Here is a 57,671-nt window from a genome sequence, read left to right on the forward strand (position 1 = left end):
TCGCCACTGTAAAGGCGGCATTGCGCATCATCGGAAGGCCGATCGAGAAAAAGGCGCGCACCATCGAGGCACCATCGAGCGTGGCCGCCTCAAACACTTCGCGCGGCACCGCCCGAAAATATGTGGCCATCATAAAGACCGTCAGCGGCAGCCCCGTGGCCGTATAAATAATGATGAGTGGCGCGAGCGAACCCGTCAGCCCGATCTGAAAGAACGCGGTGAACAGCGGCAGAAGAATCATCTGGCCAGGAATCATAATTCCGGCCAGAAAGCCCAGCAGAAGCGCCGCACGCCCCTTAAACACCATGACCTCGAGCACGTATCCCGCAGCCGAGCCAATAAGCACAATCAGAATGAGCGACGGGAAAGTGACCAGCACCGAGTTGGTCATGGTCGTCGCCAGATTTCCCGTCTCCCACGCGAGCGCATAGTTATCCCAGCGCCACACCTCAGGTAGTGCATACGAGGGGTTATTTAAGAAGTCGCTGTTCGATTTCAGCGAGTTCAAGAACATCCACCACAGCGGGTAGGCGGTCACAAGAATGAGCAGCGCAATCACCAGATAGGTGGGCAGCTTGCGAACGTGACGCATAACCGCATTCGCTCTCTCGTGCTCACGCCGCGGCGGCATCGCACGGACAGAAGAGACAGCAACTGTTTCAGACATGGTCATTTCAAGCACCTCACACAGTGTTGTCGCGGCGCGATGATCGGAAGATGAGCAGCGTGACAACCAAACACATAATTGTCAGCAGCAGGGCAACGGCCGAACCATAGCCGTAGTCGGAGTATTGGAACGCGGTGCGGTACATGTATAGCGTCAGCGGCGTTGTTGAACTACCTGGGCCGCCATCGGTCAACGCGAATACTGAGTCGAAAACCTTGATGGTGCCGTTGATACTGAAAATGAACGAGGCAAACAGGATCGGTAGCGACATGGGCACAACAATGTGGCGCAGCAGCGACCAGCGCTGCGCACCATCAATACGAGCCGACTCAATGATTTCGTCGGGGATATCCATCAGGCCCGAAAAAACGAGCACGCCATAGAAACCCACCGAGCGCCACACGTCCATAATGACGATCACAATGAAGGCGGTTGTGCCCGAGCCGAGCCAGTCGACGGAGTCGAGACCCACGTTGATGAGTAGTTCGTTGACCAGACCGTCTCCGGGCGCCGACTGAAACAGCTTCTGGTACAGCAGCGACACAGCCACGGTGGGCAGCACGACCGGAAAGAACACCAGCGTGCGCACAATCACCGAACTCTTGCGCAAAATAAAGTGGTACAGCAGCGCCAGGCCATAACCCAGCAACACCTGAAAGACCGTAACGACGAGGGCATAGCGCACGGTAAACCAGAACGACTCGTGCACATATTTGTCGCCGAGCAGGCGCGTAAAGTTTTCGAACCCCACAAAGCTAAAGCCCTGCAGCGCGTTGCCGCTGAAGAACGTTAAACCAAACGACCAGATCACCGGCACGACGATGATGAGGGTATACACCAGCAGCGCGGGCGTAAGTAGCAGGACGATGGTCTTGCGATCCGCGAGCACAGACTTCATGGGCGGCCTTTCAAGCAACTGTGGGGCGCAGCCTGTGCCACGCCCCACAGTGTGGTGTGTTAGTTGTCGAGTGCGTCTTGCACGAGGGTCATGAACTCTTCAGCAGAGATCTGGCCCGTAACAAGCAGTGCTGCGTTGTTCGACGAAACCTGGCTGGCCTTGGCGTTAAACAGCGCCTCAAACCACAGCACGCTGTCGGTGCTGGCGGCAACTTCGTCGGCAACAACCTGCGTGATCTCCGGCAGGTCGACCTCGGCATCGGTAACAAAGCCGGTGATCTGGCCCTGCTCGAGTGCCTCGTTACCGTAGTTGTCGGCGATGCAGCCGAGCCAGTCAGCAACCTCGTCAGAGTAAGTCTTCGAACCGAAGGTCGAAGGAACACCCACGTTGGCCGGGTAGGCGTCGATCGAACCCGCGCCGCCTTCAACGGCGGGCAGCTTCATGAGCCCTACGTTGTCGGCACCGATCTGGTTAGCTTCGGGGTTGTTGATGTTCCCCAGAATCCAGCTACCCATGTAGATCATGGCGGCCTTGCCGGTAAAGAACTCGTTGTAGGAGCTGTCCATGTCGAGCGAGGTCACGTTGGCACCAAAGTATCCCTTGGCACCAAATTCTGCGATCTTCTCGGCCGCGGCAACATATTCGGGGTCGGTGAGCTTGGCTTCGCCGTCGGCTACCTTCTGCAGGGCGTCGCCACCCAGGTCACGGAACAGGTATCCGCTAACGAGTCGGGTCAGCGGCCATCCCTGCTCACCGGATGCCGAAAATGGCGTGAATCCGGCATCTTTAATGTCGCCCGCAAGAGCGTCAAGCTCATCCCAGGTTTCGGGGATCTCCCATCCGTTCTCGGCAAACATCGATTTGTTGTACCAAATACCTTCGATGTTGTACTGGAAGGGCAGGAAGTTGAAAGCACCACCGTAGAGCTTTTCGATGGTCGAGACTGCACCCTCGGCGACGGAGTCACGCTTACCCAGGTCGGTGAGCGCTTCGTCGAGGTCGAGAATAACTCCGGCCTCCCACAGCTTCTTGCCCTCGGCGGGGTTGTCGCCGGCGGCAAACATGGGCGGTAGGCCACCCTGGCTGGCCATGAGCTGCATCTGTGAGTCAATATCGGCCTGCGGAATCGAGCTGACCTCGAGTGGCAGTGCGTCGTTTTCGGCGCTGCACGAGCCGGATGCCAGTGCCTTCAGCACGGGCTCGGTGGTGGTGTTTTCTGCGTTCTTGACATATTCGAGCGTGTCGGGTGACGAGGTAGCACCACCACCACCGCCCGAGCAGCCGGTCAGCACGAGGGCGCCAGAAGCAATAAGTGTGAAGGCGGCGAGGGCGGGCTTAGCCAGTCGCCGTGGTGTGAGCGAGGACACATTCCTCCTTGAAGAGTGATCCAAATTGAGACGTTTCAACCTGCATACTATGTTTCGCAAATCGAACATGTCAAAAACACCGCTCAAACTGTTATAAACGCGCACCTCAGTGTTATCTACGCGCGCGCTTCAGCGTTACGGCGTCGCCGAGTACTCGCTGCGCCACAGATGACGCGGCTCAAAGCCCAGCATCCGGCGTGCCTTATCAATCGACATGAGCGTTTCCCACTCCCCCAGATCGGCACGCACAGCAGCGCCCGGGTAACTGTGTTCGGCCAGCTTCCGGCTCGGAATACTCGACCCCACGTCGGAGGCCGCAATGTTGTACACCTCGTACCCCGGAATGCGTGCGGCAAGCGCCAGCGACACCGCATGGGCCGCGTCACGCACATCAACATAGGAGTGCAGCAGATCACGGCGATACTCGGGGTCATCGGCGCGGACAAAAGAGCCATATTCGCCCGGCGCAACAATGTTCGTCAGGCGCAGGGCGGCAATGCTGGCGTCGGGAATCCACCGCACCAGCTGCGCCGTGATTGCCTCTTCTGCTACCTTGCCAAGCGCATACGTGTTGTTGGCCTGCGTATAGTTTTCATCCACCGGCAGCGCTGGAATATCGGCAAAGTGAGGAAAGCCCATGAGGGTAATACTCGACGCCATCACAATCTGCGAAATACCCGCGCGGTAGGCGGCGTGCAAGACGTGAAACGTTGAAGACACATTGGCGGTAAACGTCGCGGCATCCGGGACCAAACCATTCACCGGCAAAGCAGCCAGGTGCACCAGTGCATCAAGGCCATCGTGGCGAGCAGTAACCCCGAGTATGGCGTCGAGCACCTGCCCATAATCGGCCAGGTCAACCCGCGTGAAGCCGGGGCCCGCGGTTCCGTGCAAGTCAAAACCAATAACCTCGTGACCCTCGTCGCGCAGGTGCTGCACGGTGGCACTGCCGAGTTTTCCGGAGCTACCGGTGACAGCGATTTTCATGGTTCCTCGCTTCTGTTGTGAACTGCCATCCATTTTTCCGCACCGAGTTGAAACGTGTCAATCAATGGTCGATGATGGACACTACCAGCCACCGATGGAGAACAATGAGCACCGTCGCCCCCGTTACCTTTGAGCACAACCCCCGCCCCCTGGGCATCGGCACCCCGCGGCCGCGACTGTCGTGGAAAACCACCGCCGCACCCGCCTGGCAGCAAACAGCCTACGAGGTACGCATCCAGCGCGCAGGAACAGAACGAGTCTTTGGCCCCATCGCCAGCAACGAGTCGGTTCTTGTTGACTGGCCCGACGAACCACTGGCATCGCGCGAACGCGCCGAAGTATCGGTGCGCGTCACCGGCCACGACGGCGCTGTCTCGGGGTGGAGCACACCGGCCGCAGTTGAAGCAGGGCTGCTCGAAGCAGGTGACTGGCATGCCCTCGCAGTCGGCTCGAACGCCAACGCTAACCCGCTCACCGACACGCGTCGGCCCGCCATCGTCCGCCGTGATTTTACTGTGCGGCCCGGGCTCACCCGAGCGCGCCTATACGTTACCGCGCACGGTATTTACGAGGTCGAAATCAACGGTGCCCGCATCGACGACCACGCACTCGCACCCGGCTGGACCACCTACCACGAACGCCTGCGCTACTACACGCACGACATCACCGAAGCGCTGCGCAATGGTGACAACGCCATCGGCGCATGGCTGGGCGACGGCTGGTATCGCGGCCGCCTCGGCTGGCGGGGCGGCCACCGCAACCTGTACGGCACCGACCAGTCGCTGCTGGCACAGCTCGAACTGCACTACGACGACGGCACTGTCGAACGCGTCGTCACCGACACCTCGTGGCGCGCAGCCGACAGCCCCATTATTTCTTCGAGTCTGTACGACGGCGAACACTACGACGCCCGCGTTATGCGCGAACTGCGCGGCTGGTCAGAGCCAGGCTTCGACGACTCACAGTGGTACCGCGTTGTTGCCGCACACCGCGACCCGGCCACACTCGTCGCGCCCGAGGGTCCACCCGTGCGCTGCACACAAGAAGTAGCCCCTGTCGAAGTTATCACCACCCCCAGCGGCGCCCGCGTTCTCGACTTTGGGCAGAACCTTGTGGGCCGCGTGCGCCTGCGCGCCACAGCACCCGAGGGCACAACCGTCGTGTTGCGCACCGCCGAGGTCATGCAAGAGGGCGAGCTGTACCAGCGCCCACTGCGCGACGCGAAATCAACCGACACCTACATTTTTGCTGGCGACGGCGAAGAAGAGTGGGAGCCACGCTTCACCTTCCACGGCTTCCGCTACGTCGAGGTTGACGGCTGGCACGGCGACCTCGACGCCGATGTGGCAGCCGGCGCTCTCGTTGCCCGCGTTTACCACTCCGATATGGAGCGCACCGGCTGGTTTGAATCCTCCGACCCGCTCGTCAACCGTCTGCACGAAAACGTCGTGTGGAGCATGCGCGGCAACTTCGTCGATATTCCCACCGACTGTCCGCAACGTGACGAACGTCTCGGCTGGACCGGTGACATCCAGGTTTTTGCGCCCACCGCCACGTTCTTGTACGACGTGTCAGGGTTCTTGTCGACATGGTTGAAAGACCTCGCCGTTGAACAGCTTCCGGATGGCACGGTGCCCTGGTATGTGCCGGTTATCCCGGCCGACACCATGTGGACGCCCATTCGACCGGGCGCTGCCTGGGGCGACGCCGCAACCCTCACTCCCTGGGCCGTGTACGAGCGCTACGGCGACGAAGGTGTGCTCAACGAGCAGTACGAGAGCGCCAAAAAATGGGTGGATCTTGTGGCCGACATTGCCGGAGACGACCTGCTGTGGAACACCGGCTATCAACTGGGCGACTGGCTTGACCCGGATGCCCCACCGCACGACCCGGCCGATGCCAAGACCGATCGCTACCTGGTGGCATCCGGCTACTTTGCCCGCTCGACGCAGGCACTGGCCGACTTTGCCCGCGTGCTCGGTCGCAGCGGCGACGCCGACAACTACTCAGCTCTTGCCGCCCGCGTGCGTGAGGCGTTTACCCGCGCCTATGTGCACGACGACGGCACCATGACCAGCGATGCCCAGACCGCCTATGCGCTGGCGCTGTCGTTCGACCTTATTCCGCATGAACTGCGTGAGGCCGTGGGTGCACGTCTGGCCGAGCTCGTCGACGCGGCCGACGGCAAAATCTCGACCGGTTTTGTGGGCACTCCCCTGGTCTCTGATGCCCTCACCACCACCGGCCACACCGACGCGGCATACAAACTGCTGCTCAACCGTGAGGCCCCCGGCTGGCTGTATGCCGTGCTCAACGGTGGCACAACCATCTGGGAACGCTGGGACAGCATGCGCCCCGATGGCACCGTCAACCCCGGCGGCATGACCTCGTTCAACCACTACGCGCTGGGTGCTGTTGCCGACTGGCTGCACCGCACCGTTGCCGGCCTTGCTCCGGCAGCACCCGGGTACCGCCGCATCCGGTTTGCACCACAGCCCGGAGGTGGGCTCACCTCAGCATCGGCCGCGCACGAAACCCCCTACGGGCGCGCGGCGATCGAATGGACTATTATCGACGCCACCTTTACCGTGACGGTCGAGGTGCCCACCGGCACTACCGCCGAGCTCGTACTGCCCGACGGGACAGCACACGAGCTGACCAGTGGAGCTCACACCGTCAGCAGCCCCTACAACAGCTAGGCATCCGATGTTTGTGCCGACACCACAGTACGACCGCTCGCAACTCACGATCGGTATCGTTCACTGTGGTGTCGGCAATTTTCATCGCGCGCACCAGGCGTGGTATCTCGACCGGCTCATGAACGCCGGACTCGCCCACGATTGGGCGATCTGTGGCGTTGGCCTTATGCCGACCGATGCGCATATGCGTGATGTGATGACCACGCAAGACGGTTTGTACACGCTCGTGCTCAAGCATCCGGATGGCCGCCTCGAACCGCGAGTACTCGGGTCTATCGTCGACTATCTGTTTGCGCCCGATGATCCGGATGCCGTACTGCAGCGCCTCACTCACCCGCACACCCGTATCGTGTCGCTCACCATCACCGAGGGTGGGTACAACATCGACCACACCACGGGTGAATTTAACCTCGATAATGCGGGCGTGCAGCACGACCTCGCCCACCCGCATTCACCGACCACCGTGTTTGGTTTTGTTACCGAGGCACTCCAGCGGCGGCGAGCGGCAGGTCACGCCCCATTCACGGTAATGTCGTGCGACAACATGCAGGGAAATGGCACCGTGGCACGGCGCAGTTTTCTTGCGTTCGCGGCGGCCCGCGACAGTGAACTGGCATCGTGGATGAGCACGAATGTAGCTTTTCCGAACTCGATGGTCGATCGCATCACCCCCGCCACAACCCAGGCCGACCGCGATCTGGTGCACAACCGCTGGCAGATTCCGGATGCTTGGCCGGTGACCGCCGAACCCTTCGCCCAGTGGGTACTCGAAGACACCTTCCCTGCCGGGCGTCCACCCTATGAAGATGCCGACGTGCAGGTTGTTGCCGACGTTGAACCCTACGAGCTGATGAAGCTGCGTCTACTCAACGCCTCACACCAGGCGATGGCCTATTTTGGCACCCTCATGGGATACGAATATGCGCATGAAGCAGCATCCGACCCTCTTATTCGCTCGCTACTGCAGCGCTACATGCATGATGAAGCAATGCCCACGCTCGAGCCGGTTGCGGGCGTTGATCTCAACGAATACATGGCAACACTGCTGGAGCGCTTCGCGAACCCCGCAGTAGCCGACACCCTCACACGGCTCTGCACAGATGCCTCCGACCGCATACCCACCTTCTTACTCCCCGTTATTCGCGACTGTCTCGATGCCGGGCTGCCCGTCACATTCGCCGCGGCAGTTGTTGCCAGCTGGGCACACTACTGCGAAGGCGTCACCGACATGGGCGAGGCCATCACGATAACCGACTCACGGGCTGCTGATCTGCAAGCTGCCGCGAGCGAATCGCGCAACGACCCACGAGCATTTGTGCGCCAACACGACATCTTTGGCGACCTCGGGGCCCAACCAGATTTTGCCGACACATTCACCGCCGTGCTGCAAACAATTCGTCAAGCAGGAGCACGCGGCGCACTGCAACAGCTCGTGGGAACGTAGTTAATTTCGAGTGCGCCTGCTCGTAACGTGGGATGATTCTGCACCGCCTAACAGTTCGCGGGCGGCACAGCCTGGGCACCAGCATCCGGATGCATGCAGTAGTTATTGACGCCCGATCCTGCCCAGGTGGGTCTCGCTAAAACTTGCCGCTTTCAGGCCATAACCGAGAGCGCGATCAACCGCCACATGAAAGCCCCAACACGCGGCCAACAGCGCTATCCAGCGCACATCTATTCCTGCCGCGAGCGCAATAACGTATGCACCCATGATGGCTGCCGGCGCCGCGTAATTGTGCACAATGTTGTACCAGAACGCGCCCACACGAGCATTGCGCACATAGCCGAGCGCCGACAAATCAAAGAGCAGAAAAGCAGCAAAAAGCACCCACCACGGCAAACCCGCCACAATAACGGCCGCCAAAATGGCTATCGCGATCACACCGTTCTCTATTCGCTGCAGCACAACGGCTGTCGGCTTTCGGTCGTGAACCGGGGGAAGTTCAGTCGTCACGGGGGCAACCTCTCGATCGCTGCGGAACCTCCAGCGTGACACATTCCCCGAATTCGGGGCCGGTGGGGCGACCAGTTCGGTCTTCTGCCAGTGTGGTCTGCCTAGGCCCGTAATTCCGCCCCATTAGTCTGACAGAATCGCGTTTGTCCGACACTTTCGCCCTATTTTGGGGCCTTTTTTGAAATCTGTCAGACAAATGACGGGCTGCGCGAGCAGGTCAGCTAACGCACGCAACACAAAACCCCCGCGTTCCCAGTGTTTGCAAGGGATCGCGGGGGTTTTACTGTGGCGGTGACGGTGGGATTTGAACCCAAATTCTTGCCGCAGGATGATGTGACCTTCACCAATTTCCGCATCACTACGCGGATATCGGATCACTAGGAGCGTGCCAGCGTGGCGCAAATTACGAGAAGTGTTGCCAATATGTTGCCACTCTTCTACGCACGCGACGCATGCCATGCCCTGTCAAGTGCGTCTGCCACGTTGTTGAGGTCATCATCGAACAAGTCACCATAAACATCGAGAGTCATCGCCGCTGAAGCATGGCCCAGCATCCGTTGCACAGCCTTCACATTCGCACCCGAACTAATCGCAAGAGATGCCGCGGTGTGACGTAGATCGTGTGGCGTGACGCGCGGAAAAATATCGCCCTGTTCTTCACCTCGAGCTACAGCTTCAATAGATGCCTGTGTATCTGCTTCCTGCAACCGTCGCACCGCAGCTGCGAACCATCCGTCGCGACTATTGGGTAACCGCATATGGTGCTGACCGTCGCCCCACAGCAGGTCGTTTGCGCGCTTGCCTTTCATTGCCGCCTCGACGGCCGACGCAAGAAACGCTGGGTACGGGACGGATCTCGTTTCATGTGTCTTGGGTGATCCGACCTCGATCACGGTACCCACGAGGACAGCATTCTCTTGAACATTCACTCGCCGTCGTTGCACGTCAACATGCTTCACACGAAGCCCTGTCGCTTCACCCCACCGCAGGCCTGTGTATGCGAGGAATAGGACAAGGTCGCGGTGTCGTGATTCGTCTGCAAGCCGAGAAACCATCTTGTGTGCGAGGTAGACCTTTTCTTTCCCGGACTTACGGGGAAGTATCACGTCACGAGCGACATTACGGGCTACGCGCCGATCTCGCACAGCCACATCGAGGATTGCAGCAAGCACACCGTAAGCACGTAAAACTGTTGTAGCGCTTGCCTTTTCGGCCATGCTGGAAACCCATTCTTGAGCCTCGCTATGCCGGATGCTTCCGACTGTGCGCGCACCCCACTTGGGTTGTACGTGTACGCGCCATGCGGAGTCGATGGACCGGTGACTCGATGGTTTCATGACCGTCTTGCGGCCTTCGAGCCATGTTGTGCCGAGCGATGAGATTGTGGCTTTCGCGTCTGTCGGGTTGACGTAGTCGCCTTTGGCTTTGCGTGTCTCAACGTCTGCGAGGCGTAACTCTGCGTCACGTCGACGGGTAAAGCCTCGTTCTTGAGTCTGTTTGTTGTCGGGGCGTCGGTATATGATCCGGTACCGTTTTTTGCCGGATTTCGTCACGTACGCGTAAACGCTACCCATCAGTGGATTCCCCATAATCCCCAAGAAGTCCCAGGCTTCGGGCTCTGCGAATCCAGAGTGTTGCTGTGGGCGCCGTCAAACCTAGAGCGTTCTGGACCGCCTTGGCCGGGCGTCTCTGAAGTATCTGCGAATACCGATAGATCCGAGCTGTGGCAAGCATGGCCTCATCACTTGAGGGTCCGCCGGCAACGATTGAATCCGCAGCGTCCGACACTGTCTGGGGGTCGAATATTCCGCCAGATTGAAGCTCAACTAGGTAGCCCTCAGCGAGCGCATTACGTGACAACTTGAGCAAGGGAAGTTCTCGCAGTCGGGCGCCCGTGATTTCATCTTTTTCGCTTGCAGCGCGTAGCGATATCTGCCGCACGTAGTATCGACCTTCGCTCTCGCTGAAACGAAGCTCTAGCTGAAACTTGTTCTCACGATCGTCGTAGCCCACGACCAGGAGATGGTCATACACGACGAAATCGGGTGCCGTTTTTACCCGCTCGCCTCTTAATTTGACGCTAAGCCATCGCCAGTCCATGACTCAAGTCTATTACTGTGATCCGTCACAGTTGCATTATGCTGCTGTGACGTGGCACAATTATGGTGTCCTGACGCAAGTGGATAGAAAGGATTGAGATGAAGAGATATCTCACACCCGAACAGGTTTGTGAGCTTGTCCCGGGGATGACAAAAGGGAACCTCGCCCAGCTGCGCTTCAAAGGTGACGGTCCGGTCTTCTTGAAGCCGACCCCGCGCACAGTCATCTATCGCGAGAGCGATGTAATCGCGTGGCTTGAAAGCTCGGAGCGTACAAGCACCGCGGAGGTCGCATAATGAGCACCCGCAGCCAACCAATGGCAACCGCAGGTCACTCGTTCGAGGCCGACACGCTCGCCGACGACGAGACACGATCAAAAGTCGAGGTCGTCATCCTCGACATCTTGAAACGCATCTTCTACGCGACCGACGACACGATCAGCGCGGTCTATTCCGCTCGCGCAGAAAACTATCCAGGCGTACCAAAGGTGACACCGCAACGCATTCGAACGGCACGCGCCAACCTCACAAGACGCGGCATCCTCATCGATTCCGGGCAACCAGGCACATCCGCGCTAGGCAACCCAGCAACCGTCTGGACCCTAAACCCGAACCGAGGCGACCGATGACACCCACTCCCAAAAAAACCTCCGCTGCTGGCGGCAACCAGCGCGGAGGCAAAGATCAAAACACCTACGAAGGAGATCGACCTATGTCCACAATACCCGTAACAGTCCCTCCCGTCCCATCGTGGGCCGTGAAGAGACAGCACAACGAGGAACTGTCGGTCGTAACCGACTGGACCGAACTCACCACTTCTGGCTATTCGATCCAGATCTTCCAGGATCACACGATCTCGACCGATCGCACGGTCCAAACGTCGGATATCACGGCGTTAATCAAATGGGAGCAGCGATACGCGGAAGGGAGCAGCCGGGAAGAGTTTGAGCTTCCGGTTAGCGACATCTCTCACCTCATCCAAGCGCTGTCGCTGACGGTTGCGGAGGTGACGAAATGACCCTGAACCATCTGATCCCACCAGACTCTCAGCTGCAGCTCGCGCTTATCGAGGGCACCGAGGTTGAGGCGCTCTGTGGCCACCGGTTTACACCAACATTGACCGTTGGCTCAAGCGGCCGAGCCGACGTGCCGGGTGCGGCCTGGTGTGACGCCTGTGACCAAACTGCGGAACTGCGTAAGAAGTACGAGCTATTGGCTGAATTGCGCACCAATCTGCGGGAAAACATGAATGCCATCGAGGAACGCATCAGTCTCATCCAGATCGAAAAATCACTCCAAAAGGAAGTAACAGCATGAGCACCACAGAACAGCGAAAGCGTTACGAACCCACGTCGGCCGGCAACAACATGCTCACGCGCCAGGAACTAGACCTAATGAATGCCGAGAACATGATCATGCCGCTCGCGGACGAAGGACAACAGGAAATCATAGTCATCCTCAGTGAGGACGCCTCTGAGGCCGTCCACGTCCTCACCGCACCCCAAGCGATCGCATACGCAGAACGCATCCTCGAGCTCCTGCGGCAGCACTCATACGGCTCGGACGACACGAAACGAGGTGCAGTGTAAATGGCATTCAAAGACACAGCCTGGGCATACGGGCTCAGCAATGATCTGTCTTGGATCGAGAAGGCAGTACTTGTTGCGGTCTGCCACCACACTGACGATGCCACACACGAGGCGGTCGTTAGCGTGCAGACCATCGGGAAATCAACCCGGATGTCACGCCAGCAAGTACTCAACGCGCTAGAGACGCTTGAAAAAGTGGGGGTTATAAGCCGGACTATTCGCCGCAGACCTGACGGCTACCGCGGCCCTGACGTGATCCGCGTGAACGTCGACACATACACGTCGGAGGAGGTCGACGACCAGTAATGGGATTCAAGGACGCCGAGTGGGCATACAACCTCAAACTGCAACAAACACAGAAGGCAGTACTTGTTGCACTCTGCCACAGAGCCGACGACAAGACGCACGAAACGTGGGTTGGCAGGAAGACGCTCGCAAGCATGGTCGGGGTCGATCCGCGATCTATCACGAACGCACTCGGCGCCCTTGAATCGATGGGCGTTATCAAACGCTCAAAACGCCGTCGAAAGAACGGCTACCGTGACACCGATTTGATCACGATCAACACATCTTGGACCGGACCTCAGTGGAACGAGGTTCAGGTGAAAGAAGTTCAGGTGAACCTAGATCAGGTGAACGTCGTTCCATTCTCAGGGGAAACTGATGCACACCTTAGGAGAACCACGTTCCAGGCAACTTCTAAAGAAGTGATCAATCAAGAATCAATAAATGATCACTCACATAGTGCGCACGCGAACAATGATGATGATGATGATGAGCATGCGCAACGAGACAAACAAGACCTCGATGCCGCATTCGAAAGCGCATGGGCAAAATGGCCCAAACGAACAGAAAAGAAACGATCCCGAGAAGCGTTCGCCAAAGCCGTCAAGAAACGCGACATCGATCAGCTTGTCTCAGACATCACCCGTTTCGGGGAAGCCCACTCACTAGCCACCGAAACCCGTTACGTCCCCGCACTCGCTAGCTGGCTAAACGGTGAACGCTGGGATGACGAACTCCCCCAGGCATCCCTATCACCCGCCCAGGGACGGCAAGACCGCATGCTTGCGCTTGTGCAACGCTACAAGGCAGAAGAACGGACCTCAGGTCGCTTGTCTCCCACTGAACGGGCGATGCAGACCATGGCAGCAGGCGCCCGCGTTTCCGCACTGTCACGCACGGAAGAGCGGCCGCAGAACAACCTCATGGCTATTGAGCACATGGCCGAACTCGGCGCAAACAGTCAAGGGGGTTTCCCACCTGGCTACATCCCCACCGATGACGAATGGCACGCGATGATTCAGGCGGTCCCCCACACACCCACGGCGAGGCCGACCACGGCACGCCCCCAGCCACCACCAATCACTGAACTAAACGCAGACCACTGCCCACAACACCCCGGCTACCCAATCACCAACGGCACCTGCGACAAATGCAACCGCACCCCAACCAACCAACCGAAAGCAACACCATGACCACACCCGAAGCGACCGGTCGCACCTCACGCGCGCGAGGCAAAAGCAGCCCCACGGGCCGCAAACGTCGACCAGTCGACCCAGAAACGCGTACGCGGATCGTTGAGCTCGCTGAGCAGGGTATGGCGCGCAATGCCATCGCACGCGAGGTCGGTGTTTCAGCGTCGACTGTGACGAAGTACGCCAAACGTGCCGGCATCGCGTTTGACCGTTCGAAGACGGCCGAGGCGACACGGGCGCGGGAGATTGATAATGCGGCGACACGGGCAGAGATTGCGGCGGGGATGCTTTCGGATTTGCAAGACTCTCGGCGCATCATGCGTGAGTTGCCAGCACCGACCGATTTGCGTGGAGTTGAGCAGCGCACACGGGCGCAGGCTAACCAGGCGCGGCAGTTCGCGGATATTACGCGGGCAGCCCCTGTGAAGGAGCATGACGCGAACGCTGAGGTTGTTGGGGCGCTCAAGGAGTTTGCGATGTCCCTCGGCGATGTCGCGCGTCTAGCCCGCTATGAGGCGTTGTACGGTCCTCTCGGCGAGGGTGACGACGACTATGGCCGAGAAGACCTATAAACTCCCACGAACCACTAAGCCAATATCGGCGATTTGTTCGACGCTATCCGCTTAAAGTCGATACAATTACCGTACAAACAATCGAACATACGTCGAAGCTCCACGGCATGATTCCCCAGGCGGGAACATGCACTGTGATTCCGGTCCTTCCAGGTGACGCGACCGAGCGAGAGATCTAGCCACTTCCGGCTATCCAGATCCTCTGCTCGGCGTGCACGAACAGGAAGGACACGCAGCATGACGAAGCAAGCACAGGTCGGCACTGTCGCCGAAGCCTCTACTGTTTACGGTGTCTCCGAGTCCACAATCAAACTATGGATTCGTGAAGGAAAACTACCCGCCACACGCGTCGGCAAACGCCGTTACGAAGTATCCCTCGACGCTCCAGTCAACGACCCCCACGTCGCCTTCACACGCGCACTACAGTCCATCAGCGACTCCGACGCAGTCACACTACGAGACTTCGCTAAACGCATCGACACTGCCGTCAATGGCTCCGCAATGCTGTTCGGCTACGCATGGTCGGCTCTCGGCGCCCAAGCTCGCCGCACATCCACCCAGGAGTGTGACGCATGAGCTACCTCGGACCGCTTCTAGGGCTCCCTGAGGGGCCGATCACCGAACTCTACGACTCAACAGTCCAAGAACTCGCATACACGCTCTCCGCAATCGCTGTGCAAGACGGACTTCCAACTGCCAGCCGATCGATCGCAACAACATTGAACGTGTTCGGCAACGAGAACGAAGCACGAACACGCGTCCTCGCACTCACCGTCGAACGGCTACTTGGCATGATCCGCACACTCGGACTCCACTCAGAACATCCATTCGCCGAAAACCTCCGCACCCACAGCAATCTCTCCGCCGTGATCGCTGAGCAGAGCGCCGATCAGACAGTGAACGAAATAGTTGCGTGGCTTGACCAACAGGATCGAGGCACAGCATGAGCTTCACTACCGCTGACCTTGTATCAACCATTCGCCTTGGCGGTATCGACACAGCATCCCGTGATTTGGAGGGTTTCAAGCAACGGTTAGAGAACGTTGACACACGTGCCTCAAAGCTGGGGAAGACCGCTGAGTCGACGTTCCGGGCAACAGCAACATCGATCGGTGTCGCGTCTACTGCCGCCGCGGTCTATTTGACGAAGCTGATGGCCACGGGTGTGGAATACAACACTCTGCAGCAGACGTCTCGTGCCGCGTTGAAAACCATCAGGGGTGGTGCCGAGCAGGCGAACGCTCAAATGGACCGGCTGGACGCGTTCGCGAAGAAGAGCCCGTTCAGTAAGTCGGTGTTCATCACTGCACAGCAGCAGTTACTTGGGTTTGGTGTCGAAGCGCGGAAGGTTGTTCCGGCGCTGGACGCTATCCAGAACGCTGTTGCCGCGGTGGGCGGGTCGAATGAGCAGATCTCGCAGATCGCGTACACGCTCGCACAGATGCGGGGTCAGGGGAAACTGACCGGTGACACGCTCACACGGCTCGGGTTGCAGGGTATCGATGCGGCGGAAATTATCGCCGAGAAGATGGGTAAGACCAGCGCCGAGATCCGTGAGATGGCGTCGAAGCCTGGCGGTATCCCTGCTGATGAGGTGTGGGATCCGCTCGTTGATGGTTTGAGTGAGAAGTTCGACGGTGCTGCAGCGAACGTTAAAGAAACGTATGCGGGTACGGTGGACCGGATTCGTGCCGCGTCGCGTGACATTGGTGCGGCGTTGGCTGAACCGTTTGTGTCCAAGGATGGCGGCGGCCTCTATGTGACGTGGGGTAACCAGGTCGCAGATGTGATGCGTGCTGTTGAGGGTCATGTCGCGCCGGTGGTGTCGATTCTTACCGGGCGTGCTGCGCCAGCGTTCGCGAAGCTCACCGAGTTCTTGGATAAGACGACTGTCCGTGTGAAGGCGTGGGACTCGTCGAAGCTCGAAAAGGGCTTGGATGCTGTCGCCGGTCACGGCCCGGGTGTTGCCGCGGCAGCGGGTGCCGTGTTGGCGATGAACGCGCAGCTGTTGAACGGGATCCCTGTGTTGGGACGGTTCATTCCGGCTATCCATCCGCTTGCGGGGGCGATTGCTGCAGCCGCAGTGGCTTCACCTGAGTTGCGTACGGAACTTGCTGGGCTGTTGGCCGAGTTGAAGCCGTTGTTGTCTGTTGCGGGTGAGATCGCGGTCGTATTGTCGGGGGCTTTAGCGTCGGCGTTGCCTGTTGTTGCGACGGGTGTACGTGGAGTGTCGGATGTTGCACGCCCGTTCGTGGACATTCTCGGGAAAATACCGTCCCCGATGTTGGCTGCTGTCGTCGCAGGCCTCGGGTTCAACTCCATGCTTGGTAAGGCCCGACCAGCGTTACAGCGCTTCGCTGAGCAAATGGCCGTGCAGCAGGGCATCGCGAGGGCAACCGGAGGCTCACTCGATGTTGCCGGACGCCAGGTCGGGAATATGGGTGCGGCGTTTGCAGTGGCGCGCACGAAGATTAGTGGCGTCGGTCTCGCGCTTAAGGGAGCATTCCTCAGCAACCCCATCGGGATGACCATTCTCGGTGTGTCGACGGCCGCCGCGATCCTCACGACCGTATTCGCCGCGCAAGCGCAAGTAGCGCAAGAAACTCGTGAGCGGGTTGAAGGCTATCGAACAACGCTGAACGAGACGACAGGGGCGATCACGGACGCTACCCGTGCGCAGATTGACAAGAACATTGCGGACGGGGACACCGCTGACCATCTAAAGCGTCTTGATATCGCTCGAGAAACGTACATCCGGTCGTTGATGGGCGAAGAGGATGCTGTGCGCAGGGTGCAGGAAGCGCTTGAGGCAGCGGACGAAGTGCGTGAGAGTGTTAGTGATCGGCGTGGTTTGGATTACGACAGTCGCAAACTGGTCGAGTCTGCCAGCGCAATTCGTGAAAATTATGAAGCTCAGTCGTCTGCAATTCGTACGGCTGTCGAAGATAAACGGGCAGACGCTCAAGCATCGCGCGAAGCTGCCGAAGCCATGTCTGATGCGGCTCGGTCAAATACACGGTTTAACGAGGCGCTAAAGATCGCTCGCGAAACAGGACGTGACGCTACTGAACGGTTGCGTGCACTGAAACTGGCGCTCGATGAGCTAAACGGCGGGACGCGGACACAGGAACAGCTACAACGCGACCTGGCCGAACATACCCTGAACCTTGCTGATGCTTTTGCAGTCACTGATGAGAGTGGAGAGAAACTCGCCGACTCTCTCGTCAAAGCAAACGGTGAGGTCAACAAGTCCACGCGTGAAGGACTCCAGCTAGAAACTCAGATCGCCCGTCTCAATGATCAGATGCTCGAAGCAATCCGCACAACCATCGATTATGAGAAAGAGAACGACAACCTTGCGGGTGCGTTTGATGCAGGTGTTGCAGCGGGGAAAGAGTATCCAGAGATGCTCCGACAGATTGCTTTGGAAGCAGGACTATCGGAGGAAAAGACCGAGGCTCTGATCGCCATGATGATGGACGTCCCTGAAATCATCGCGTTCATGTACGACGATGGGGGCACGTACGACACCAAGATGCGAGAAGGTCTCGCTCTAGCAGCACAGATCTTGACTACGCCAGACGGTGAGTTCACGGTCTCTTCCGACAGTTTCCCGGGGTTGAAGCGTGCGCTGGAAGCGCTTGGGATCGACATCACTTCACTGCCGACCGGAACGGTCAAGGTGCAGAAAGATGACGGATCTTTCGTCACGGTCGAAGAGTATCTGAGTGGTCTTACCCGTACTCGGTACGTGTCGATTGTTGGGATCGCGGATTCGACTGCGAGTTCGTCTGGGCCGCCTCGGCTTGCTGGTGGTGGCGCGGTTCGTGGTGCCGGTTCGGACATGTCGGATTCGGTGCATGCGTTGTTGTCGAATAACGAGCATGTGTGGACGGCTGCGGAGACTCGTGGTGCGGGTGGGCATGGTGTTGTGGCGCGGATGCGTGCACTCGCGAAGTCTGGGATGTTGCCGACGTTTGCTGCTGGTGGGCCTGTGCTTGGTGTGCAGACGGCTGCGTTGCCTGCCCCTGCCTTGCTACAGGTCGCAAGTCCAACCAGCCGGCGGTCTCACGATGACCAACTCTCGGAGCTGATCGCGGAAGTCAGATCTCTGCGATCCGAGCTCGGTAGACCAAACGTTTCCTTGGTGAACCCTGTTTCACGCGACCCGATGGCAGACGCGTGGGAAGCAGCCCAAATCCTGGGCACACATCCACATTAAGAAAGGGAAAAAATGAGCACGAAACTCAAGAACTGGCACAACAGTCTCATCAAAGTTCTAGACGAACATGAGGCGGCGGCACGCCGGTACCGCAGAGAACTCGATGAAGGTCTCCTCACCGAATCTGGGGTCACGGACGCCCTCGACAAGGCTCGTACGTCCGGTAAGTGGCTCGAACGTGTAGACGAAATCGCTACGAACGTGAATGAGTGGATCGACCTCGCAACGGCCGACGTGCACAAGGCCCGTGCCGCGTTGACGAAACCAGTTGACGGTACAGCTACCGAGCAACTACTCGCCGAAACCCGCGCTGTGCGGGCCTGGAACCGACTCCGCCAACGCATGGAGAACGCCGGCGAGGTTAAAGCCGAGGTGCTCGGATTAGATGCCGTCAAGACAACTGTCGGCGACGAACGACGAATCATCTTGGAAGAACTCGGCGGTTACATCGAGTATCGCGGAGGCGGAAACGACTTTGATGACAGAATCAACAAGGCGCTGGCAGAAAGCGACGAAGATTATAGTCGCGCCCTGAACTATCTGAACACTGCCAAGAAAACCGCATCCTGGCTCGTTACCGCGGCAAACAAAGCCCGCGAACATGTTGCTGGAAGCCGTTTGGCGTCTTCTAACGAGGCCACCCTGGACTTGATGGTGCGCAACATCCCCGCCGAACGGCTTCAAACTGCTGAAGGGGCCGGCAATCTCACAGATGCCGGAAGGCGAGACACTGCTCTCGGAGAGTTCCAGAGATGAACGCCGAATACCTCCCGCCAGAGCTAGATCCGAACCTCGCCACTTCGAGCGAGCGGAGCAGTGATCCGATTACGGAACTGGCCCGCGCCCAAGCCGACTACGACGCGATGCTCGACTGGTGGGAACGCCGCCACCCAGTGAAAGGGCCTAAGAGCCGGTGGAACGCCTCCAACCGCTGGCCGCAGGTGCAAATGCGTCTTGCTGCCGCTAAGCGCGCCGTGAAGCGCACAGCCACGCCAAGGCAGGAATGACCAGGCAGAACCATGCTCGAAGATGCCGAGACCTCCCGCATTTCAAATGCGAGATGGCCGAACGCTTCGTGTCCGGTGTCGCTCATGTTTCGCCCTTTCCGTGATCGACACCACCTGAGCGGGCTCGAAGACCACCAATCTTGCCGGGCCCGCTCATCCTCTTGAAACCGAGAATGCATGTTCGTAGCCTCGCGAACGTGTGTCGTAAGATACCGGTGAAGGCGGCAGGCAGTTCACTAGGACAGCTGAGCCGCCTTCACCGTTTCCGCGAGCGTCTAACCCCATCGACATCGACTCAGGTGACTCGCGATCGAGGGGAAGAATGGCCAACGGTGTACCAGTCCACCTCAAAACGCGCGCAATGTTTCGGTGTGCTCCCGCTCTACTCTTCAACTGTTCGTGAAAAATATGTTGCCAATATGTTGCCACGGCGTCTTTTCCAGTAACACAAAACCCCCGCGTTCCCAGTGTTTGCAAGGGATCGCGGGGGTTTTACAGTGGCGGTGACGGTGGGATTTGAACCCACGGTAGGGGTTGCCTACACAACATTTCGAGTGTTGCACCTTCGGCCGCTCGGACACGTCACCGCGCATAAGTTTACGGCACAGCTTCCGGTCGCGCGAATCGGGTTGTGGCGCATCGGGTATCGGGCGTGTCTGTGGGCGATACAGTCATGCTGTGACGACTCTTTCTGCGAAGCAGCGCCTGGTGGTGGCGATTGCTGTGCTGGCCTCGTTTGTGACGTTTCTTGATGGCACGGTGGTCAATGTGGCGTTGCCTGCTATTAGTCGCGAGCTGGGTGGTGGTATTTCGACGCAGCAGTGGGTGGTTGATGCGTATCTGATCACGTTGAGTGCCCTCATTTTGTTGGCCGGCTCGCTGTCGGATGCGTTTGGGCGCGTGGCGGTGATGCGGGCCGGGTTGATTGCTTTTGGGGTTGCTTCGGTCGCTGTTGCTGCGGCGCCTGATCCACTGGTGTTGATTATTGCGCGGGCCGGTCAGGGTGCTGCGGGGGCGCTGCTCGTGCCCAGTTCTCTTGCCCTCATCACGGCAACAATGCGTGGGCCTTTGCAGGCACGGGCTATTGGTGTGTGGACGGCGTTCACTACTGCAGCACAGTTGGTGGGGCCGCTGCTGGGTGGTCTTTTTGTCGACTTTTTGTCGTGGCGTCTGGTGTTTCTTATCAACGTTTTACCTATTGCCGTCACCCTCTTTTTGTTGTGGCGGTTGCCGGATGCTGCGCATAAACGCACAACCCGAGTGGATTGGACCAGCGGCATACTGTGCGCCGTTGGCCTCGGGGCGGTCGTTTTTGCTCTCATTGAGCAGCCGAATTGGGGCTGGTCGGCACCAGCGATCTGGGTGCCGGGTGTTGGCGGTGCCGTGCTGTTGCTCATTTTTCTGGTGCGACAGCGCACAGCCACACATCCGCTGTTGCCGCTGGGGCTTTTTCAGTTGCGTAACTTTGCGTGGGGCAATGCTGCGACGCTGTTTATTTATGCTGCCCTGTCGCTGAACGGTTTTGTTATTAGTGTGTATCTGCAACAGGGGGCGGGCCTCACCGCTACGGCCGCGGGTCTTGCGAGCCTGCCCATTACCCTCATGATGATTGTGCTCAGTTCGAAGGCTGGCACATGGGCGGCAAAGCACGGCCCGCGCATACTCATGACGATTGGTCCGCTACTGATGGCTATCGGTGCGGCGCTACTCATCACTGTCGACCACGACTTCAACTATTGGTGGCAGGTGTTGCCGTCAATGATCGTGCTCGGCCTTGGTTTAGCACTCACCGTGGCACCGTTGACGGCGGCGGTGCTCGGTGCTGTCGAAGAAGAACATGGCGGCATCGCCTCGGCGATCAACAATGCGATCTCGCGGGTTGCCGGGCTGCTCGTGGTCGCCATGCTTTCGACGATTGTTGGTGGCCGACTCGACCTTGCAGGTTTCCACAGCGCCGCCTGGTTCACGGCCGCACTCATGGCCGCGGGCGGCGTTATCTCGTGGATCGGCATTCGAACACCCCGCACCGAGACTGTGACGCCAACCGAGCCCACTGGCCCAACCACTCCCATCCCGGGGTAGCGTCGAAGTGGCAAGCAAGAACGGCACAGTCAGAAAGGCACACCATGGCACTGAATGGCGAATATTTGCCCAGCACCGCAGACTGGGCGCGCGAGCAGGCAGAAAAGTTTGAAGCATCCGGTGGCACGGAAGCACACGAATTAAAAGGCAGGCCGATCATCGTGCTCACCACGGTGGGCGCAAAGTCCGGCGGTATTCGTAAAACGGCGCTCATGAGGGTAGAGCATGACGGCAACTATGCGGTTGTTGCCTCGCGCGGGGGTGCTCCGCAGCATCCGGCCTGGTATTGGAACATCACCAAGAACCCGCTAGTGGCACTGCAAGACGGCGGCGTGCGCAAACAGTATCGTGCCCGCGAAGTGCACGGCGAAGAACGTGACCTGTGGTGGCAGCGGGCCACCGAAGTGTGGCCGCCCTATGACGACTACGCCACGAAAACGACGCGCGTGATTCCCGTTTTTGTGCTCGAGCCGATCGACTAAGCCCGATCGACTGACCTCGAGGGCTCCACTCGCATTGGGGGCTGCCTACCAGACTGCCGCGACCTCGGCGTGGGTGCGCAAGATTCCCTCGGTGGTGCCTTCGGGCGCGCGACCAATGCCGCACTCTGTCGCAACACCAAACTCAGCGGCGTGCGGTAGTGCAGCGGTAATACGGCGCTGTGCTCCGGCGACTCCGTCTTCGCGGTGGACGAGACCCAGGTACAGTTCTGTGCCGGTCGTGAGCGCGAGGTCGTCGAGCGGTGCGAAGTAGGCGTCGTCGTCGCGATCGATCGGCACGGGCAGGTGTAGCCACGTGAGAGTGTGGCGTGCGTCACGCATGACGGCATTAGCAAAACGCACGAGGTTGCCGGTGTCGCGGGGTTCGATGAAGTGCTTTTCTCCGGCGTCGCCGTAACACAGGTGCACTCCGACTTCGACGTCGTCGGGCACGGCATCGATGAGGTGCACGAGTCGAGCCACGAGTCCGTCGAAGGGGTCGCCGGCCCACCATGCCTGCATGACCGCGCCATAACCCGAGGCGCCTTCGATAATGCCCATCTCGCTGGCGACGTCCCACTGAATGGCGAGGTCGTCGTGCGGAATGTTCTCGACAATCTCTTCGAGCTCCCGCAGTATGGCGTCACGATAAAGGGGTTCGATTGCTTTGCGGTCGTCGCCGGAGAAGAACGATGAGATCACGGCGACGGGCGTGGGCAGTGATACTTGAAACCGCACACCAGGCGCTACTGTGCCCTCGTCGCGCAGGCGTGTGAAGATCGCGTATGACTCGCGCGCTGCCGACGCATAACCTAGGTGCGGCAAAATAATGCTGTTCGGATCAATACCGTCGGCAAGCCGCAGCGGACGAGCATCAATACCCGCCGGAAACGGAATCGGTTCGTCGCCTACCCGCTCAATACCTTCAGCCTGCCCCAGCACATCGGGCTGGAACATAATCCAGTGGAAACGCTTGCCCACCTCGCCATCGGGAATGCGCTTCAGACGGCCGCCGAGTTCTGTGGCGGCCGTGCGCATAGTGGTCTCTGCGTCGTCATAATTGACGCTCCCGACGAGGTGGGCTCCTTGAGGCTGGGTCATGGTTCCAGCCTACTGGGCGGCTCTGACACGGCGTGTAGTCGTCCATTGACAAGCCGCACATGGGCATCGATGGTGTCTTCGGGTGGGTTTGTGTGTGAAATCACAATAACGGTCTGACCGGATGCCGCATCAAGCAGGTCGCGCAGCAGAGCGTCAGACGCCTGCGGATCAACGCCCGCCGTCGGCTCGTCGAGCACGAGCACCGGAAAATCATGAAGTAGCGCACGAGCCAACGCCAGTCGTTGCGCTTGGCCGCCGGAAATCAAGGAACCACGTTCGCCGACGCGCGCATCAAGTCCGCCTCGCTCACGAGCCCACTCGGCAAGGCCTACACGATCAAGAACGGCCATCAGTTCGCCATCGGTGGCGGTGTCACGGGCAAAGAGCAGGTTTTGTCGAATATCAAGGTCAAAAAGATGCGGCTGTTGTTGGCACAGCCCGATGTGTTCACGAAGGTTCGGGCCGCTGAGAGTTGCTGCGTCAACACCGTCGACAATGTATTGACCTTCGGCCCGCAAGAACCCCACAAGCGCGGCAGCGAGGGTTGATTTTCCTGCCCCGCTGGGACCACTGATGAGCACTTTGCTCCCGGCAATAACGTGCAGGTCAATCCCCTGTAACACCGGATGCTGCTGCCCGGGCCAGCGCGCCGAAACGCCGCGCAGATGCACGCCGCCGACCGTGGTCGACGCGCTGGGAGCACCAGCATCCGGGGCATGGGGTGCTTGCACGGGCGAAACCTCACGCGGCTTATCGGTGCGGAGTTCTGCGGGCATCGCGGCGGGCAAGACAGTGGCGATTCGCTGGGCGCTTGCTTGCACCTTGCGCCACGCAGATGCCGCTTGCGGCACAGCACCAAAGATGTCAAAAACCGCAAGTGGCAGCATAACGACAACCGCATACCAGGCGGTAGTTGCTGCTCCCCCTGCAAGGCCGGGCACCGCCCACATCATGATGCCGACAGTGGCAGCACCGGCCACTGCACTCACGACTGCACCGGCTGCCACCTGGGCAAGGGCACTGCGGTTTACTGTGCGGCGCAGTTGCGCATCGGCTGCTCGTACTCTTTCGCGGGCCTGAGTGAGTGCTCCGAACGTGATGAGCACGTCAAGACCTGTGAGGTAGTCGGTCAACGCGCTCGACAGCTCGGCACGATAAAGGCTCACTGAACGTTCGGCTCGTGCTCCCCAGCGCCATCCCACGAGTATCGCCAGCACCGCGGCGATGGCCAAGCAGGCAGCCAGAACCAGGGCAGCCGCGGGTGATACACATGCCACAACAATGACCGACCCGATGGCGATGATTCCGCCGGTAAGTAAGGGTTGTACAACGCGCAGGGGCAGGTCCTGCAGGTTTTCTACGTCGTCAACCATGGCCGAGAGCATGCCGCCAGCGTCGCTTGCACCCAAACCCGCAGGAGCAAAGGGGATCAGTCGTCGCACGGTATCGGCACGTACGTCAGCGATTTGTCGTAGAGCAGCATCGTGGCCCGCCAATCGCTCCAGGTAACGAAAAACCGCACGAGAGACAGCAAAAAATCGGACACCGACAATGGCCAGCGACAGTGGAACAAGTGAATCGACCACCGACGCGTTCACAATAAGCCAACCGCTCACCAGCAATAGCCCTACGGCTGCCGCAGCCGAAAGCACGCCGCTGATTAGACCCGGCACAAACTGGCGAGCAGCAGGCATGGCGGCGCGCATAACCTCGCGGGTGCGTTGCTTCACCACATCGGTGAGTGGTTCATGCGCAGCATCCGGATGCCGCAAATGTACTGCCTCTGTCATCGCCTCACCGGTTCTTCGCTGTCAGCTACGTGCATGGTTATGACCGTGTCGGCAATGCGTCGCGCGCTGGCTCTGTGTGAGATAACCACAACCGTGGTTCCCTCGTCGGCGATGCGGCGCAGGTTGTTCCACAGGTGAGTTTCGGTTGTTTCGTCGAGGGCGCTCGATGGTTCATCCAAAGCAAGCAGGCGTCGGCCGGGTGCGCGCAAACGATAGAGGGCGCGTGCCACGGCAATACGCTGCGCTTGTCCACCCGAGACACCCGCGCCGCGTTCACCAAGTTCTCTGTCGGGGGCCAGTTCACTGGCCCCTGCGTCGTCAAGAGCTCGCCGTACGGCGTGAGTATCTGGTTCGGCGCCGAGGGCGACATTGCTGGCAATGGTTCCACGAAACAGTGCAGGTTGTTGCCCTGCCCACGCCAACCATTCCGCCGGATGCAGGCAGCGAACGTCTATGCCGTTCCATGTGGCGGTGCCCGTGTAATCGACCGCATGGCGTAGTGCTGCAAATACGCTCGATTTTCCGGTACCGCTGGGGCCTTCGATGAGCGTAATCGTTCCCGGTTGCGCCAAAAAAGATACCGACGGCAGAGACCGATCGTCATGCGTTATGCACAAGGCTCGCACGTTGAGCCCGGTTGTCTCCCGATCCGCAGCCGCATTCCCCGGCACATCGGTGGCACGGTCGGGGTGAACTTTTTCGGCATCGGCAATAATGCTCAGCACCTCATCTACGGCAGTCACGCCTTCTTCGGCAGCATGAAACTGCACGCCAACCTGTCGCAGCGGCAAAAAAGCTTCGGGCGCAAGAAGCAATACAAAAAGCCCCGTACCCAGATCAAGGTTCCCGGCCAACAACCGCAATCCCACCGCTACCGCAATAATGGCAACAGCTAGTGACGACAACAGCTCTAACGCAAACCCTGACAAGAACGAATACCGCAACACACGCATGGTCTCTTTGCGATACTCTTCAGCAGTTTCGCGTACACGATGAACAGCTCGGTCTTCGCGGCGAAAAATGCGCAGGGTCGCAAGCCCCTGCAAAGTATCGGCAAATTGGGCGGCAAGTCGCTGTAGAACACCCAGCTGCCGCTTGTGCACGCTGCGCGTAGCAAGACCAATAAGCACAAGAAAGATAGGAATGAGCGGCAGCGTGAGTGCGGCAGCCAGCCCGCTGGGCCAGTCATACCACCACATCACCGCAACAATCACGGGCGTTGCGATAGCCGTGAGTACCAACTGCGGAATATAGCGAGAAAAATATGGGTCGAGTGCGTCAAGACCATGGCCCGCTGTTACCGCTAGCGCCGTTTGATTACGGTGCGCCAACCATCCAGGCCCCCGGCGTTCGATCGCGGCCAGCAGCGTCGCCCGTAGCTGCGATCCGGTGCGAGCCGCCGCGCGCAAACCCCAGGCCTCGCTTACCAGCACCAAGAGCGACCGCGCAAGCACTACGCCCACAAGCACGAGCGCTATTGTGCCCAGGGTCGCAAGGACGCCGGATGCAACACGATCATCGCCACCCGCAGCATCCGGGGTGCCCGCTATCGCCTCCGCAACAAGCGCTATGGCATATGCCACCAGCCCCGCAAACGCGATCGTCACCATGGTCTGGGCCAGAGCGATGAAAGCAGCACCCGCCACAAACTGCCGCGCCGCGGGAGCACGACGCAGCAGTTGCGGATCAATGGGTTTCATGTGTGAACAGGTGCCGCTTCTACCGACGCACGCGTGACGCGTTTGCGGAAAACCCAGTAGGTCCAGCCCTGATATGCCAGTACGAGAGGCAATGCGACCAAGGCTGTCCAACTCATGATCTGCAGCGTGTAAGGGCTCGACGAAGCGTTTTCAATCGTGAGACTAAAGGCCGGGTCGATCGTTGAGGGCAACACGGCAGGAAACAGTGCAAAGAACAGAGTGCCCACCGCCAGCACCACCGTGGCGGAGCCGAAAGCAAAAGCCCAGCCCTCGCGATCACGCACATTGGCCACGATAGAAGCGATCAGCGTGATCGCAGCCAGTACAGCAGCCACCAGCACCGCCGGGGAATAGTGTGCTGCCACGGTCCAGGCGAGGAACGCCGCTGCGGCCACGAGCGTGAAAATTCCCGCCTTTGTTGCCAGTGCCCGCGCCTGCTGATGCAGTGCACCATCGGTCTTTAAGGCGACGAATGTCACCCCGTTAGTAAAGAACAGCAAAAGCGTCACGACACCACCCAACAAGGCATAGGGGTTAAGCAACGTGAACAGCGTTCCGGTAAAAATGTGGTTCTCATCAAGAGGAACACCACGCACAATATTGGCAAATGCCACGCCCCACAGCAGCGCGGGCAGCGACGAACCGATGATGATCATCCAGTCAAACCGCTGCCGCCAACGCACATCGTCTCGCTGGTGCCGATATTCAAAAGACACCCCACGAACAATCAGTGCCAACAAAATAATGAGCAACGGAAGATAAAATCCGCTGAATAGCGAGGCATACCATTCCGGGAACGACGCGAAAAGACAGGCACCAGCAACGATCACCCATGTTTCATTAAGATCCCAAATCGGCCCAATCGTGTTGATGATTTGCCGCCGCGAGACGTCGTCCTTACCCAGAAAGGGCAGCGACATTCCCACACCGAAGTCGAATCCGTCGAGCACAAAGTAGCCCACGAACAAGAAGGCGACGATCCAGAACCAGAGCGTTGCAAGATCCATGATCACTCCTTACCTCAGTACACAACCGAGGGCAGCTGAGCTGCTTCATCGGGTTTTTCCGTTGTGTCAGGGCCCTTCTGCGCTGCCCTAACGATGAGTGCGATTTCTACGACCGCCAGTGCCGCATATACAGCGGTAAAGGCGACGAGAGAAATCAGTACGTGGTAAGCCTCAACCCCCGGCGATACACCGTCTTGTGTGGTCATAAGGCTGAATACAATCCATGGCTGGCGCCCCATCTCGGTGAACACCCAACCAACAATGTTTGCCCCCAAAGCCAGCGGGTACGACCAGATCGCGATCTTCCACATCCACGCTGCAGGCTCGCGGCGGGCACCCCGGCGCGTTACCCACAATCCGACGACTGCAATAAACGCGTGAAGCATTCCCAGACCAATCATCCAGCGGAATGCCCAATAGGTAATCCACAGCACCGGTGCGAAGTTCGTTAGCCCTGTGTCAGCAAACTCCACTGCATACTGCGCGTTCAGATCGTTAATACCGTGCACGCATCCGTCGAGCGAGTGCGTCGATAGCAGCGAGAGCAGGTAGGGCACGCGAATAGAGAACAGTTCACTCGAACCATCGGGAGTGCCGAGCGTAAACAGGCTAAATGATGCGTCTTTGCCGCAAACGGTGTCAAAGGTTGCTTCAGCAGCGGCCATCTTCATCGGTTGCGTAGCGTACATCGCAAGCCCCAGCTGGTCACCCGAGATCACAACGCCTACTGTCGATACGATCATCGACCACAGCCCGAATCGCAACGAGATCCGCATAGTTTCGGTGTGTTGTCCGCGGGCAAGGTGCCAGGCCGAAACTGAAATAATGACCCCGGCAGCAAACATTAATGCGCCGAATATGGTGTGCGGAAATGCTGCGAGCGCGACCGGATTGAGCAACAGTGCGGCGAAATCGACCAGTTCAGCACGATTCGTGACGGGGTTGTATTCGTAGCCGACCGGGTTTTGCATGAACGCGTTGGCGGCGATGATGAAATAGGCCGACAAAATGCTGCCCACGGCGACTCCCCAGATCGAGAGCAAGTGCAGCTTGGGCGGCAGTTTGTCCCAACCAAAAATCCACAGCCCGATAAAGGTAGCTTCTAAAAAGAAGGCGAAGAGCCCTTCGAAGGCGAGCGGTGCTCCAAAAACGTCACCGACAAACCGAGAATAGTCAGACCAGTTCATGCCGAACTGGAACTCTTGCACAATCCCGGTGACCACTCCCATCGCGAAGTTGATGAGAAAAATCTTTCCGAAAAAGCGGGTCAGGTGCAGGTACTCCACGCGTGCCGTACGCACCCACATGGTTTGGAATATCGCCGCGGCCAGAGCCATGCCGATAGTCAACGGCACAAACAGATAGTGGTAGATGGTGGTGAGCCCGAATTGCCATCGGGCCAACACTAGGGGGTCAAGCCAGTCCATCGTTTCTCCTCGTTACGCCGTCGTGACAGCGCGCTGGGCTACGCAGCACCCGGATGCTGCTGCTAACCCGCAGCCCTGTGCCTTGATCGGGTTCTTACAAGGCTGTGCGCTCGAGTTCTACGGTGCATTCCTCCGGAGACGAAGGCGTGCGTACGCAGCGCGCGAACAAAGGACCACGGGCCTGTGCGAGCACCCCCTGCATGAGGCCGAGGTGCACCTGGCAGAGCATGGGTCGATGCTCGGGCAGTGCTGCGGCATGGGGGCAGGGGGTGAGCTCAACGGTGAGCTGCTCTTCGTTGATGACGGGCTCAAAACCCGATTCTTCATAATGTTCGATGAGGGCATCGAGCTGGCGGGACTCTTCGGCGTTGAGACTCCCGGCGGTTTCTGGCAGTGCTCGGCGTAGCATTTCGCCGCGTCGAGCTGCGGCCGCTGCTTTTTCTCGGGCAATGGGGCTCGATGCCTCGGGCTTACCTGTGGCTGCACTGTATAGAATGCGTGGCCTGCCGCGCGTCGTGCGTCGTTCAGTTTCTTGAATGATGTAGCCACCGTCGATAAGGCGCTGCACGTGCTCGCGCACAGTGTTAGCGTGCAGCCCCGTCGCTGCGCACAACTCGGCGATGGTGCGCGGCGATTGCGTTTGCACCAGGTGCAAGATATGCACCCGCGAGTAGCTCGAAATCGGCCCGTAAGTGGGCTTCACGGTGGCCATGTCTCTATTATCCGTGCGCTTTATATGTGCCGCCTGCTGGCGGGCCGTGAATAATCACCGGAAGCTGGCGCTGCGGCAATAATCGAGTGTCAGGGGTGAGCACTACCCTGGCTGTATGGCTTCCAAACGTTCAGCACCGCCCGCTTTTTCGTGCACGGAATGTGGCTGGACGACCGCGAAGTGGGTGGGCCGCTGCGGCGAATGCCAGCAGTGGGGCACGGTGGTTGAGTCGACGGCTCCGCGCGGTATTGTCCGCAAGGTTGAGGCAGTTGCTCCGGATGCTACTCGGGCAGCGCAACCCATTACCGCCATCACGACAACCGAGTCAGCACGGCGGCCCAGCGGTATCGGCGAGTTCGATCGCGTTCTGGGCGGTGGCGTTGTGCCCGGTGCCGCGATCTTGTTGTCGGGTGAACCCGGGGTGGGCAAATCAACACTGTTGCTCGAAGTTGCAGCGCGCAGCGCACGCGAAGGCAAACGGGTGTTGTATGCCAGCGCCGAAGAGTCGATGGCCCAGGTGCGGCTGCGCGCTGAACGCACGGGTGCACTGCACGACGAACTGTATTTGGCGAGCGAGACCGACCTCGCCACAATTCTGGGTCACGTCGATCAGGTGCATCCGGAGTTACTCATTATCGACTCGGTGCAAACCATCACGTCACCCCTGTCAGAGGGTGCGGCCGGCCAGCCGGGGCAGGTTCGTGAAGTAGCCTCGGCGCTCATTCGAGTGGCAAAAGAACGACACTTGCCGGTGATCCTGGTCGGTCACGTTACAAAAGACGGCCAGGTTGCTGGGCCACGCATGCTCGAGCATTTGGTCGACGTCGTGTGTCACTTTGAAGGCGACCGCCAAACATCGTTGCGGTTTGTTCGTGCGCTCAAGAACCGTTTTGGCCCCACCGATGAAGTGGGCTGCTTTGAGATGACGGGGGCCGGAATCGCTGAAGTTCCCGACCCGAGCGCACTGTTCTTGTCGCGCGGCGCCGCAGAACCAGGAACTTGCGTGGCCATCGCGCTCGAAGGTCGGCGGGCGCTACCCGTCGAGGTGCAGGCACTGACCGTTCCATCGACCGGCCCCAACCCACGCCGGGTCGTACACGGGCTCGATTCATCACGCGTCGCGATGGTGCTAGCGATTCTTGATCGTCGTGCCGGCGTGCGCACGCACGATAAAGATGTCTATGTTTCGACCGTTGGGGGCGTGCGATTTACCGAACCCGCCGCCGACCTCGCCATTGCCGTAGCCGTCGCCAGCTCACTGTCAACCACGGCCGTTCCCCGCACACTTGCAGCGGTCGGTGAGCTCAGCCTCGCCGGCGAGATCCGGCCCGTCTCACAAGCCACACAACGGCGCTCTGAAGCACAGCGCTTAGGTTACAGCCACCTCGTCGACGAACGCTCTGCCACCCTGCGGGGCGCACTCAGCGACATCCGCACACGCGCCGCCGACCGCAATTAGAGAGAATCAAGTGACCTCACATCTCCAGCGCCTGCAACAGATCTTCAGGCGCCGCCTGCATCGGATGAGGACCAGCGATGTCGATAAAGACCGTCGTGATCGCCTCGTGATGCTCCCGCAAAAAACCCATGAGCCACGCAGGCGGATACACCCCCACATGCGGCGGCAGATTGGTGGGCTTATTTTTCGCATCGCTAAATAACAGCAGCGCGATCTCACCTGTGTCGGGCGCGCGATACGTCCATACTTCTCCCGCGTCGAGCGGATTATCGCGATCCCCTGCTGCCATAAGTGGCACCACCGTGTTGCCGTGCCGCAACGCCAGCGCTACCGCAGCCATATCTTGCTTCTCCAGCGCCTGCGCGAGGGCTTCTGATCGGAAACCGGATGCCACTTGCCGCTGTTTCTTCTTATTTTTCTTCGCTGCCACTGTTCACCCTGTCACTCCTACGCGCGCCACAACGACTCGCTACTGCAAAATAAACTGCACAGTATCCGACGGCGGAAGGCCACCGATCTCCACCGTCAAATGATACGAAGCACCCCCGGCCGCAGCCCGCGGACGATCATCCGAATCACACGTGTCAACACTCGACCGCGTACGATCCCACACCACCGGTTCAGCACTCGACACGGTCGACCCGGCCTTCACCGTCACGATCATGTCGCTCGGCTCCGTCTGACAATCCGTCGACCGCCACCACACATCAGCACCGCTGGTCACCGTAAAAACCTGCTTCGCCGTACCCACGTTCAGCGTGCAGTCCTGCTGCGTACGGTTCGTGATCGAAATCGAGAGTTGCGGTTTCTGATCACTGGCATACACATCGGCATCCGTCACCGCCACGACATCAACATCAGCGGCAGTGCAGGCCACCAACGGCGGCGGGGTCGTGGCATCCGGGGTCGCCTCATCGGTCACTTCGGACGACGGTGAAACCTCAGGCTCGGCAGTGGTCGGCGACACCGAAGGTTGCGGTGACAACGTCGGCTTGCTCTCGTGCGATGAGCCGGATGCTACAACGGCCCAGATTCCCCACACGACCAGGGCAATAGCCAGCACCAACCCACCAAAAACAACAAGACGCCGTCGGCGATAAACAGCGGGCGATGGTCGGGTCATGATTCCAGCGTAGACGCGTTAAAGGTGCTTAAGCATGCGCGTATTACCCAGCGTGTTGGGTTTCACATGCGCAAGATCCAAAAATTCGGCCACACCCTCGTCACCACTCCGCAAAAGCTGCGCATACACGTCGGGAGCAACCACATGCTCACCAATCGGCTCATACCCGCGGCGCGTGAAAAAAGCGACCTCAAAAGTGAGGCAAAAAAGTCGTGACAGTCCCAGATTGCGAGCATCATGCTCCAGCTTTTCCACCAGCCGACGCCCCACACCGCGCTGCAACCAGTCGGGACGCACCAGCAGCGTACGCACCTCACCAATGTCTTCCCACATCGCGTGCAAAGCACCGCAACCGATCAGCTCATCACCTGCCTCGGCCACCACAAACTCCTGCACCGCACCATAAAGCACTGCGAGGTCTTTCCCGAGCAAGATTCGTCGCTCAACCAGCGGCTCCAGCAGGTGATAAATACCCAGGATGTCTGAAGTCCGTGCCGGACGAACATGAAACTCGCTCACCCCTCCACCCTACGACCCCTCCCTGGACGCCCCCGATGCCCTGGCCTGTTTCCCGCACCTCCCGCGCCCCCATCACACGTCCGCGCCCAGCATCCGGCCCTCGCCACTCCCCCGCGCGCCAGCCGGGTTGCCGAAAACAGGAAAATTGCCGAATGGCGCATGATTTCACGCAAAACGTGCAGCTCTCGGCAATTTTCCTGTTCTGGGTCAACACAAACTGCCGACACAAGCAGCAAACAGCCACCCCAACACTCAGAAACACAAAAAACCGGGTTCCGGATGCTACTTCCAGCATCCGGAACCCGGTTTTTATCGAGCTACTCGCCCAGCTATTCGCCTGACGAAGCTGCGAGGTCGGGGGTAGAGGGGATCACTCCGCCTCCGGTGTTGATTCCGACCGATACTTTTTCGCCGCGCGGCCCGTGTTCGAAGGTGAAGGCTCCGTCGACGACGTCGACCTTCACGTGGTCGCCGGTGTCGAGTTCGCCGTGCAAGATTTTCTCGCTGAGGCGGTCTTCGATTTCGCGCTGCATGGCACGACGGAGGGGTCGTGCTCCGAGCGCGGGGTCGAAGCCGATATCAATGAGTTTGTCTTTCGCGTCGTCGGAGAGCTCGACGGTCATGTCGCGGTCGAGCAGACGGTCGGCCAGTTGTTTGACGAACAGGCCAACGATCTGGCGCAGTTCTACCTTCGACAGCTGCGGGAACACGATGATGTCGTCGACACGGTTGAGGAACTCGGGCTTGAAGTGGCGTTTGAGTTCTTCGTCAACCTTGCCCTTCATGCGCTCGTAGGTAGTTTGCGTGTTGCCTTCTACCTGGAAGCCCACGGGTCCGCCGGCGATCGCCGACGAGCCGAGGTTGGTGGTCATGATGATGACGGTGTTCTTGAAGTCGACGATCCGGCCCTGACCGTCGGTCAGGCGGCCTTCTTCAAGAATCTGCAGCAGCGAGTTGAAGATGTCGGGGTGGGCCTTCTCGATCTCGTCAAACAGCACAACGGAGAATGGCTTGCGGCGCACCTTTTCGGTCAGCTGTCCGCCCTCTTCGAAGCCGACAAAACCGGGAGGGGCACCGAAGAGGCGCGAGACGGTGTGTTTTTCACCGAATTCCGACATGTCGAGCGAGATGAGCGCGGCTTCGTCGTCGAACAGGAACTCGGCCAGTGCTTTGGCGAGCTCTGTTTTTCCGACACCGGTGGGCCCGGCAAAGATGAACGATCCCGAGGGGCGCTTGGGGTCTTTCAGCCCGGCACGCTGACGACGGATCGTGCGCGACAGTGCCGAGATGGCTTCGTCTTGCCCGATAACACGCTGGTGCAGTGCCTTTTCCATGAAGACGAGACGGCTGGTCTCTTCTTCTGTGAGTTTGAAGACCGGGATGCCGGTGGCCTGCGCCAATACTTCGGCGATGAGCCCTTCGTCGACAACGGCCTGGGTGGCGACGTCGCCCGAACGCCACTGTTTTTCTAGTCGTAGGCGTTCACCAAGAAGTTCTTTTTCTTGGTCGCGAAGTGCGGCGGCCTTTTCGAAGTCTTGTGCTTCGGAGGCCTGCTCTTTTTCTTCGCGCACGGCAGCGATTTTTTCGTCGAACTCGCGCAGTTCGGGCGGGCTCGACAGAATCGACAGCCGCAGTCGGGCACCGGCTTCGTCGATCAGGTCGATGGCCTTGTCGGGCAAGAAACGGTCGCTGACGTAGCGGTCGGCGAGGTTTGCTGCGGCAACGATGGCACCGTCGGTGATCTGCACCTTGTGGTGTGCTTCGTAGCGGTCGCGCAGGCCCTTCAGAATGTTGATGGCGTGCGGCAGGCTCGGTTCGTTCACCTGGATGGGCTGGAACCGGCGCTCGAGCGCGGCATCTTTTTCGAAGTGCTTGCGGTATTCGTCGAGGGTGGTGGCACCGATCGTCTGCAGCTCTCCACGGGCGAGCAGCGGCTTCAGAATTGAGGCGGCGTCGATAGCGCCTTCGGCGGCACCGGCACCGACGAGCGTGTGAATCTCGTCGATGAAGACGATGATGTCGCCGCGGGTGCGGATTTCTTTTGTCACCTTTTTGAGGCGCTCTTCGAAGTCACCGCGGTAGCGCGATCCGGCAATGAGTGAGCCGAGGTCGAGCGAGTACAGCTGCTTGTCTTTCAGCGTTTCGGGTACGTCGCCCTTCACGATCGCCTGAGCGAGGCCTTCAACAACGGCTGTTTTGCCGACACCGGGTTCACCGATGAGTACCGGGTTGTTTTTGGACCGGCGAGAGAGGATCTGCATGACGCGTTCGATCTCTTTTTCGCGGCCAATAACCGGGTCGAGTTTGTTGTCGCGGGCTGCCTGGGTCAGGTTGCGGCCGAACTGGTCGAGCACCTGCGAGCCGGCCTGGGTGCCGGCCTGGCTTTCGTGCGCGGCTCCCGATACGGCTGCGGGTTCGCGGCCGGGCGAACCGGAGAGCATCTGGATAACCTGCTGGCGTACCTTGTTGAGGTCGGCGCCCAGTTTGACGAGCACCTGCGCGGCGACGCCTTCGCCTTCACGGATGAGGCCGAGCAGAATGTGCTCGGTGCCGATGTAGTTGTGGCCCAGTTGCAGTGCTTCACGAAGGCTCAGTTCGAGCACTTTTTTGGCGCGCGGTGTGAACGGAATGTGTCCGGTCGGCTGCTGCTGCCCCTGTCCAATAATGTCTTGCACCTGCTCGCGCACGGCGTCGAGCGAGATGCCCAATGATTCGAGCGCTTTGGCCGCGGCACCCTCACCCTCGTGAATGAGGCCAAGCAGAATGTGCTCCGTGCCGATGTAGTTGTGGTTGAGCATTTTCGCCTCTTCTTGGGCGAGCACAACCACCCGACGGGCGCGGTCGGTAAATCTCTCGAACATGCTGTCACTCCTCTTGTTCGCACGTTGTGAATCGTCACGGGCGAAGGCACTTAGAAGTGCCGGTTACATCGAGAGTAACGATTGCGGCCGCCGGGTATGCCCGTGTTCGCCGTCGGCATAGCGCGACCCCGGATGCTGCGCTCAGCCACCGTTGCCGTGACTGTTGGGGGAGCTCTTCGCGCAAAGCCCACGCAAAGAATCGAGTCGTAGCCTAGAGGTGTCCGCATATGTGCGGGCGCACTATGACAGCGTCGAGGTCACGATGACAACAGCTTCCGCACCCGGTTTCCGCCGCGATTCGAGCACGGTGGCGCTGGCCGCTATGGGCGTTGTCGCTGTCATTGCGGGTGGTCTGGTTGCGGCGGTCACGGATCCGCTCGAGGTGTATCGCGGCAGTTGGATGGCCGCCTACCTGGTGCTGGTGGTGGGTGTGGCGCAGGTGTCGATGGCGATTGCGCGCTGGCTGTGGCCGACCGAACGTTCGACGATCACGCTTGGGTGGGCACAGCTTGTGCTGTGGAACAGCGGTAACGCGACGATCATCGCGGGCACGCTGCTCGCGTCTCCCTGTGCAGTTATTGCCGGTTCGGTTCTTTTGGTGGCGGCTGTTGCGATCGCACTGATGGTGACGCGGTGGCGGCGGCAGCGCGGCATCCGGGGTCTGTGGCTTTTTGTTTTTCGGGCTTTTATGGTCGTGCTCGTGGTGAGTATTCCGGTGGGGGTTATTCTTTCGACGCTGCGTCACAGCGCATAACTGCCCGGGGCAGCGGTTGCCGGATGCTGCTCTATGACTCCCGGATGCCGCACTATGACGTTCTGTGTCGTCATGCTTTGTCATATGTGGCGGGAATGAAAGCGCTGCGGTTTAGCGTTGTTTGGCATCGGCGCCGCACGACGCCGCATCGGCTTTCTTTCGGAGCACCATGACTACCACCTCTTCCCCATCTCCCACGCGGCCACGCACGGCAAAGGTCGATACGCGCGGCCCTGTTCGCAAACTGCTCAGCTCTTTTGGTTTTCAAATTCTGCTGGCACTGGTGCTCGGCATTGCGGCGGGCCTGTTGGGCCGCAGTATTGGTTCGAGCACCGAGAACCCCACGGCACTGTCGTCAACGCTCGACACGATCGGTAGTTCTTATGTGACTATTCTTCGCGCCGCTGTCGTACCGCTGATTTTTACGGCGATTGTTGCCAGTATTTCGAATCTGCGTCGCGTACAAAATGCGGCCCGTCTTGCTGGGCAGACGCTGCTGTGGTTTGCGATCACCGCGTTCTTTGCCGTGTCGATCGGTATTGTGCTGGGCCTTGTTATTCAGCCGGGTGCGCGTGCCGGTGAGGGACTCGATGCGAGCGAGCCTTCGCGGATTGGTTCGTGGTGGGACTTCTTGCTCGGTCTTATCCCACAAAACTTTCTCGGCATTACCGTGAGCAGTCGTCTCGATTCCGATACGGGCGCGGTCTCGTCGTCGGTCGGTTTCAACATTTTGCAGGTGATCGTTGTCGCCGCTGTGGTCGGCATTGCGGCGCTGAAGGCGGGCCGTAAGGCCGAGCCTTTCCTGGCGTTTACCGAGTCGTTGCTGAAGGTTATTCAGCGGGTGCTGTGGTGGATCATCCGGCTCGCACCGCTGGGCACTTTTGGTCTTATTGGTTCGGCAGTCATCAAGTATGGCTGGGAGAAACTGGCGGGCCTGGCCTGGTTTGCAGGCGCGATCTATATTGGGCTCGCTCTCGTACTGTTTGTGGTGTATCCGATTCTGGCGAAGGCACACGGCCTTTCGCCCAAACAGTATTTCTCGGGCGTATGGCCTGCCGTGCAGCTGGGTTTTGTGAGCCGCTCGTCGATCGGCACTCTGCCGCTGACGCAGCGTGTTACCGAACGCAACCTCGGTGTGCCCAGCTCGTATGCTTCGTTTGCTGTGCCGTTCGGCTCGACCACCAAAATGGACGGCTGCGCGGCCATCTATCCCGCTATTGCGGCGATCTTTGTGGCGCAGTTCTTTGGTATTGATCTGAGCATTATTCAGTACGCGCTTATCGTGCTGGTGTCGGTGGTAGGGTCTGCCGCAACGGCCGGAACCACCGGCGCCATCGTTATGCTCACGCTCACCCTGTCAACGCTCGGCCTGCCGCTCGAAGGCGTTGGTCTGCTGCTGGCCATCGACCCGATTCTTGACATGGGTCGCACGGCGGTGAACGTGGCCGGTCAGGCGCTCATTCCCACGATCGTCGCCAAACGCGAGGGCATTCTCGACCTCGACCTGTACAACGCGCCGCGCGAGGGTCTACCTTTCGCCGACGAAGACGATGACGCCGCCGAGAACATCGACAGCACCGAGAACGATGCAAGCACCGAGAACGACGCGGAGACTCCGGGTGCTTCTGTAGTACCTGCCCCCTAGCGGGAATGATCCGGGCGGGCGCGGGGTTGTTGCTGACGATGACTGCAACAGCCCCCGCCCTCTCTGTGCTCGACCTCGTTCCGGTGCGCACCGCGCAAAGCAGTGCCGACGCGATTGCTGCTTCGCTCGACCTCGCGCAATGTGCCGATGAGCTCGGCATGCGCCGCTATTGGTTTGCTGAGCACCACAATATGCCGGCTGTTGCCTCAACCTCGCCGCCCGTGTTGATCGCGGCGGCAGCGGCGCGCACGAGCAGCATCCGGATCGGCTCTGGCGGGGTGATGCTGCCCAACCATGCCCCGCTGATTGTTGCGGAACAGTTCGCGGCTCTCGAGGCGCTCGCGCCCGGCCGTATCGACCTGGGTTTGGGTCGGGCTCCGGGCAGTGATCCTGTTATTACGCAGCTGTTGCGCGCAGGCGGGCACGGTGGCGACGTGGAACAGTTTCCGCAGCACGTTGACGACATCGGTCTCATGCTCGACCCCGAGGGCGCAACGATCGAGTTCACCAGCGGCGGGCGGTACAGCGTGCATTCCACACCCGCCGCGCTCACGGCACCACAAATCTGGCTGCTGGGTTCGAGCAACTATTCGGCGCAGCTGGCGGCGTCGCGCGGACTCCCCTACGTTTTTGCCAACCACTTCGCGGGCCTCGGGCTCGAGCGTGCGCTTGACATTTACCGTTCGCAGTTTCAACCCAGCGAACAGTACCGCGAACCGGTGACTTTCCTCACCGCCAATGTGGTGGCGGCTCCCACGCAAGAAGAAGCCGAAGACCGCGCCCTGCCGCAGCTGCGCATGATGGCACGCCTACGGCTGAACCGTCCACTGCGAGCGCTCGACACTATCGAGCAGGCGCACGAGGGACTGGCGCGTGCCGACGATAAAGAGAAGCAGGTTGTTGAGGCCGCGCGGGCCCGTTGGTTTGTGGGTACGGGCCAGGATGTTGCGCAGCAGGTGCGTGATTTCGCGACCGAGCATGGGGTTGACGAAGTGATGGTTTCACCCATTGCCGGGTCGTATGCTGCCGAACCGCAGCGCACTGCGCCCGGGCGCCGGCAGACCCTGCAGTTGCTGGCCGATGAGCTTGGTGCGCGCCAACCGGCTGGCTCATGAACAGCGGTCTGTCTACTACGGTATTTTCGGTTTGGATCTCGTCTTCCATACGTACGCAGTGCATAAAACTCTCATCGTCCGAGCTATGAGATTCTAGCCAAACGTCACCTGATTCTCTTCAGGTCTTAAAAAAACTTAGCGATCAAATTGCCGCATAAAAGTTCTCAACTTCGTCAAGATGAGGTGGGTTTGCACCAGCGCGGGCGACCGTAATCGCAGCGCACTTGACCGCAAAGTTCCCGGCGTCGACGAGCGTGTCACGTGAAAACCAATGATTTACATCATGCATCAAAAGCCAATAAATCAAGCCGGACATGAACGAATCTCCCGCACCGATCGTATCGACGACGTTGGTGCGTGGCGCAAATACCCGTACTACTTCAGAGTCGCTCCCAATCAGAGCACCGTTCTCTCCTTGTGTCAGCGCAACAGTACGCCCTGCTAAGCCCACCATCGATGGCAATGAATGAAGCCGTGCTACAACGCCCTCAGCGCTCAAACCCGGATATAGATAGGCTGCGTCCTCATCACTGAGCTTAACGATAGAGCTCCGTTTCACGATGTTCTCAAACTGCACGCGCGCAGTATGGGGATCCGGCAATGCACTTGGACGAATGTTCGCGTCCACCGACACCGGGATCCCCTCGGAAGCAGCTAGCCGAACCAATTCGGCGACCCGCGAGGCACCGGGTTCGAGGAACATACCCAGTGAACCGACATGGACTAGCGGTCTCCCGCTCAGTATGTCGGCGGAGAATCTAGGCAAAGACCAGTCAATGTCGAACTCATAACTTGCCACACCGGCACTGTCGAGCGTTGCACGTGCCACAGCTGTAGAGCCAACAATTGCGGACTCGGGCGACAGAGTCACCCCGGAATCTTCCACCCATTGCTTGACTATCTCGCCCGATGTGTCCTGCGCGTAAGCTGTGACCAGTTCGGCCGGGAAACCGAGCCGTGCAAGTCCAATCGCAACATTCGCTGGCGAGCCACCCGGGCGAATTGCTGGATCAGCCGCGGATCCGATGGCGTCAACGAGCACCTCGCCAACGACTAAGACCGAACGAGTCACGACGCGAACGGTCCTGGCAACTCGCCTGATCCTCGTTCTATCAGCGAGGTCGGTAGGACATGGTGACTGGCAGTTGATGCGATCGTTCCGTCGAGGCGTCCAGCGAGGGTTTCTGCTGCAAGTTCGCCTATGCGAAACGGATCCTGTGCTATCACAGTGAGTCCGGGTTCAACTAGGTCAGCCCCTTCGAAGCCATCGAAGCCAACGACGGCAACGCTACGTTGCTGTCCAACCTGCCGGAGAGCCCGCACAACAGGCCCACACAGCACGTTCTGAGCAACAAAGAATGCTGTCGGCGCATCTCGGACTTCAAGCATTCGTACAACCGCTCCTTCCGCATCGGCTGGTGAGTCGAAACCTCGAACGATCACGGACTCGTCGATGTCGATCCCCGCTGCGGCGAGTGCATCCTCGTAACCCTCGAAGCGCAACTGAGACGAGACTACTTCCGGCCAGTCGCCAATAAAGCCGATACGGCGATGACCGTATTTGACCAGGTGCCGCACTCCGTCAGTAGCACCCGCGCGGTTGTCGGACACAACTGAATCCACGTTGAGAAACGATGGCGGGCGATCAATCATGATGACGTGAGTTCCCGCGCGTACATCGGCGCTCAAGTAGCTGTGGTCATGGCTCGCCGGCATGATAATCAAACCGTCGACACGGCGGGCCGCAAATGTAACGACAGCCTCCCGTTCACGCACGGCATCCTCATCAGTCGATGCAGCAATAACTGAGATACCAAGTGGACGAAAAACATCTTCAATGGCTCGATGCACGGCCGATGAGAAGGGGTTGGAAATATCGACAAGAATGACTCCAATAGCTGCTGCATTCGTTCCAGCCCGCAATTGGCTTGCCGCCAAATTATGTCGGTAATCTAATCGCTCCATCGCATCGCGCACGCGCTCCGCGATCTCGTTAGAGACATACTTCTCCCCGTTGATTACGCGGGATACCGTCTTTGCACTAACCTCCGCAAGTGCCGCAACGTCTCGCATCGTCGCCCGTTGAATCCGCTTCGGACGCCGCACGACAGCGCTTCCCGAATCAGATGCCATAGTTTCCCCTGTCTAAAGTTCTCGCCCGAAGTCGGCCCGACTCGAGTGCGCAGATGCCAGCGTGGTCACATTGTATTGCCACGAGTCATTTCTCTCGCTATGAACTGCATTATGAATCGCGGTCTCACTTAATAGCACCCATTGCCAGTCCGCGAACCAGGCGCTTCTGTGCCGCCCATCCCGCAATGATGACCGGCAATACGGCAACTGTGGCCGCTGCACTCAACACCGCAAGAAACTGTCCACGTCCCGATACAAACCCGCTGAGAGCCGGGGGTGTCGTTCTCGCAACTGTAGACGTAAGAATATTCGCCAAGAAATATTCATTCCACGCAAAAATGAAGCAGATGAGCGCTGCAGCGGCAATTCCCGGGGCCACAATCGGCAGGACTACACGCACTAGCTCTGTACGCAAGTTTGCACCATCCATCTGCGCTGCTTCAATGATTTCCGTTGGCACCTCCATCAAGAAGGAACGGATCATCCACACCGCGAGTGGTAAGTTCATGCCCATATACAGCACAGTGAGAGCGTTGATGTTGTCGAGCAAACGCAACTGCTGGAGCACCAGGTAAATCGGTATAACCGCTGCAGCTAACGGTAGAAACTTCGTAGAAATAAAGAAGAACAAAATATCGGTTGGCCGTTTCACGGGGCGTACCGACAGAGCGTATGCTGCCGGTATGGCCAGGACTACCACAATTACCGTGGACGTTACCGAAGCGATCAAAGAGTTGATCAGATAGCCGCTGAACCCGCTGTCCATTACCTTCGCGAAGTTCTCCATCGTATATTCGGTGAAGATCGTGGGGGGATTAGTCGCTGCCACTGCCTCGGGTTTGAAGGCCGTCAGAACCATCCACGCGACGGGGAAGAAGAACGCTATCGTGACAACGTAAGTTATCGCTGTAAGCACAGTACTTACAACGCGCCTTCGCACCTTTGCCCGGGCCGGAACTGCAGTCGAAGTGCTCATCGCACGATTCCTTCCGTCTTAAACATCTTGAACAGCAACCGCAGGGCGATGGTCGCCACAATGATGGTCACGATCACAGCTAGGACACCGTATGCCGCTGCCTCACCGATTTCGAGGCCGATGAAGGCCCGCTCGTACAGAAGGTACGGCAGGGTCTTCGTTCCGCCGGTACCCCGTGTCATGATCGCGACAGGGTCGAAAACTTGGAGCATCAAGATGACACCGAGGAGTACTGCAAGCTCCACATACTGCCTCAAGTGCGGCATCGTCATTGCAAAGAACGTTCGCAATGGTCCGGCACCGTCGACAGCCGCAGCTTCCAATACGTCCTGCGGTTGGCTTTGAAGACCTGCCAGGAGAATGAGCATCATGAACGGCGTGTACTGCCAGGTGAGTGTGATGACAATAGTGAGGATCGGCAGGTCGGTATTCCAGGAGACTGGTGGTAAATCGACCAACGAAAGCGCCCAGTTAACCATGCCGGAATTTGAGTCCAACATTGCCCATTTCCAGATCAATGCGGATGCGGCCGGCATCATGAGAAATGGCGTGATTAGAAGGGTTCTTGCGACTCCTTGGAAAGGAAACTTCCGGTCGAGGAGCAGTGCGAGGACCATGCCAATTACGAGGGAGAGTAGCGCGCTCGTTCCTACGATGAGCACGGTAGCCCACAGCGAAGAGAAGAATGCACCGCGGCTAAGCACAGCAACGTAGTTGTCGATGCCTGCAAATCCCTGTTCACCAGGCTTCAGCAGGTTCCACTTCTGGAACGATAGATAGATGGTGACGACGAAGGGGACCTGCGTCACGAGAAGCAGCACGGCCAGAGCGGGCCACAGCAGCGTCCGCGAGATGCGCAGTGCCTTTCGATCACGCCCTGTCATTCCGGTCGAGGACCGCGTAGGTGGCTTAGTGTTCTTGGTGACGATCGCGTGCGTCGTCGATTCTGCGATGGTCATGAGATGAGTTCCTCGGCCTGCTTCTTAAATGTTTGAGATCCGGGGTCCGGAAAATGTCAGCACATGTCGGACCCCGGACCGTTCACTAATCGGTTGGCGCTGCCTCTTGAGCAAGCTTCTGAGCTGCGTTCATCGCGTCCTCGACGGACGAACGGCCCGCGTACACCTCGGCGAGCAACTGCGATACCTGATTTCCGAGGTCTTGGAATTCCGGGATGGTGACATACTGAATGCCAACATACGGTTGTGGTGAGACACCCGGCTGATCGGGGTTAACTGCGAGCATAATGTCGTGCGTCAGATCGGCGAACGAAGCGCCAGCTTCCTGGTACTCCGGGAGCGCAAAGGTAGACTCGCGGCCACCCGAGGGAATTCTCCCCCACCCAAGTGTCTCGCCAACGTGCTGGACGTATTCCTTGCTCGTTGCCCACTCCATGAACGCCCAGGCAGCGTCCTGTTTCTCGGAGCTCGCGGGAATGGCAAGGTTCCATGACCAGAGCCATCCGGACTCAGCAGTGTCTCGCACGGGAGCGTGAGCAAAGCCGACCTTACCCGCCACGTCGCTCAGTTCTGGCGTTTCGACGAGGCCCCCAGCACTGGTCGCGTCATACCAGAACGCTGCTTTTCCCTGGGAAAACAGGTTCAAGCACTCCGTGAAACCGAAGGACACCGGGTCTTTCTCACCAGCATCTTTGAGCAGATCGGCGTAAAACTGTACTGCCTCAATGAACTCAGGCTCATTCAGGCCCGCGTTCCAGTTCTCGTCGTACCAACCGCCGCCAAACGTCTGCGCCATCGTGGTAAGCGGGACGATCCCTTCCCCCCAGCCAGGCTTACCTCGAAGGCAGATACCAGTGGTGTCGGAATCCTGAACCTGACGTGCCATAGCAGCAACCTCGTCCCAGGTTGGGTGCTCCGGAACGGTTAAACCTGCTGCATCGAGGATCTCCTTGTTGTACATGAGGAATGACGACTCGGCATAGAAGGGAACTGCGTACAGGCTGTCCTCCACAGTGACTTGCTTTCGCACTGGTTCGAGGAAGTCCTCAACGTCGTAGTCGTTCGAGGCCACAGCCCGGTCGGTGAGGTCCGCCAACCAGCCATTGTCGCCCCAGATCGGCACCTCATACGAACCGATCGTGAGGATGTCGTATTGGCCACCGTTTGTTGCGATATCCGCGGTCACAGCATCACGGAGATCACTCTCAGACATCTGGATGAAGTCGATCTTGATGCCCTGATTTTCTTTCTCGAATACGACTGCCATCTCCTGCAGGTCCGCGAACTGCGGTGTATTCACCGAGGCAAAGGTCAGCGTAACGACGTCTCCGCCGCCAGAACTGCTGCCGCTGCCTCCGGCCCCCGCGCACGCAGTAATGGTCAGGCTTACCGCAACCAGTGCGGCACCGGCCCCGACCTTTCTCCGGGTCAGTTTCTTGCTGCGCATGTAATTGCCTTCCTGTCTTCGTTGACGTAAGTGTGCGAAGGAATTTCGCAAACCTTATATGTCTACGTTGTCATATTTTTAGCTAAGTAAACGATATATCGGCTACGTAACTTCTGTCAACGTAGTCAGATAAGTTTTAACTCACGTTCTACTTTTGAAGCCCCTGGGACGCAACTTGGAGCCAGCTTTGGACACCGTTGCGATGCATGGCACTAAGCGCCGCTGTGTATGCGGTAGTAAATTCTGGCTGCTCCAGAATCTCTCCGAAGAGTTGCTGATCACGCAAGAACGCGAGATTATCCAGGCGCTGCTCACTCGCTCGAGCCACGAGCTCACTCGCTAGACGGTCAACGACCTCAAGGCTATGACCACGCTCATCTACACCTTCAGCGAAACGAGCCCAGACCGCGATGATCCCCGCCGAATACCGGACAGAATGCCCGTCGGCGAGCATCTCCCAAACTGCCGGTAACAACCACTTGGGCAACCGGTCGGAACCTTCCATACTCAAGCGCCGGATCGTGTCTTTAACGTATTTGTTCGAGAAACGGGCGATAAGTTGGTCTTTGTAGACATCGAGGTCGACCCCCGGCACCGGTCTCAAGCTGCTCGAGACTTCATTCATGTAGGCTCGCAAAAATCGCGCGACTGCCGCATCTTGTGCGCTCTGATATGCAAGCTGATATCCCTTGAGCGCCCCAAGATGTCCGACACCGACGTAGCTGACATTTAAGAGCCGAAGCTTCATCAATTCGTACGGCCTCACGTCGTCAACGAACTGAGCTCCAGCGACATCCAGCCTTGGGCGGCCGGTCGTGAACTCATCTTCAATGACCCACTGGAAAAAAGGTTCACAAACGACTGGCCAGTCGTCAACAAAACCCAGCTGTTGCCGCACAAAATCGCGATCATCATCAGTCGTTGCCGGAGTGATGCGATCCACCATGGTTGCGGGAAACGCAACGCTCTCTCGGATCCAGTCAGCCAATCCCGGATCCGATGCTCCGGCGTAAGCGAGAAATGCTTCTTTTGCGATCCTGCCGTTGTCCTGGATGTTGTCGCAACTCAGGATCGTGAATGGGTGTTGCCCAAGGCTCCGCCGCCGCGCTAGCGCTTCAGTAATGAGACCAAACGGAGTCCTGAGCGCGTCAACATCCGCCATCAGGTCGCCTGCAACCTCGGGATTCGTAAGGTCAAATTCACCGGTGATAAAATTTGTGTTGTATCCGCCCTCAGTGATGGTCAGTGAAACAATACGAGTCTTCGGATCAACCATCCTCTCAACCACCGCCTCCGGATCGTCGGGAGCGAAGAGATAGTCGATGATCGATCCGATCACCTGCGGTTGCACAGACCCGTCAGCATCACGTTCGACCACAGTGTAGAGATAGTCTTGAGCACGAAGTACGTCGCGCATTTGAGCGTCTTCCGGGCGGGTACCGACTCCACAGATGCCCCAGTCAAACGAGTGACCTTGGTTCATGAGCGTGTCAACAGCAAGCGCCTGATGTGCGCGATGGAAGCCTCCGACGCCAAAATGTACGATCCCGCACGTCACTAGAGATCTGTCATATCGAGGGCGGCTAACTGTGGCGGGAAGGTCGTTAAGTGTCTGCTGGCTGAGCTGAATCATCACAACTCTGCCTACGCATTCGCGTGAGCAGTCAGAACGCTCTGCTGCAAGCCTTCAAGCCACGCAAGAGCCACGTCCGTAGCATCATCTCGACCTGTAGCATCGTGCCGACCATACTCCCCCACCCGGGTGGCACCGAGTTCGGCCAGAATCTTGTCGATGATCTCGCTGCCTAAGCTGTACGTATCCTCGTAACTTGAGTCGCCGAGACCGAACATTGCATAGCGGAGTCCCGTGAGGTCGGGGCGTTCTCCTTGCAGTTCAGCATATAAAGGCTTAGCACTGGCAGGTAGGTCACCTTCTCCGTAGGTAGCGCAAACAATTAGATGGAAAGCGTCCAAATCAATATCGCCAACGAACTGATCTGCCATATCACTGACTTCGACCTCAATGTTGTCATCAAAATCGGCGATGGCATCTGCGAGGTCGTTGGAAACGAACTCCGAGGTGCCTGATTCGGTGCCAAACAGGATCACAATTTTCATTTCTTGTCCTCCACTTCGTCGCCTTTAGCGAACTCTTTCGTAGCCAATCGCAGCATGTCTTCTCGTGCGGTGACCTTACGCCGTTTCCGCCCTGTTTCTGCTCGCTCGATCTCAAAGCGGTCGATTACGCGCCACCCTGCAAAATCAACAGCTTTCTCTTGCACCGATGCCGGTAGTCCGGGCCATCCCGGTCGCCCCACCAAAATACGACCGGCTTTGATATCTGCTGCGATAGTTTCAGCGACCTCACGAGAATCAAGCCGGTTCTCCGGAATCGTGCCTCGAGGTCCGCGCCTGTACCAGCCGGTCCGGTAGATTCCTGGCGCAATAGTGACCGAATCTGGCTCGGACTCATCCCCTGGATATAGGCGTCGCTGGGCGTGTTGGAAGCCGATGGCGGTAATCACCGAGTCTGCATCCAGCACAAGACGCTTCCCGTCCTCTGATACAAATTCTGCGCGGCACTCGTCTCCATTACCTGACACCGCTGTTGGTGTCCAGCTAAACCTCAGCGTGACAGTAGTCGTCGCGGTTCGATCACTGGATTCAACAAGTTCGCGTACGACATCACCAATGCGGGAGCCCTCGAGGGGGAACTCACCATCAACAGCAAACCCGACACCCGGAAGCCCCCGAAGCTCACGGAGAACAACTGGATCAAATTTCGCTGCTGCCATTGAGGAACGGCCAACAACGTCAATGTTCCGCACGCCAGACCCTCGAAGCCGTCGAAGGACGCTTTCCTCAACATCCGACCCCTCGAATTCCTCCAAAGGTTTCAGCAGCATCCTCATGACATCAACGGCGACATTCCCATTGCCTATCAGCACAATATCGTTGCCAAGAGCGATCTCTTCGCTAGCGTCAGGATGACCGTTAACCATGCGTACGATGTGCCCGGCGCCGATCACACGATGGTGATCTTCGCCGGGAATTCCCAACAGCCGGTCTTCGTCCAACCCTGTCGCGACGACGACGACATCGAAGTTTAACTCGACTGTCTGGATGCTGACATCCGTACCTACCTCGATGTTGCCGGCAAAGCGGACGCCACCGCGCTCAAAGAGACGATCGAATTGTCGAGTTACTGCTTTTGTGCCTTGGTGGTCAGGCGCGACACCGTATCGCACGAGACCAAATGGAACAGGGAGTCGGTCGAAGACCGTGATGTTTGCTTCTGGAATGAGCTTCGATAAGAACTGTGCGGTGTAGCACCCCGCAGGGCCGCTACCGATAATGGCAACCGAAACCATTGTCATTCCTTCTTTCGAGTGAACTAGCCCGCCGGTGCCGACAGCACCGAAAGAATGATGGGAAGGTCAACAGCCGTGAGCCGCCCGCCAATCATCCATTCACAGACAACCAATAAACCATCTGGCGTTACAGCGACATCGTGCGGAGCATTGAACTTGCCGGGATCCACACTTGGCCGCAAAGTCAAGCCGCCCTGGATCACATTCGGCCAACCGTCTCGATCCAGAGCGTCAACCCCACTTTCACCTAGGTGCGTGAGCAACTCATCCTCAGAGTTGAGCAGAGAGATTCGCCCGTTTAGATCTGCCACGACCAAGAGATTTCGCCAAATGGCCATGCCAGATGGCCGTTCGACCACGCCGTCACCGATGACTCGATTGACCTTTCCAGTCGTCGGTTCTATGGCAAGAATACGATTGTTACCTCGATCCGCGACCAGAAGCTCATTCCTGCCATCCCGGTCGTCCCATGCGATGGAATGTGGATTGTCAAACTCAACACCTTCTAGGCCGATGGATCCAAGCAAGTCCCCCGACCGGTTGTATCTGTGAACTAAGTTCGCACCATACCCATCAGCTACCCATAGGTCTTCGGCGGCAACGACGGACGTAGGCCGAAAGACGTTCGAATCGTAAATCGGTAAGGACGGAGCACCAATGCGGACAGCAGTTGTTCCGTCTCGACGAATAGCAAGCACTTGCCCACCATTCTCACCCTCTTGCGTGGAATAGCTTCCCTGCCCGTCGGGACATTCCTTGTTGCCAGGATCAGCGAGCCAGATCAGCTCATCATCTATCTCGATGCCATGGATCTCACGAGCGGGGACATCCATCGACCACAGATTCTGACCGTCTTCTTCGAACGCCACAATGCGCGCGTCGGCTGGATCGGCAGTCAGAAAGACACCGGCTCTGTATGCCAAACCGGGGTGGGCCCACCCTTTCGATCCCGCGGGGAGAACACCAGTGAGGTCATGCCAACTGGTACTGAGCGCCTTGTCCAGCCCGACGGACGACGGGGCTTCCGCACTCACTTGTCGAACACCAGAGGTAGAGACTCAAAGCCACGTTCGTTCATTTTCAAAACACGTTCGGGTTCGCCACCCATCGCAAACTGCTTCATCTGCGGTAATCCGTGTTGGAGAACGATCTTTGCTTCGAGTCGCGCGAGCGGAGCCCCAATGCAGAGGTGTACCCCTCCTCCAAAAGCCATGTGCTTACCAACGCGCCGCGTGACATTTAGTTGATCGGCGTCATCGAAACGCTCTGGGTCTCGATTTGCAGATCCGTAGACCAGGGTCACAGTGGATCCCTGGGGAATCGTGACGCCATGAAGCTCGACGTCTGTCATCGCTGTACGTGATGAGTTCTGGATCGGGCTATCGAAGCGAAGGAACTCCTCAATCATGGGCTGCGCATACCGGGCTGCGCGCTCCTCTACAGTTGACCGCAGTTCGGGATTGCGTGCCATGTACCAGAAGATGTTGGTGAGCAAGTTTTTCGTTGTCGTGATTCCCGCCGAAATAACCAGTGTGCTCATTCCAACCTGCTCAAGGTGGGTAAGCGGCCTGTCTCCAACGGTGCCGTTGGCAATCGCGGACAACAAATCGCCCGTGCCTTTTCCCCGACGTCGCGACTTCAATTCGTTCTCAAGATAGTCGCGCACCTCTGCAGCTGCGCTAAGTGCAACCTGAGGGATTTCAGTGCTGCCCGACTCTCGCTCAAACATCGTAACGAAGCGGCCAAAAACCCACTCATGGTCTGACCCGTCGATACCCAGAAGGTCACACACGACTCCGAGCGGGAGGCGCATCGCGTACTCTCCAGCAAAGTCCACATTTGACCGTCCGTCGAGACGGTCAGTCAACTCTTGCACCCGGCGAGTGACGTCTTCCTCCTGCAGGCGCACGAATCCAGGATTAATGAAGTCAGTGAGCACGAGCCTGAAGATGTCGTGCGACGGGGGATCTTGCTCCACGATGTTTCCTTCACCAAAGAAAATCGAACCCGTACGGTCGAGATCTACCCCTTCGGCACTACTGTAAGTTGCCCAGTCACGGTTCGCTTCGACCACATCGTCCCACCGCGTTAATGCGTAAAATCCACGCTCTTCGTTATGGTAAACCGGACGCTCCTCACGGAGCATCGCGTAGGTCGGGAACGGATCCTCAATAAACGCCTTATCGAACGGGTCCCAGAGCTGAGTACCGCCAGTCATGCGATCTCCTTCGATCATGCAGCGCACCCTTTAGGGCGTCGCCACGCTTCTGTCCACGTTGCCATATTCTTGGCAGATGCCAGACTAGTACGGACTAGCTTTGCCTGTCAACGTAGTCATATTGATACGGATAGAGCTTCGTATTCACGACTGGCGAGCACGACTAGTTGTGAATGCGACATCACCATCCCGGTTTCTGTTCCGCCTGCCCGCAACTGCCCCTCAGTCTCACCTCAGACCAAGGGGCACGCATAGATTGCAGCGAGCACCTACCCCAAGAACTACTCGGTTTCACGAAGGCGCTCAAAGCTTGGCCCGCTGCACAGAAGCGTGGGCTACAGCCATTTATGCGTTGTGAATTCCTCGATGTGTTTCGCGATTTAATCGACTGAGAGGTCAGGCCACACAGCTACCTCTCCCAGTAGCATTTGCATTGCTCTATCCCATCAAGCGATGTAATCAACTACATTCCAACGATTTGATGTGACCGTTTGCGGCAGAGGCCTGAGCACGCGCTCGCAGACACGCAAGCCTACGCGCCGGGTGCCCCGCTAATGAGCGCCCGGAGCCAGTCGCGGGCTTCTTCGAAGACCCCGTCGGCGTAGCGGTCGGGATAGTGCACGATGCGGCGGTCGGCGCGGGGATAGGAGCCGAGGAATACGACGCGCGGCGAGAATCGGCGTATACCCAGGAGGGCATCGGCCATGCGCTCATCGAGAATATGCCCGTCGGCATCGATCACGAACCGGTAGCGGCCGAGGGAGTCGCCGATGGGGCGGGACTCGAGTAGCGAGAGGTTAACGCCGCGGGCCGAGAACTGTTCCAGCATTTCAAGCAGCGCACCGGGGTGGTCGCCGGGGAGCTCAACAATGAGCGAGGTTTTGTCGGCGCCGGTGGGTGGTGGCGGTGCGGCCGCACGCGTGACTAGTACGAATCGGGTGACGGCGTTGTCGTTGTCGCCCATGCTTTCGGCGAGCACTTCAACGTCGTGGTGGCGAATAATTCCCGGCGCTGCAATTGCTGCCTGTGCGGGCGATGAACCGTCGAGCACCGACAGTGCCGAGGCCACGTTACTGGCGGCGGGAACATGCGAATGGTTGGGCAGGTTGTGTGTCAGCCACTGCTGGCACTGGGCGTAAGCCACCGGATGCGCCGTGATCACCGATACCTCGTCGAGCGTGGTGCCTGGTGGTGCTACCAGCACAAAATCGACCTTGACCAGATACTCACCCACGATGCGCAGATCGGGCAGCACCGCGAGGGCATCTTGAGTGGTAGAGACACCGCCCTCAATGGAGTTTTCGATGGCGATCATCGCGGCATGGCTGCGCCCTTCGATCACGTCGTCGAGCGCCTGACCGACGTTGTGCACAGCGCGCCACTTCTGCCCTCGGGCCTCAGGAACCTGATCCAGAGCGGCTTCGGTGAAGGTTCCGGCGGGTCCGAGATAGCTGTAGGTACGGGGTTCGGTCACGACCATCAGCCTAATACTGTGCCGGGGCGACGCCGACAGTCGGGCTGGCCCGCGGCATCCGGAACATCGTTTTTGTGACACGGATGATGCAAATGCACAGGCGACGAGGCAAACTGATTGCATGACAAGCCGTGCCGGCCTCCGTGCGGAGGAAAGTGACCTCATCGATGTCGACGAACTGATTGCGGCCTACTACGACCGCGTGCCCGACCCCGCTAACCCCGCCCACCGGGTGGTATTTGGCACGAGTGGTCACCGTGGTTCTGCTCTGAATTCGAGTTTTAACGAGCACCATATTTTGGCCACCACGCAGGCCATTGTGGAGTATCGACGTAAACAAGGAATCACAGGCCCGCTTTTTGTGGGGCGCGATACGCACGCCCTTTCGCGTCCTGCCGAGCGCAGTGCTATTGAGGTATTGATTGCCGCGGGCGTTGATGTGCGGGTTGACTCGCGCGACTCGTGGGTGCCCACTCCTGCCATCAGCCACGCGATTCTGAGCCACAACCGCGGTCTTGCCGCACACGCTTCGGGCCGGGCCGACGGTATTGTCATCACCCCCTCGCACAACCCGCCCAGTGACGGCGGTTTTAAATACAACCCGCCCCATGGCGGCCCGGCCGACACCGACGCAACCGGCTGGATTGCCGAACGCGCGAATGCGCTCATTGCCGAGGTGCTTGCCGGGGTGCAACGCACACCCTGGGCCGATATCGCACCCGACACGATTGGCACCTACGATTTTCGCGACGCCTATGTGCGCGATTTGCCATCGATCATCGACATTGATGCGATTCGTCGCGCGGGTGTGCGCATCGGTGCTGATCCGCTGGGTGGCGCCTCGGTCGACTATTGGGCGCTCATCGCCGAAATGTATGAGCTCGACCTCACGGTTGTGAACCCTGAGGTCGACCCGACGTGGCGGTTTATGACGCTCGACTGGGACGAAAAAATTCGCATGGATCCGTCCTCGGCGCATGCCATGGCGTCGCTGGTTGAACGCCGCGCCGATTTCGATGTGCTCACCGGCAATGACGCCGACGCTGACCGCCACGGCATCGTGACCCCGGATGCTGGTCTTATGAACCCCAACCACTTCTTGGCGGTAGCGATCGACTATCTTTTCTCGCATCGCACCGGGTGGTCGCGTAACGCGGCGGTGGGCAAGACACTCGTGTCGTCGATGATTATTGATCGTGTCGCAGAATCGCTCGGCCGGCGTCTGCTCGAAGTGCCCGTGGGATTCAAATGGTTTGTGCCGGGCCTGCTCGATGGCTCGGTGGCATTCGGCGGTGAAGAGTCGGCCGGGGCGTCGTTCTTGCGTATGGACGGCAGCCCATGGTCAACCGATAAAGACGGTATTTTGCTGTGTCTGCTGGCCGCCGAGATCATCGCCGTCACCGGCAAAACGCCGTCGGAGCGCTACCGTGAACTCGAAGAAGCCTTTGGTGCTTCGTCATACGAACGTGTCGATGCCCCAGCAACGCCCGAGCAAAAAGCAGCACTGGGCAGGCTCTCGCCCGACAGCGTTTCGGCAACAGAGCTAGCCGGAGAAACCATCGTTGCCAAACTGTCGCATGCGCCCGGAAATGGTGCGGCGATTGGCGGCGTGAAAGTACAGACGGAGCACGCGTGGTTCGCCGCGCGCCCCTCGGGCACAGAAGATGTTTACAAGTTGTATGCCGAGAGCCTCGTAGGGCCTGAGCACCTGGCGCAGGTGCAAGACGAAGCACGCGCCGTCGTCACCGAAGCTCTCGAACAGTAAACCCCGGCACCGTTAGCGGGCGTTTGTCGTTCACGTGCCGTAGGCACCCGCTGCGCGGCCGATGCGACGTGCGAGGTCAGCACCTGCTTGCTCGAGCCAGTGCGCGGCGTCGTTCATGGCGGCGTCGGCGGTTCCTGCCAGTTCGGTAAGCGAAGCGGTGGCAACGAAGGCATCGGTGTGGGCATCGGGCGTTATACGCCCGGCTACGAGCGCGACCGGCACGTGCGCGCGTGCTGCCATTTCGGCAACATAGGCGGGCACTTTACCGGCACCCGATTGGCCATCGAATGAACCTTCGCCCGTGATGACGATGTCAGCATCATGCACGGCTGCGTCCAGCTTTATAAGTTCTGCCACTTCGTGGGCACCGGGCACCAGCCGCCCACCCCACGCCAACAGTGCTGCGCCGAGCCCACCGGCCGCGCCTGAGCCGGGGGTACGGGCATCGACCTCGAGCAAGCGCGCAAGCTTTGCCAACGCCGCATCGGTGCGACCAATGTCAGCGGCGCTACTCAAACCTTTTTGCGGCCCAAACACGCGGGCGGCTCCGCGGCGGCCCACGAGTGCATTCGTGACATCGGTCAGCACGAGAACCTCGGGCGCCGGGCGCATCTGGCTCATGTCGACCGCGACGATATCGGTGAGACCCCGTGCACCCGACGGAGTTTCTTCGCCTTCTGCATCGATAAATCGTGCACCCAGTGCCCGCAGCATTCCCGTGCCACCGTCGGTCGATGAACTCGAGCCAATGCCCACAATGATGCGCGATACGCCTTCATCGAGTGCGGCAGCGATCGCTTCGCCAAAACCTGTCGTATCTGCGTCGAGCGGCAACAGTTCTGTGAGCAGTTCAATACCCACGGTCGAGGCAACATCGATGACGGCCGTGCCGTGTGCGGCATCCGGTGTCGGTGGCAAATAGAGCCACAGGGCTTCGATCTCGAAACCATCGGGGCCCGTGATGGTCACGGTGCGATACTCGGCTTCCGGATGCACCGCCGCAAAGGCATCGAGAGTGCCTTCGCCGCCGTCGGCCATGGGCCTGGCACAAATGTCGGCGCTCGGATCAACGCTATGCCAGCCGACCGTAAGCGCAGTAACGGCATCGGCGGCTGTAATGGTGCCCTTGAAACTGTCGGGGGCAATGACGACGCGCGTCATACGGCGACTCTGTTCATCGAACAATGATCCTAGAGGATCAACCTCGTAGCCATGATGAAACGCTCGTCTGCCGGGGCGTCCGGCTACGCGGAAACCGTGAGTGCAGCTGTGCTGGCGCGCTGCACGAGGGCGGTAGCAATGCTGGCGTGCGCACCGCGTGATACCTCGATCGTTTTCTTCTGATCATTAGTTGCAGGAAGCCCCAGTGCTGTCCATGCGGCCTCCGCCAAGGCAGTAAAGTCTTGCCGCACGGTGGTGAGGGGCGGTAGGTAATTAGCGGCCTCGGGCACGTCGTCAAACCCCACGACACTGACATCCTCTGGCACACGCATGCCCCTTTCGGCATATGCGCGAATGAGCCCGAGTGCCAGGTAATCGTTGGCACAGAAAACGGCCGTAGCGCGGCCCAGCTGCGCTGCCACGTCGTACGCCGATTGCGCCGACCATTCGGCACGCACGACTTCAGGCGGCGTGATGCCTGCCGCAAGCAGGGTCTCGCGCCAGCCTCGTTCGCGCTCGCGGGCGGCAAACGACTCGGCGGGCCCCGCAATGTGATGAACACGGGTGTGCCCACGAGCCAGCAAGTGCGCTGTTGCCGTGCGAGCGCCGTCGGCGTGAGCACTGGAGACGGTACTGTAGAGCGGCGATGCTTCGGCGTCAACCACGGCGATGCGCAGGCCAGTCGGTCGAGGGGTTTCCGGCACAAAAGCGGAGGCCTCGTTGAGCACGATCACACCGTCGACGTTCTCTTCATGCAGCCGGTCGAAGGCGGCAGCCAGCGACGGTTCGTCCGCGGCAGTAACAACCATGACCGCATAACCGTGCCGCGCGGCCGATTCGACAACCGCCTGGACCATGCGAAAGTTACCGACGGTGCCCAACGATGCCGCAACGACGCCCACCGTGTGCGAGCGGCCGGTGCGCAGAGCACGCGCGGCGCGGTGAGGCCGATAGCCCAGTTCGGCCATGGCCTGCTCAACCCTGCGGCGCGTGCTCGGGTCGACGTGCGGGTTACCGTGCACGACGCGCGACACCGTCTGGCCTGACACGCCGACGTGGGCGGCCACCATCGCCATAGATACGCGTGTTGCCACGGTGGTCCTTTCTTTATCGCGCATGATGTCGCGCTGTCATGTTGACGTTATCACGCGCAAACGCTAGCGTGTTGACGTGAACATGAGCGAGGTTCCTGCATCACCGCTGCCGTCGGCACAGCATGCCGCGCAGCAGGTCGAACATCTTTCGGGCGGCATTATCAAAAGGCAGACACTCCTGGCCGATGGCCGCGAGCTGCTGTATTTTGACGACGCCGATACAACGCTCGGGCCCGACCGTGCCGTCGATGCTCGCGCGCTTGACCCTCGCCCCGCCACAGCAACCATGCGTCAAGACGTATTGACTGGCGACTGGATTTCAGTGGCCGCTGCGCGGCAGAATCGGGCCTTTTTGCCCCCGGCAGAACTCGATCCGCTGGCCCCACAATCGGCGAGCAACCCATCCGAGATCCCGTCGGTGTACGACGTGGCGGTGTTCGAAAACCGGTCGCCGTCTTTTGGTCCTGCCCTTGCAGTGGCAACGGGTTCGGCTCCTGCCGCCGATAACGCTCCCACGGGGCTCGACGACCTCTCGCAACTAGATCTCGGCCGTACGCGCACCAGCGTTGGTCGATGCGAAGTCGTGTGCTTTTCTCCCGAACGCACCGGTTCGCTGGCAACACAAACAGTCTCGCGCGTGCGCACCGTGATCGAAGCGTGGGCCGATCGCACAGCCGCCCTGTCGGCGCTACCCGGTATTGAGCAGGTTTTTCCCTTCGAAAACCGTGGCGAAGACATCGGTGTCACGCTGCATCATCCGCACGGCCAGATCTATTCGTACCCCTACATCACGCCGCGCACGCAACAAATGTTGTCCTCCATCGAACGCACCTCACCCGACCTCTTCCAGCGCATTCTGGAACACGAGCGCGCGAGCGAGCGTGTAGTGCTGACGGGTGAGCACTGGACGGCGTTTGTGCCCTTCGCGGCCCGCTGGCCGATCGAAGTGCACATGCTGCCGCACCGGCACGTGCCCGATTTCGCGGCGCTTTCCTCGGATGAACGCGATGAACTCGCCGTGCTCTACCGCACCCTGCTGCGAGGCGTTGACCGCCTTTACCCCACCCCTACGCCGTACATTGCTGCATGGCACCAGGCTCCTGTTCACGTTGCGCGCGACAGCATGCGCCTGCATCTGCAACTGACCAGCCCGCGCCGTGGCGCCGACCGATTGAAATATCTTGCGGGTTCCGAGGCTGCGATGGGCGCGTGGATCGGCGATATTCCGCCCGAGGTAGGAGCGCAGCGATTGCGCGAAGCTCTGCAGCATCCGGATGCCGCAGGCACCACAGAGTCGTCGTCATTCGGGGGTCACGCATGAACGTTCACGAACAGGCCCGCACACTTTTTCGCTCGCTCAGCGATGCCGAGCCGGGCCTATGGTCGGCGCCCGGTCGCGTGAACCTTATCGGCGAACACACCGACTACAACGACGGCTTCGTGCTGCCGTTTGCCATCACACAACGCACCGTGGCAGCAGCAGCGCCCCGCGCTGATCGAATCGTTCGCGTGCGATCAACCTTTGCCGAAGAAACAGTCGAAGTACCGATCGATGATCTAGTAAACCTTTTTCCGACGCCCGAGGGCCAGACGCCAGCGGTTGCTGAGTGGGCCGCCTACCCCTTGGGGGTTGCGTGGGCTCTGCTGCATCCGGAATCAGAAAAGACACCGGATGCTGCTGCCATCACCGGCGTTGATATTGCTCTGGCCTCTGCCGTGCCGGTAGGTGCCGGACTCTCATCATCGGCTGCTATCGAATG

The 57,671-nt window shown here is 59.2% G+C and carries 53 protein-coding genes and 1 tRNA gene (2 of these 54 cut by a window edge); 23 read left to right on the forward strand and 31 right to left on the reverse strand.

Going from position 1 to position 57,671, the window contains the following annotated elements; genetic code table 11:
• From ACQUSW_RS11165 to ACQUSW_RS11180, 4 genes are all read right to left on the reverse strand, one after another.
• Positions 1-673: the 5' portion of a carbohydrate ABC transporter permease gene (locus ACQUSW_RS11165; RefSeq protein ID WP_428932378.1), read on the reverse strand. Its footprint begins 236 nt before the window's first position; only the first 673 of its 909 coding nucleotides appear in the window; it begins with the start codon at positions 671-673; its stop codon lies off the left edge, out of view.
• Between the two features lie 10 nt (positions 674-683).
• On the reverse strand, positions 684-1,565 hold the full coding sequence (locus ACQUSW_RS11170; protein ID WP_428932379.1) for a carbohydrate ABC transporter permease: 882 nt from the start codon (positions 1,563-1,565) through the stop codon (positions 684-686).
• A 59-nt stretch (positions 1,566-1,624) separates the two neighbouring features.
• Positions 1,625-2,932 carry an ABC transporter substrate-binding protein gene (locus tag ACQUSW_RS11175; RefSeq protein ID WP_428932380.1) on the reverse strand — a complete coding sequence of 436 codons (1,308 nt, stop codon included), beginning with the start codon at positions 2,930-2,932 and terminating at the stop codon, positions 1,625-1,627.
• A gap of 135 nt (positions 2,933-3,067) precedes the next feature.
• Positions 3,068-3,919, reverse strand: a complete 852-nt coding sequence (locus ACQUSW_RS11180) for an NAD-dependent epimerase/dehydratase family protein (RefSeq protein ID WP_428932381.1) — start codon at positions 3,917-3,919, stop codon at positions 3,068-3,070.
• Between the two features lie 104 nt (positions 3,920-4,023).
• Here ACQUSW_RS11180 and ACQUSW_RS11185 point away from each other — a divergent pair, with 104 nt between their 5' ends.
• The gene (locus tag ACQUSW_RS11185; protein WP_428932382.1) at positions 4,024-6,618 is read left to right on the forward strand and encodes a family 78 glycoside hydrolase catalytic domain; all 2,595 of its coding nucleotides are present in this window, start codon (positions 4,024-4,026) and stop codon (positions 6,616-6,618) included.
• 7 nt (positions 6,619-6,625) lie between these two features.
• Positions 6,626-8,062: a mannitol dehydrogenase family protein gene (locus ACQUSW_RS11190; RefSeq protein ID WP_428932383.1), complete on the forward strand. Its 1,437-nt coding sequence runs from the start codon at positions 6,626-6,628 to the stop codon at positions 8,060-8,062.
• A gap of 102 nt (positions 8,063-8,164) precedes the next feature.
• Here ACQUSW_RS11190 and ACQUSW_RS11195 read toward each other — a convergent pair whose 3' ends face one another.
• From ACQUSW_RS11195 to ACQUSW_RS11205, 3 genes are all read right to left on the reverse strand, one after another.
• Positions 8,165-8,572, reverse strand: coding sequence for a DUF4260 family protein (locus ACQUSW_RS11195; RefSeq protein ID WP_428932384.1), 408 nt, complete (start codon positions 8,570-8,572; stop codon positions 8,165-8,167).
• Between the two features lie 437 nt (positions 8,573-9,009).
• Positions 9,010-10,146: a tyrosine-type recombinase/integrase gene (locus ACQUSW_RS11200; RefSeq protein WP_428932385.1), complete on the reverse strand. Its 1,137-nt coding sequence runs from the start codon at positions 10,144-10,146 to the stop codon at positions 9,010-9,012.
• The gene (locus ACQUSW_RS11205; RefSeq protein WP_428932386.1) at positions 10,139-10,672 is read right to left on the reverse strand and encodes a hypothetical protein; all 534 of its coding nucleotides are present in this window, start codon (positions 10,670-10,672) and stop codon (positions 10,139-10,141) included. The genes ACQUSW_RS11200 and ACQUSW_RS11205 overlap by 8 nt, the downstream gene beginning before the upstream one ends.
• 295 nt (positions 10,673-10,967) lie before the next feature.
• On the opposite strand from ACQUSW_RS11205, the gene ACQUSW_RS11210 reads away from it, so the two are divergent.
• The 12 genes from ACQUSW_RS11210 (at position 10,968) to ACQUSW_RS11265 (ending at position 19,539) form a co-directional block, all read left to right on the forward strand.
• Complete coding sequence (locus ACQUSW_RS11210) at positions 10,968-11,300, forward strand: hypothetical protein (protein WP_428932387.1); 333 nt, start codon at positions 10,968-10,970, stop codon at positions 11,298-11,300.
• Positions 11,297-11,689, forward strand: a complete 393-nt coding sequence (locus tag ACQUSW_RS11215; protein WP_428932388.1) for a hypothetical protein — start codon at positions 11,297-11,299, stop codon at positions 11,687-11,689. The genes ACQUSW_RS11210 and ACQUSW_RS11215 overlap by 4 nt, the downstream gene beginning before the upstream one ends.
• Positions 11,686-11,988, forward strand: coding sequence for a hypothetical protein (locus ACQUSW_RS11220; protein WP_428932389.1), 303 nt, complete (start codon positions 11,686-11,688; stop codon positions 11,986-11,988). The genes ACQUSW_RS11215 and ACQUSW_RS11220 overlap by 4 nt, the downstream gene beginning before the upstream one ends.
• The gene (locus ACQUSW_RS11225; protein ID WP_428932390.1) at positions 11,985-12,260 is read left to right on the forward strand and encodes a hypothetical protein; all 276 of its coding nucleotides are present in this window, start codon (positions 11,985-11,987) and stop codon (positions 12,258-12,260) included. Before ACQUSW_RS11220 ends, ACQUSW_RS11225 begins: the two co-directional genes overlap by 4 nt.
• On the forward strand, positions 12,261-12,566 hold the full coding sequence (locus ACQUSW_RS11230) for a hypothetical protein (protein WP_428932391.1): 306 nt from the start codon (positions 12,261-12,263) through the stop codon (positions 12,564-12,566).
• Complete coding sequence (locus ACQUSW_RS11235; protein ID WP_428932392.1) at positions 12,566-13,738, forward strand: helix-turn-helix domain-containing protein; 1,173 nt, start codon at positions 12,566-12,568, stop codon at positions 13,736-13,738. Before ACQUSW_RS11230 ends, ACQUSW_RS11235 begins: the two co-directional genes overlap by 1 nt.
• Positions 13,735-14,310: a helix-turn-helix domain-containing protein gene (locus ACQUSW_RS11240; protein WP_428932393.1), complete on the forward strand. Its 576-nt coding sequence runs from the start codon at positions 13,735-13,737 to the stop codon at positions 14,308-14,310. Before ACQUSW_RS11235 ends, ACQUSW_RS11240 begins: the two co-directional genes overlap by 4 nt.
• A 237-nt stretch (positions 14,311-14,547) precedes the next feature.
• The gene (locus ACQUSW_RS11245) at positions 14,548-14,886 is read left to right on the forward strand and encodes a helix-turn-helix domain-containing protein (RefSeq protein ID WP_428932394.1); all 339 of its coding nucleotides are present in this window, start codon (positions 14,548-14,550) and stop codon (positions 14,884-14,886) included.
• Positions 14,883-15,257, forward strand: coding sequence for a hypothetical protein (locus tag ACQUSW_RS11250; RefSeq protein WP_428932395.1), 375 nt, complete (start codon positions 14,883-14,885; stop codon positions 15,255-15,257). Before ACQUSW_RS11245 ends, ACQUSW_RS11250 begins: the two co-directional genes overlap by 4 nt.
• Positions 15,254-18,532 carry a tape measure protein gene (locus tag ACQUSW_RS11255; RefSeq protein ID WP_428932396.1) on the forward strand — a complete coding sequence of 1,093 codons (3,279 nt, stop codon included), beginning with the start codon at positions 15,254-15,256 and terminating at the stop codon, positions 18,530-18,532. Before ACQUSW_RS11250 ends, ACQUSW_RS11255 begins: the two co-directional genes overlap by 4 nt.
• 12 nt (positions 18,533-18,544) lie before the next feature.
• Entirely contained in the window at positions 18,545-19,288 is a 744-nt protein-coding gene (locus ACQUSW_RS11260) for a hypothetical protein (RefSeq protein ID WP_428932397.1), read from the forward strand.
• A complete protein-coding gene (locus ACQUSW_RS11265) occupies positions 19,285-19,539 on the forward strand; it encodes a hypothetical protein (RefSeq protein ID WP_428932398.1) in 255 nt (84 codons plus the stop codon). The genes ACQUSW_RS11260 and ACQUSW_RS11265 overlap by 4 nt, the downstream gene beginning before the upstream one ends.
• Positions 19,540-20,037: 498 nt before the next feature.
• Here ACQUSW_RS11265 and ACQUSW_RS11270 read toward each other — a convergent pair.
• Positions 20,038-20,126, reverse strand: a tRNA-Ser gene (locus ACQUSW_RS11270).
• Between the two features lie 91 nt (positions 20,127-20,217).
• On the opposite strand from ACQUSW_RS11270, the gene ACQUSW_RS11275 reads away from it, so the two are divergent.
• Positions 20,218-21,621, forward strand: a complete 1,404-nt coding sequence (locus tag ACQUSW_RS11275; RefSeq protein ID WP_428932399.1) for an MFS transporter — start codon at positions 20,218-20,220, stop codon at positions 21,619-21,621.
• Between the two features lie 44 nt (positions 21,622-21,665).
• Positions 21,666-22,103 carry a nitroreductase family deazaflavin-dependent oxidoreductase gene (locus tag ACQUSW_RS11280; protein WP_428932400.1) on the forward strand — a complete coding sequence of 146 codons (438 nt, stop codon included), beginning with the start codon at positions 21,666-21,668 and terminating at the stop codon, positions 22,101-22,103.
• Positions 22,104-22,148: 45 nt separating this feature from the next.
• On the opposite strand, the gene ACQUSW_RS11285 is transcribed toward ACQUSW_RS11280, so the two are convergent.
• The 6 genes from ACQUSW_RS11285 to ACQUSW_RS11310 all read right to left on the reverse strand — a co-directional run bounded on the left by ACQUSW_RS11285 (position 22,149) and on the right by ACQUSW_RS11310 (position 29,837).
• Positions 22,149-23,201, reverse strand: coding sequence for a hypothetical protein (locus tag ACQUSW_RS11285; protein WP_428932401.1), 1,053 nt, complete (start codon positions 23,199-23,201; stop codon positions 22,149-22,151).
• On the reverse strand, positions 23,198-24,991 hold the full coding sequence (cydC, locus tag ACQUSW_RS11290; RefSeq protein ID WP_428932402.1) for a thiol reductant ABC exporter subunit CydC: 1,794 nt from the start codon (positions 24,989-24,991) through the stop codon (positions 23,198-23,200). The genes ACQUSW_RS11285 and cydC overlap by 4 nt, the downstream gene beginning before the upstream one ends.
• Positions 24,988-26,691, reverse strand: a complete 1,704-nt coding sequence (cydD, locus tag ACQUSW_RS11295) for a thiol reductant ABC exporter subunit CydD (protein WP_428932403.1) — start codon at positions 26,689-26,691, stop codon at positions 24,988-24,990. Before cydD ends, cydC begins: the two co-directional genes overlap by 4 nt.
• Positions 26,688-27,698: a cytochrome d ubiquinol oxidase subunit II gene (gene cydB, locus ACQUSW_RS11300; protein ID WP_428932404.1), complete on the reverse strand. Its 1,011-nt coding sequence runs from the start codon at positions 27,696-27,698 to the stop codon at positions 26,688-26,690. The genes cydD and cydB overlap by 4 nt, the downstream gene beginning before the upstream one ends.
• Positions 27,699-27,712: 14 nt before the next feature.
• Positions 27,713-29,125: a cytochrome ubiquinol oxidase subunit I gene (locus tag ACQUSW_RS11305; protein WP_428932405.1), complete on the reverse strand. Its 1,413-nt coding sequence runs from the start codon at positions 29,123-29,125 to the stop codon at positions 27,713-27,715.
• A 94-nt stretch (positions 29,126-29,219) separates the two neighbouring features.
• On the reverse strand, positions 29,220-29,837 hold the full coding sequence (locus ACQUSW_RS11310; RefSeq protein ID WP_428932406.1) for a helix-turn-helix transcriptional regulator: 618 nt from the start codon (positions 29,835-29,837) through the stop codon (positions 29,220-29,222).
• Positions 29,838-29,952: 115 nt separating this feature from the next.
• On the opposite strand from ACQUSW_RS11310, the gene radA reads away from it, so the two are divergent.
• The gene (gene radA / locus ACQUSW_RS11315) at positions 29,953-31,296 is read left to right on the forward strand and encodes a DNA repair protein RadA (RefSeq protein WP_428932407.1); all 1,344 of its coding nucleotides are present in this window, start codon (positions 29,953-29,955) and stop codon (positions 31,294-31,296) included.
• 16 nt (positions 31,297-31,312) lie between these two features.
• On the opposite strand, the gene ACQUSW_RS11320 is transcribed toward radA, so the two are convergent.
• From ACQUSW_RS11320 to ACQUSW_RS11335, 4 genes are all read right to left on the reverse strand, one after another.
• Entirely contained in the window at positions 31,313-31,726 is a 414-nt protein-coding gene (locus tag ACQUSW_RS11320) for a dehydrogenase (protein ID WP_428932408.1), read from the reverse strand.
• Positions 31,727-31,765: 39 nt separating this feature from the next.
• A complete protein-coding gene (locus tag ACQUSW_RS11325; protein ID WP_428932409.1) occupies positions 31,766-32,419 on the reverse strand; it encodes a hypothetical protein in 654 nt (217 codons plus the stop codon).
• A gap of 18 nt (positions 32,420-32,437) precedes the next feature.
• On the reverse strand, positions 32,438-32,938 hold the full coding sequence (locus ACQUSW_RS11330; protein ID WP_428932410.1) for an amino-acid N-acetyltransferase: 501 nt from the start codon (positions 32,936-32,938) through the stop codon (positions 32,438-32,440).
• Between the two features lie 329 nt (positions 32,939-33,267).
• A complete protein-coding gene (locus ACQUSW_RS11335; RefSeq protein ID WP_428932411.1) occupies positions 33,268-35,799 on the reverse strand; it encodes an ATP-dependent Clp protease ATP-binding subunit in 2,532 nt (843 codons plus the stop codon).
• Between the two features lie 262 nt (positions 35,800-36,061).
• Between ACQUSW_RS11335 and ACQUSW_RS11340 the strand changes: the two genes are divergently transcribed.
• The 3 genes from ACQUSW_RS11340 (at position 36,062) to ACQUSW_RS11350 (ending at position 39,313) form a co-directional block, all read left to right on the forward strand.
• On the forward strand, positions 36,062-36,553 hold the full coding sequence (locus ACQUSW_RS11340) for a hypothetical protein (RefSeq protein ID WP_428932412.1): 492 nt from the start codon (positions 36,062-36,064) through the stop codon (positions 36,551-36,553).
• Between the two features lie 169 nt (positions 36,554-36,722).
• The gene (locus ACQUSW_RS11345; protein WP_428932413.1) at positions 36,723-38,198 is read left to right on the forward strand and encodes a dicarboxylate/amino acid:cation symporter; all 1,476 of its coding nucleotides are present in this window, start codon (positions 36,723-36,725) and stop codon (positions 38,196-38,198) included.
• 38 nt (positions 38,199-38,236) lie between these two features.
• On the forward strand, positions 38,237-39,313 hold the full coding sequence (locus ACQUSW_RS11350) for an LLM class flavin-dependent oxidoreductase (protein WP_428932414.1): 1,077 nt from the start codon (positions 38,237-38,239) through the stop codon (positions 39,311-39,313).
• 142 nt (positions 39,314-39,455) lie between these two features.
• On the opposite strand, the gene ACQUSW_RS11355 is transcribed toward ACQUSW_RS11350, so the two are convergent.
• The 11 genes from ACQUSW_RS11355 to pheA form a co-directional block, all read right to left on the reverse strand.
• Complete coding sequence (locus tag ACQUSW_RS11355; RefSeq protein ID WP_428932415.1) at positions 39,456-40,385, reverse strand: carbohydrate kinase family protein; 930 nt, start codon at positions 40,383-40,385, stop codon at positions 39,456-39,458.
• Positions 40,382-41,419: a LacI family DNA-binding transcriptional regulator gene (locus ACQUSW_RS11360; protein WP_428932416.1), complete on the reverse strand. Its 1,038-nt coding sequence runs from the start codon at positions 41,417-41,419 to the stop codon at positions 40,382-40,384. The genes ACQUSW_RS11355 and ACQUSW_RS11360 overlap by 4 nt, the downstream gene beginning before the upstream one ends.
• A 151-nt stretch (positions 41,420-41,570) precedes the next feature.
• Positions 41,571-42,422 carry a carbohydrate ABC transporter permease gene (locus tag ACQUSW_RS11365; protein WP_428932417.1) on the reverse strand — a complete coding sequence of 284 codons (852 nt, stop codon included), beginning with the start codon at positions 42,420-42,422 and terminating at the stop codon, positions 41,571-41,573.
• The gene (locus ACQUSW_RS11370; protein WP_428932418.1) at positions 42,419-43,381 is read right to left on the reverse strand and encodes a carbohydrate ABC transporter permease; all 963 of its coding nucleotides are present in this window, start codon (positions 43,379-43,381) and stop codon (positions 42,419-42,421) included. The genes ACQUSW_RS11365 and ACQUSW_RS11370 overlap by 4 nt, the downstream gene beginning before the upstream one ends.
• Positions 43,382-43,466: 85 nt before the next feature.
• Complete coding sequence (locus tag ACQUSW_RS11375) at positions 43,467-44,828, reverse strand: ABC transporter substrate-binding protein (RefSeq protein ID WP_428932419.1); 1,362 nt, start codon at positions 44,826-44,828, stop codon at positions 43,467-43,469.
• Positions 44,829-44,976: 148 nt separating this feature from the next.
• Positions 44,977-46,461 (reverse strand): mannitol dehydrogenase family protein, encoded by a 1,485-nt coding sequence (locus ACQUSW_RS11380; protein WP_428932494.1) that lies wholly within the window; start codon positions 46,459-46,461, stop codon positions 44,977-44,979.
• 11 nt (positions 46,462-46,472) lie between these two features.
• On the reverse strand, positions 46,473-46,946 hold the full coding sequence (locus tag ACQUSW_RS11385; protein ID WP_428932420.1) for a flavodoxin domain-containing protein: 474 nt from the start codon (positions 46,944-46,946) through the stop codon (positions 46,473-46,475).
• Positions 46,943-48,205: an FAD-dependent oxidoreductase gene (locus ACQUSW_RS11390; RefSeq protein WP_428932421.1), complete on the reverse strand. Its 1,263-nt coding sequence runs from the start codon at positions 48,203-48,205 to the stop codon at positions 46,943-46,945. The genes ACQUSW_RS11385 and ACQUSW_RS11390 overlap by 4 nt, the downstream gene beginning before the upstream one ends.
• A gap of 17 nt (positions 48,206-48,222) precedes the next feature.
• Positions 48,223-49,068 carry an NHL repeat-containing protein gene (locus ACQUSW_RS11395; protein WP_428932422.1) on the reverse strand — a complete coding sequence of 282 codons (846 nt, stop codon included), beginning with the start codon at positions 49,066-49,068 and terminating at the stop codon, positions 48,223-48,225.
• A gap of 161 nt (positions 49,069-49,229) precedes the next feature.
• Positions 49,230-50,417, reverse strand: coding sequence for a cytochrome P450 (locus ACQUSW_RS11400; RefSeq protein WP_428932423.1), 1,188 nt, complete (start codon positions 50,415-50,417; stop codon positions 49,230-49,232).
• A gap of 532 nt (positions 50,418-50,949) precedes the next feature.
• Positions 50,950-51,897, reverse strand: coding sequence for a prephenate dehydratase (pheA, locus tag ACQUSW_RS11405; protein WP_428932424.1), 948 nt, complete (start codon positions 51,895-51,897; stop codon positions 50,950-50,952).
• A 115-nt stretch (positions 51,898-52,012) separates the two neighbouring features.
• On the opposite strand from pheA, the gene pgm reads away from it, so the two are divergent.
• Complete coding sequence (gene pgm, locus ACQUSW_RS11410) at positions 52,013-53,656, forward strand: phosphoglucomutase (alpha-D-glucose-1,6-bisphosphate-dependent) (protein ID WP_428932425.1); 1,644 nt, start codon at positions 52,013-52,015, stop codon at positions 53,654-53,656.
• A gap of 30 nt (positions 53,657-53,686) precedes the next feature.
• Here the strand turns inward: pgm and ACQUSW_RS11415 are convergent, their stop codons facing one another.
• Positions 53,687-54,817 (reverse strand): glycerate kinase, encoded by a 1,131-nt coding sequence (locus tag ACQUSW_RS11415; RefSeq protein ID WP_428932426.1) that lies wholly within the window; start codon positions 54,815-54,817, stop codon positions 53,687-53,689.
• An 83-nt stretch (positions 54,818-54,900) separates the two neighbouring features.
• Complete coding sequence (locus ACQUSW_RS11420) at positions 54,901-55,911, reverse strand: LacI family DNA-binding transcriptional regulator (RefSeq protein ID WP_428932427.1); 1,011 nt, start codon at positions 55,909-55,911, stop codon at positions 54,901-54,903.
• A gap of 82 nt (positions 55,912-55,993) precedes the next feature.
• Between ACQUSW_RS11420 and galT the strand changes: the two genes are divergently transcribed.
• Positions 55,994-57,232 (forward strand): galactose-1-phosphate uridylyltransferase, encoded by a 1,239-nt coding sequence (gene galT / locus ACQUSW_RS11425; RefSeq protein WP_428932495.1) that lies wholly within the window; start codon positions 55,994-55,996, stop codon positions 57,230-57,232.
• Positions 57,229-57,671, forward strand: partial view of a galactokinase gene (gene galK, locus ACQUSW_RS11430; protein WP_428932428.1) — the start only. Its footprint extends 751 nt past the window's final position; the window shows 443 of its 1,194 coding nt (coding positions 1-443); its start codon is at positions 57,229-57,231; its stop codon lies beyond the right edge, outside the window. Before galT ends, galK begins: the two co-directional genes overlap by 4 nt.

Origin of the sequence: Microbacterium luticellae (assembly GCF_050408645.1) — a bacterium.
Classification (GTDB): domain Bacteria; phylum Actinomycetota; class Actinomycetes; order Actinomycetales; family Microbacteriaceae; genus Microbacterium.

What these genes read in the sequence shown, in the direction of transcription:
- ACQUSW_RS11170 (WP_428932379.1), bottom strand. Translation starts at nt 1,565, where the DNA reads ATGAAGTCTGTGCTCGCGGATCGCAAGACCATCGTCCTGCTACTTACG.
- ACQUSW_RS11180 (WP_428932381.1), bottom strand. Translation starts at nt 3,919, where the DNA reads ATGAAAATCGCTGTCACCGGTAGCTCCGGAAAACTCGGCAGTGCCACC.
- ACQUSW_RS11185 (WP_428932382.1), top strand. Translation starts at nt 4,024, where the DNA reads ATGAGCACCGTCGCCCCCGTTACCTTTGAGCACAACCCCCGCCCCCTG.
- ACQUSW_RS11190 (WP_428932383.1), top strand. Translation starts at nt 6,626, where the DNA reads ATGTTTGTGCCGACACCACAGTACGACCGCTCGCAACTCACGATCGGT.
- ACQUSW_RS11200 (WP_428932385.1), bottom strand. Translation starts at nt 10,146, where the DNA reads ATGGGTAGCGTTTACGCGTACGTGACGAAATCCGGCAAAAAACGGTAC.
- ACQUSW_RS11205 (WP_428932386.1), bottom strand. Translation starts at nt 10,672, where the DNA reads ATGGACTGGCGATGGCTTAGCGTCAAATTAAGAGGCGAGCGGGTAAAA.
- ACQUSW_RS11210 (WP_428932387.1), top strand. Translation starts at nt 10,968, where the DNA reads ATGAGCACCCGCAGCCAACCAATGGCAACCGCAGGTCACTCGTTCGAG.
- ACQUSW_RS11215 (WP_428932388.1), top strand. Translation starts at nt 11,297, where the DNA reads ATGACACCCACTCCCAAAAAAACCTCCGCTGCTGGCGGCAACCAGCGC.
- ACQUSW_RS11220 (WP_428932389.1), top strand. Translation starts at nt 11,686, where the DNA reads ATGACCCTGAACCATCTGATCCCACCAGACTCTCAGCTGCAGCTCGCG.
- ACQUSW_RS11225 (WP_428932390.1), top strand. Translation starts at nt 11,985, where the DNA reads ATGAGCACCACAGAACAGCGAAAGCGTTACGAACCCACGTCGGCCGGC.
- ACQUSW_RS11230 (WP_428932391.1), top strand. Translation starts at nt 12,261, where the DNA reads ATGGCATTCAAAGACACAGCCTGGGCATACGGGCTCAGCAATGATCTG.
- ACQUSW_RS11235 (WP_428932392.1), top strand. Translation starts at nt 12,566, where the DNA reads ATGGGATTCAAGGACGCCGAGTGGGCATACAACCTCAAACTGCAACAA.
- ACQUSW_RS11240 (WP_428932393.1), top strand. Translation starts at nt 13,735, where the DNA reads ATGACCACACCCGAAGCGACCGGTCGCACCTCACGCGCGCGAGGCAAA.
- ACQUSW_RS11245 (WP_428932394.1), top strand. Translation starts at nt 14,548, where the DNA reads ATGACGAAGCAAGCACAGGTCGGCACTGTCGCCGAAGCCTCTACTGTT.
- ACQUSW_RS11250 (WP_428932395.1), top strand. Translation starts at nt 14,883, where the DNA reads ATGAGCTACCTCGGACCGCTTCTAGGGCTCCCTGAGGGGCCGATCACC.
- ACQUSW_RS11255 (WP_428932396.1), top strand. Translation starts at nt 15,254, where the DNA reads ATGAGCTTCACTACCGCTGACCTTGTATCAACCATTCGCCTTGGCGGT.
- ACQUSW_RS11260 (WP_428932397.1), top strand. Translation starts at nt 18,545, where the DNA reads ATGAGCACGAAACTCAAGAACTGGCACAACAGTCTCATCAAAGTTCTA.
- ACQUSW_RS11265 (WP_428932398.1), top strand. Translation starts at nt 19,285, where the DNA reads ATGAACGCCGAATACCTCCCGCCAGAGCTAGATCCGAACCTCGCCACT.
- ACQUSW_RS11280 (WP_428932400.1), top strand. Translation starts at nt 21,666, where the DNA reads ATGGCACTGAATGGCGAATATTTGCCCAGCACCGCAGACTGGGCGCGC.
- ACQUSW_RS11285 (WP_428932401.1), bottom strand. Translation starts at nt 23,201, where the DNA reads ATGACCCAGCCTCAAGGAGCCCACCTCGTCGGGAGCGTCAATTATGAC.
- cydC (WP_428932402.1), bottom strand. Translation starts at nt 24,991, where the DNA reads ATGACAGAGGCAGTACATTTGCGGCATCCGGATGCTGCGCATGAACCA.
- cydD (WP_428932403.1), bottom strand. Translation starts at nt 26,691, where the DNA reads ATGAAACCCATTGATCCGCAACTGCTGCGTCGTGCTCCCGCGGCGCGG.
- cydB (WP_428932404.1), bottom strand. Translation starts at nt 27,698, where the DNA reads ATGGATCTTGCAACGCTCTGGTTCTGGATCGTCGCCTTCTTGTTCGTG.
- ACQUSW_RS11305 (WP_428932405.1), bottom strand. Translation starts at nt 29,125, where the DNA reads ATGGACTGGCTTGACCCCCTAGTGTTGGCCCGATGGCAATTCGGGCTC.
- ACQUSW_RS11310 (WP_428932406.1), bottom strand. Translation starts at nt 29,837, where the DNA reads ATGGCCACCGTGAAGCCCACTTACGGGCCGATTTCGAGCTACTCGCGG.
- radA (WP_428932407.1), top strand. Translation starts at nt 29,953, where the DNA reads ATGGCTTCCAAACGTTCAGCACCGCCCGCTTTTTCGTGCACGGAATGT.
- ACQUSW_RS11325 (WP_428932409.1), bottom strand. Translation starts at nt 32,419, where the DNA reads ATGACCCGACCATCGCCCGCTGTTTATCGCCGACGGCGTCTTGTTGTT.
- ACQUSW_RS11335 (WP_428932411.1), bottom strand. Translation starts at nt 35,799, where the DNA reads ATGTTCGAGAGATTTACCGACCGCGCCCGTCGGGTGGTTGTGCTCGCC.
- ACQUSW_RS11340 (WP_428932412.1), top strand. Translation starts at nt 36,062, where the DNA reads ATGACAACAGCTTCCGCACCCGGTTTCCGCCGCGATTCGAGCACGGTG.
- ACQUSW_RS11345 (WP_428932413.1), top strand. Translation starts at nt 36,723, where the DNA reads ATGACTACCACCTCTTCCCCATCTCCCACGCGGCCACGCACGGCAAAG.
- ACQUSW_RS11350 (WP_428932414.1), top strand. Translation starts at nt 38,237, where the DNA reads ATGACTGCAACAGCCCCCGCCCTCTCTGTGCTCGACCTCGTTCCGGTG.
- ACQUSW_RS11365 (WP_428932417.1), bottom strand. Translation starts at nt 42,422, where the DNA reads ATGAGCACTTCGACTGCAGTTCCGGCCCGGGCAAAGGTGCGAAGGCGC.
- ACQUSW_RS11370 (WP_428932418.1), bottom strand. Translation starts at nt 43,381, where the DNA reads ATGACCATCGCAGAATCGACGACGCACGCGATCGTCACCAAGAACACT.
- ACQUSW_RS11375 (WP_428932419.1), bottom strand. Translation starts at nt 44,828, where the DNA reads ATGCGCAGCAAGAAACTGACCCGGAGAAAGGTCGGGGCCGGTGCCGCA.
- ACQUSW_RS11380 (WP_428932494.1), bottom strand. Translation starts at nt 46,461, where the DNA reads ATGATTCAGCTCAGCCAGCAGACACTTAACGACCTTCCCGCCACAGTT.
- ACQUSW_RS11385 (WP_428932420.1), bottom strand. Translation starts at nt 46,946, where the DNA reads ATGAAAATTGTGATCCTGTTTGGCACCGAATCAGGCACCTCGGAGTTC.
- ACQUSW_RS11390 (WP_428932421.1), bottom strand. Translation starts at nt 48,205, where the DNA reads ATGACAATGGTTTCGGTTGCCATTATCGGTAGCGGCCCTGCGGGGTGC.
- ACQUSW_RS11400 (WP_428932423.1), bottom strand. Translation starts at nt 50,417, where the DNA reads ATGACTGGCGGTACTCAGCTCTGGGACCCGTTCGATAAGGCGTTTATT.
- pheA (WP_428932424.1), bottom strand. Translation starts at nt 51,897, where the DNA reads ATGGTCGTGACCGAACCCCGTACCTACAGCTATCTCGGACCCGCCGGA.
- pgm (WP_428932425.1), top strand. Translation starts at nt 52,013, where the DNA reads ATGACAAGCCGTGCCGGCCTCCGTGCGGAGGAAAGTGACCTCATCGAT.
- ACQUSW_RS11415 (WP_428932426.1), bottom strand. Translation starts at nt 54,817, where the DNA reads ATGACGCGCGTCGTCATTGCCCCCGACAGTTTCAAGGGCACCATTACA.
- galT (WP_428932495.1), top strand. Translation starts at nt 55,994, where the DNA reads ATGAGCGAGGTTCCTGCATCACCGCTGCCGTCGGCACAGCATGCCGCG.